56 protein-coding genes and 2 pseudogenes (2 of these 58 only partly in view) are annotated in these 55,651 nt (G+C 72.4%); 30 read left to right on the top strand and 28 right to left on the bottom strand.

Annotated features, from left to right (window positions below):
• The 4 genes from kynU to ABZ659_RS20470 all read left to right on the top strand — a co-directional run.
• Positions 1-796: the 3' portion of a kynureninase gene (gene kynU, locus ABZ659_RS20485; RefSeq protein WP_360221742.1), read on the top strand. The gene continues 395 nt to the left of window position 1, outside the view; only the last 796 of its 1,191 coding nucleotides appear in the window; its start codon lies beyond the left edge, outside the window; it ends in the stop codon at positions 794-796.
• Between the two features lie 52 nt (positions 797-848).
• On the top strand, positions 849-1,724 hold the full coding sequence (locus tag ABZ659_RS20480; protein ID WP_360221739.1) for an alpha/beta hydrolase: 876 nt from the start codon (positions 849-851) through the stop codon (positions 1,722-1,724).
• Between the two features lie 74 nt (positions 1,725-1,798).
• Positions 1,799-3,154, top strand: coding sequence for a histidine kinase (locus ABZ659_RS20475; protein ID WP_360221736.1), 1,356 nt, complete (start codon positions 1,799-1,801; stop codon positions 3,152-3,154).
• Entirely contained in the window at positions 3,151-3,819 is a 669-nt protein-coding gene (locus ABZ659_RS20470; RefSeq protein ID WP_360221733.1) for a response regulator transcription factor, read from the top strand. Before ABZ659_RS20475 ends, ABZ659_RS20470 begins: the two co-directional genes overlap by 4 nt.
• On the opposite strand, the gene ABZ659_RS20465 is transcribed toward ABZ659_RS20470, so the two are convergent.
• On the bottom strand, positions 3,806-4,207 hold the full coding sequence (locus ABZ659_RS20465) for an ATP-binding protein (RefSeq protein WP_360221730.1): 402 nt from the start codon (positions 4,205-4,207) through the stop codon (positions 3,806-3,808). The genes ABZ659_RS20470 and ABZ659_RS20465 overlap by 14 nt on opposite strands.
• A 135-nt stretch (positions 4,208-4,342) precedes the next feature.
• On the opposite strand from ABZ659_RS20465, the gene ABZ659_RS20460 reads away from it, so the two are divergent.
• The 3 genes from ABZ659_RS20460 (at position 4,343) to ABZ659_RS20450 (ending at position 6,837) form a co-directional block, all read left to right on the top strand.
• Entirely contained in the window at positions 4,343-5,194 is an 852-nt protein-coding gene (locus tag ABZ659_RS20460) for a helix-turn-helix transcriptional regulator (RefSeq protein ID WP_360221727.1), read from the top strand.
• Complete coding sequence (locus tag ABZ659_RS20455) at positions 5,194-5,376, top strand: DUF397 domain-containing protein (RefSeq protein ID WP_360221724.1); 183 nt, start codon at positions 5,194-5,196, stop codon at positions 5,374-5,376. Before ABZ659_RS20460 ends, ABZ659_RS20455 begins: the two co-directional genes overlap by 1 nt.
• Positions 5,377-5,634: 258 nt before the next feature.
• A complete protein-coding gene (locus tag ABZ659_RS20450) occupies positions 5,635-6,837 on the top strand; it encodes a cytochrome P450 (protein WP_360221721.1) in 1,203 nt (400 codons plus the stop codon).
• On the opposite strand, the gene ABZ659_RS20445 is transcribed toward ABZ659_RS20450, so the two are convergent.
• Genes ABZ659_RS20445 through ABZ659_RS20435 form a run of 3 tightly spaced genes read right to left on the bottom strand, consistent with a single transcriptional unit; the run spans position 6,821 to position 9,717 of the window.
• Positions 6,821-7,051 carry a hypothetical protein gene (locus tag ABZ659_RS20445; RefSeq protein WP_360221718.1) on the bottom strand — a complete coding sequence of 77 codons (231 nt, stop codon included), beginning with the start codon at positions 7,049-7,051 and terminating at the stop codon, positions 6,821-6,823. The two genes, ABZ659_RS20450 and ABZ659_RS20445, sit on opposite strands and share 17 nt — an antisense overlap.
• 54 nt (positions 7,052-7,105) lie before the next feature.
• The gene (locus ABZ659_RS20440; RefSeq protein ID WP_360221715.1) at positions 7,106-8,767 is read right to left on the bottom strand and encodes an ABC transporter permease; all 1,662 of its coding nucleotides are present in this window, start codon (positions 8,765-8,767) and stop codon (positions 7,106-7,108) included.
• A complete protein-coding gene (locus ABZ659_RS20435; protein WP_360221712.1) occupies positions 8,764-9,717 on the bottom strand; it encodes an ABC transporter ATP-binding protein in 954 nt (317 codons plus the stop codon). Before ABZ659_RS20435 ends, ABZ659_RS20440 begins: the two co-directional genes overlap by 4 nt.
• A 104-nt stretch (positions 9,718-9,821) precedes the next feature.
• On the opposite strand from ABZ659_RS20435, the gene ABZ659_RS20430 reads away from it, so the two are divergent.
• Positions 9,822-10,319 (top strand): MarR family transcriptional regulator, encoded by a 498-nt coding sequence (locus tag ABZ659_RS20430; protein WP_360221709.1) that lies wholly within the window; start codon positions 9,822-9,824, stop codon positions 10,317-10,319.
• Positions 10,320-10,458: 139 nt separating this feature from the next.
• On the opposite strand, the gene ABZ659_RS20425 is transcribed toward ABZ659_RS20430, so the two are convergent.
• Complete coding sequence (locus tag ABZ659_RS20425; RefSeq protein WP_360221706.1) at positions 10,459-11,364, bottom strand: diacylglycerol kinase; 906 nt, start codon at positions 11,362-11,364, stop codon at positions 10,459-10,461.
• A gap of 211 nt (positions 11,365-11,575) precedes the next feature.
• On the opposite strand from ABZ659_RS20425, the gene ABZ659_RS20420 reads away from it, so the two are divergent.
• Entirely contained in the window at positions 11,576-12,859 is a 1,284-nt protein-coding gene (locus ABZ659_RS20420; RefSeq protein ID WP_360221703.1) for an adenylosuccinate synthase, read from the top strand.
• A 173-nt stretch (positions 12,860-13,032) separates the two neighbouring features.
• On the opposite strand, the gene ABZ659_RS20415 is transcribed toward ABZ659_RS20420, so the two are convergent.
• The 3 genes from ABZ659_RS20415 to ABZ659_RS20405 all read right to left on the bottom strand — a co-directional run bounded on the left by ABZ659_RS20415 (position 13,033) and on the right by ABZ659_RS20405 (position 16,031).
• Positions 13,033-13,683, bottom strand: a complete 651-nt coding sequence (locus tag ABZ659_RS20415; RefSeq protein WP_360221700.1) for a hypothetical protein — start codon at positions 13,681-13,683, stop codon at positions 13,033-13,035.
• Positions 13,684-13,834: 151 nt separating this feature from the next.
• Positions 13,835-14,539, bottom strand: a complete 705-nt coding sequence (locus ABZ659_RS20410; protein WP_360221921.1) for a GntR family transcriptional regulator — start codon at positions 14,537-14,539, stop codon at positions 13,835-13,837.
• A gap of 136 nt (positions 14,540-14,675) precedes the next feature.
• Positions 14,676-16,031 (bottom strand): aspartate aminotransferase family protein, encoded by a 1,356-nt coding sequence (locus ABZ659_RS20405; protein WP_360221697.1) that lies wholly within the window; start codon positions 16,029-16,031, stop codon positions 14,676-14,678.
• A gap of 233 nt (positions 16,032-16,264) precedes the next feature.
• Here ABZ659_RS20405 and ABZ659_RS20400 point away from each other — a divergent pair, with 233 nt between their 5' ends.
• On the top strand, positions 16,265-18,184 hold the full coding sequence (locus ABZ659_RS20400; protein WP_360221694.1) for a serine/threonine-protein kinase: 1,920 nt from the start codon (positions 16,265-16,267) through the stop codon (positions 18,182-18,184).
• Between the two features lie 30 nt (positions 18,185-18,214).
• On the opposite strand, the gene ABZ659_RS20395 is transcribed toward ABZ659_RS20400, so the two are convergent.
• Positions 18,215-18,973, bottom strand: a complete 759-nt coding sequence (locus tag ABZ659_RS20395) for an SLATT domain-containing protein (RefSeq protein WP_360221691.1) — start codon at positions 18,971-18,973, stop codon at positions 18,215-18,217.
• Positions 18,974-19,195: 222 nt separating this feature from the next.
• Here ABZ659_RS20395 and ABZ659_RS20390 point away from each other — a divergent pair, with 222 nt between their 5' ends.
• The 4 genes from ABZ659_RS20390 to ABZ659_RS20375 all read left to right on the top strand — a co-directional run bounded on the left by ABZ659_RS20390 (position 19,196) and on the right by ABZ659_RS20375 (position 21,922).
• Positions 19,196-19,537, top strand: coding sequence for a YbaB/EbfC family nucleoid-associated protein (locus ABZ659_RS20390; protein ID WP_360221688.1), 342 nt, complete (start codon positions 19,196-19,198; stop codon positions 19,535-19,537).
• Positions 19,538-19,595: 58 nt separating this feature from the next.
• Complete coding sequence (recR, locus tag ABZ659_RS20385; RefSeq protein ID WP_360221685.1) at positions 19,596-20,195, top strand: recombination mediator RecR; 600 nt, start codon at positions 19,596-19,598, stop codon at positions 20,193-20,195.
• Positions 20,188-20,853, top strand: a complete 666-nt coding sequence (locus ABZ659_RS20380; RefSeq protein WP_360221682.1) for a DUF5063 domain-containing protein — start codon at positions 20,188-20,190, stop codon at positions 20,851-20,853. The genes recR and ABZ659_RS20380 overlap by 8 nt, the downstream gene beginning before the upstream one ends.
• A gap of 634 nt (positions 20,854-21,487) precedes the next feature.
• A complete protein-coding gene (locus ABZ659_RS20375) occupies positions 21,488-21,922 on the top strand; it encodes a hypothetical protein (protein WP_360221679.1) in 435 nt (144 codons plus the stop codon).
• Here ABZ659_RS20375 and ABZ659_RS20370 read toward each other — a convergent pair.
• Entirely contained in the window at positions 21,874-22,305 is a 432-nt protein-coding gene (locus tag ABZ659_RS20370; RefSeq protein WP_360221676.1) for a hypothetical protein, read from the bottom strand. The genes ABZ659_RS20375 and ABZ659_RS20370 overlap by 49 nt on opposite strands.
• 137 nt (positions 22,306-22,442) lie before the next feature.
• Between ABZ659_RS20370 and ABZ659_RS20365 the strand changes: the two genes are divergently transcribed.
• The 9 genes from ABZ659_RS20365 (at position 22,443) to ABZ659_RS20325 (ending at position 30,492) form a co-directional block, all read left to right on the top strand.
• Complete coding sequence (locus ABZ659_RS20365) at positions 22,443-23,192, top strand: helix-turn-helix transcriptional regulator (protein WP_360221918.1); 750 nt, start codon at positions 22,443-22,445, stop codon at positions 23,190-23,192.
• Positions 23,192-23,380, top strand: a complete 189-nt coding sequence (locus ABZ659_RS20360; protein ID WP_360221673.1) for a DUF397 domain-containing protein — start codon at positions 23,192-23,194, stop codon at positions 23,378-23,380. Before ABZ659_RS20365 ends, ABZ659_RS20360 begins: the two co-directional genes overlap by 1 nt.
• 287 nt (positions 23,381-23,667) lie before the next feature.
• A complete protein-coding gene (locus tag ABZ659_RS20355) occupies positions 23,668-24,534 on the top strand; it encodes a hypothetical protein (RefSeq protein WP_360221670.1) in 867 nt (288 codons plus the stop codon).
• Positions 24,535-24,587: 53 nt separating this feature from the next.
• Positions 24,588-24,863 carry a hypothetical protein gene (locus ABZ659_RS20350; RefSeq protein ID WP_360221667.1) on the top strand — a complete coding sequence of 92 codons (276 nt, stop codon included), beginning with the start codon at positions 24,588-24,590 and terminating at the stop codon, positions 24,861-24,863.
• Positions 24,860-25,249, top strand: a complete 390-nt coding sequence (locus ABZ659_RS20345; RefSeq protein ID WP_360221664.1) for a hypothetical protein — start codon at positions 24,860-24,862, stop codon at positions 25,247-25,249. The genes ABZ659_RS20350 and ABZ659_RS20345 overlap by 4 nt, the downstream gene beginning before the upstream one ends.
• Positions 25,250-25,604: 355 nt before the next feature.
• The gene (locus tag ABZ659_RS20340) at positions 25,605-26,882 is read left to right on the top strand and encodes an aspartate kinase (RefSeq protein ID WP_360221661.1); all 1,278 of its coding nucleotides are present in this window, start codon (positions 25,605-25,607) and stop codon (positions 26,880-26,882) included.
• On the top strand, positions 26,879-27,931 hold the full coding sequence (locus tag ABZ659_RS20335; protein ID WP_360221658.1) for an aspartate-semialdehyde dehydrogenase: 1,053 nt from the start codon (positions 26,879-26,881) through the stop codon (positions 27,929-27,931). Before ABZ659_RS20340 ends, ABZ659_RS20335 begins: the two co-directional genes overlap by 4 nt.
• A gap of 573 nt (positions 27,932-28,504) precedes the next feature.
• Complete coding sequence (locus ABZ659_RS20330; RefSeq protein WP_360221915.1) at positions 28,505-29,107, top strand: SigE family RNA polymerase sigma factor; 603 nt, start codon at positions 28,505-28,507, stop codon at positions 29,105-29,107.
• A gap of 140 nt (positions 29,108-29,247) precedes the next feature.
• Positions 29,248-30,492 carry a hypothetical protein gene (locus tag ABZ659_RS20325; protein WP_360221655.1) on the top strand — a complete coding sequence of 415 codons (1,245 nt, stop codon included), beginning with the start codon at positions 29,248-29,250 and terminating at the stop codon, positions 30,490-30,492.
• Positions 30,493-30,536: 44 nt separating this feature from the next.
• On the opposite strand, the gene ABZ659_RS20320 is transcribed toward ABZ659_RS20325, so the two are convergent.
• Positions 30,537-31,325, bottom strand: coding sequence for an SURF1 family protein (locus ABZ659_RS20320; protein ID WP_360221652.1), 789 nt, complete (start codon positions 31,323-31,325; stop codon positions 30,537-30,539).
• Positions 31,326-31,499: 174 nt separating this feature from the next.
• Between ABZ659_RS20320 and ABZ659_RS20315 the strand changes: the two genes are divergently transcribed.
• The gene (locus tag ABZ659_RS20315) at positions 31,500-33,380 is read left to right on the top strand and encodes a prolyl oligopeptidase family serine peptidase (RefSeq protein ID WP_360221649.1); all 1,881 of its coding nucleotides are present in this window, start codon (positions 31,500-31,502) and stop codon (positions 33,378-33,380) included.
• 57 nt (positions 33,381-33,437) lie between these two features.
• Here the strand turns inward: ABZ659_RS20315 and ABZ659_RS20310 are convergent.
• The 4 genes and pseudogenes from ABZ659_RS20310 to ABZ659_RS20295 all read right to left on the bottom strand — a co-directional run.
• A pseudogene (locus ABZ659_RS20310) lies at positions 33,438-33,641 on the bottom strand (DUF6191 domain-containing protein); the annotation flags it as partial.
• A 25-nt stretch (positions 33,642-33,666) separates the two neighbouring features.
• Complete coding sequence (locus tag ABZ659_RS20305) at positions 33,667-35,598, bottom strand: NAD-binding protein (protein WP_360221646.1); 1,932 nt, start codon at positions 35,596-35,598, stop codon at positions 33,667-33,669.
• Positions 35,599-35,965: 367 nt separating this feature from the next.
• Entirely contained in the window at positions 35,966-37,126 is a 1,161-nt protein-coding gene (locus ABZ659_RS20300) for an NAD-dependent epimerase/dehydratase family protein (RefSeq protein WP_360221643.1), read from the bottom strand.
• On the bottom strand, positions 37,123-38,079 hold the full coding sequence (locus tag ABZ659_RS20295; protein WP_360221640.1) for a ScbA/BarX family gamma-butyrolactone biosynthesis protein: 957 nt from the start codon (positions 38,077-38,079) through the stop codon (positions 37,123-37,125). Before ABZ659_RS20295 ends, ABZ659_RS20300 begins: the two co-directional genes overlap by 4 nt.
• Before the next feature lie 246 nt (positions 38,080-38,325).
• On the opposite strand from ABZ659_RS20295, the gene ABZ659_RS20290 reads away from it, so the two are divergent.
• Positions 38,326-39,027: a ScbR family autoregulator-binding transcription factor gene (locus ABZ659_RS20290; protein ID WP_360221637.1), complete on the top strand. Its 702-nt coding sequence runs from the start codon at positions 38,326-38,328 to the stop codon at positions 39,025-39,027.
• On the opposite strand, the gene ABZ659_RS20285 is transcribed toward ABZ659_RS20290, so the two are convergent.
• Positions 39,002-39,622 (bottom strand): UTRA domain-containing protein, encoded by a 621-nt coding sequence (locus tag ABZ659_RS20285; RefSeq protein ID WP_360221634.1) that lies wholly within the window; start codon positions 39,620-39,622, stop codon positions 39,002-39,004. The genes ABZ659_RS20290 and ABZ659_RS20285 overlap by 26 nt on opposite strands.
• Positions 39,623-39,849: 227 nt before the next feature.
• Positions 39,850-43,881 (bottom strand): AAA family ATPase, encoded by a 4,032-nt coding sequence (locus tag ABZ659_RS20280; RefSeq protein ID WP_360221631.1) that lies wholly within the window; start codon positions 43,879-43,881, stop codon positions 39,850-39,852.
• A 386-nt stretch (positions 43,882-44,267) separates the two neighbouring features.
• On the opposite strand from ABZ659_RS20280, the gene ABZ659_RS20275 reads away from it, so the two are divergent.
• The gene (locus ABZ659_RS20275) at positions 44,268-44,759 is read left to right on the top strand and encodes a MarR family transcriptional regulator (protein ID WP_360221628.1); all 492 of its coding nucleotides are present in this window, start codon (positions 44,268-44,270) and stop codon (positions 44,757-44,759) included.
• A gap of 83 nt (positions 44,760-44,842) precedes the next feature.
• Here ABZ659_RS20275 and ABZ659_RS20270 read toward each other — a convergent pair whose 3' ends face one another.
• From ABZ659_RS20270 to ABZ659_RS20255, 4 genes are all read right to left on the bottom strand, one after another.
• Positions 44,843-45,082, bottom strand: a complete 240-nt coding sequence (locus tag ABZ659_RS20270) for an SCO5918 family protein (RefSeq protein ID WP_360221912.1) — start codon at positions 45,080-45,082, stop codon at positions 44,843-44,845.
• Positions 45,083-45,235: 153 nt separating this feature from the next.
• Complete coding sequence (locus tag ABZ659_RS20265; protein WP_360221625.1) at positions 45,236-46,729, bottom strand: DEAD/DEAH box helicase; 1,494 nt, start codon at positions 46,727-46,729, stop codon at positions 45,236-45,238.
• A gap of 208 nt (positions 46,730-46,937) precedes the next feature.
• Positions 46,938-47,141, bottom strand: a complete 204-nt coding sequence (locus tag ABZ659_RS20260; RefSeq protein WP_010985872.1) for a cold-shock protein — start codon at positions 47,139-47,141, stop codon at positions 46,938-46,940.
• A gap of 189 nt (positions 47,142-47,330) precedes the next feature.
• Complete coding sequence (locus ABZ659_RS20255) at positions 47,331-47,660, bottom strand: MerR family transcriptional regulator (protein WP_360221621.1); 330 nt, start codon at positions 47,658-47,660, stop codon at positions 47,331-47,333.
• Between the two features lie 159 nt (positions 47,661-47,819).
• Here ABZ659_RS20255 and ABZ659_RS20250 point away from each other — a divergent pair, with 159 nt between their 5' ends.
• The 4 genes and pseudogenes from ABZ659_RS20250 (at position 47,820) to ABZ659_RS20235 (ending at position 50,853) form a co-directional block, all read left to right on the top strand.
• Positions 47,820-48,599: a maleylpyruvate isomerase family mycothiol-dependent enzyme gene (locus ABZ659_RS20250; protein WP_360221618.1), complete on the top strand. Its 780-nt coding sequence runs from the start codon at positions 47,820-47,822 to the stop codon at positions 48,597-48,599.
• 258 nt (positions 48,600-48,857) lie between these two features.
• Positions 48,858-49,006 (top strand): annotated as a pseudogene (locus tag ABZ659_RS20245) (LacI family transcriptional regulator); the annotation flags it as partial.
• A gap of 315 nt (positions 49,007-49,321) precedes the next feature.
• The gene (locus ABZ659_RS20240) at positions 49,322-49,762 is read left to right on the top strand and encodes a hypothetical protein (RefSeq protein WP_360221924.1); all 441 of its coding nucleotides are present in this window, start codon (positions 49,322-49,324) and stop codon (positions 49,760-49,762) included.
• Between the two features lie 239 nt (positions 49,763-50,001).
• Positions 50,002-50,853 (top strand): hypothetical protein, encoded by an 852-nt coding sequence (locus tag ABZ659_RS20235; RefSeq protein WP_360221615.1) that lies wholly within the window; start codon positions 50,002-50,004, stop codon positions 50,851-50,853.
• Positions 50,854-50,865: 12 nt separating this feature from the next.
• Here ABZ659_RS20235 and ABZ659_RS20230 read toward each other — a convergent pair whose 3' ends face one another.
• From ABZ659_RS20230 to ABZ659_RS20200, 7 genes are all read right to left on the bottom strand, one after another.
• Positions 50,866-51,609, bottom strand: coding sequence for a F510_1955 family glycosylhydrolase (locus ABZ659_RS20230; RefSeq protein ID WP_360221612.1), 744 nt, complete (start codon positions 51,607-51,609; stop codon positions 50,866-50,868).
• 259 nt (positions 51,610-51,868) lie between these two features.
• Complete coding sequence (locus ABZ659_RS20225) at positions 51,869-52,504, bottom strand: DUF305 domain-containing protein (RefSeq protein ID WP_360221609.1); 636 nt, start codon at positions 52,502-52,504, stop codon at positions 51,869-51,871.
• Between the two features lie 116 nt (positions 52,505-52,620).
• Entirely contained in the window at positions 52,621-53,037 is a 417-nt protein-coding gene (locus tag ABZ659_RS20220) for a DUF6153 family protein (protein ID WP_360221606.1), read from the bottom strand.
• A gap of 309 nt (positions 53,038-53,346) precedes the next feature.
• On the bottom strand, positions 53,347-53,772 hold the full coding sequence (locus ABZ659_RS20215; RefSeq protein WP_360221603.1) for a PIN domain-containing protein: 426 nt from the start codon (positions 53,770-53,772) through the stop codon (positions 53,347-53,349).
• Entirely contained in the window at positions 53,769-54,047 is a 279-nt protein-coding gene (locus ABZ659_RS20210) for a CopG family transcriptional regulator (protein ID WP_360221600.1), read from the bottom strand. Before ABZ659_RS20210 ends, ABZ659_RS20215 begins: the two co-directional genes overlap by 4 nt.
• Positions 54,048-54,111: 64 nt before the next feature.
• Positions 54,112-55,041 carry a phosphorothioated DNA-binding restriction endonuclease gene (locus ABZ659_RS20205; RefSeq protein ID WP_360221597.1) on the bottom strand — a complete coding sequence of 310 codons (930 nt, stop codon included), beginning with the start codon at positions 55,039-55,041 and terminating at the stop codon, positions 54,112-54,114.
• Positions 55,042-55,426: 385 nt separating this feature from the next.
• A protein-coding gene (locus ABZ659_RS20200) for a hypothetical protein (protein ID WP_360221594.1) crosses the window boundary here: on the bottom strand, positions 55,427-55,651 show its 3' portion. Its footprint extends 186 nt past the window's final position; the window shows 225 of its 411 coding nt (coding positions 187-411); its start codon lies off the right edge, out of view; the stop codon is at positions 55,427-55,429.

Raw genomic sequence — 55,651 nt, 5'->3', positions numbered from 1 at the left:
CGCCGAGTCCGCGGCCCGGCTGACCGGCCGTACGCTGCGCCCGGTGACGCCCGACGAGGTGCCGGACGCGCTGAGCGGCCGTACCGCCGCGGTGCTGCTGAACCACGTCGACTACCGCACCGGACGCCTGCACGACCTGCCGTCGCTGACGGCGGCGGTGCGCGCGGCGGGCGCGGTCTCGGTGTGGGACCTGTGCCACAGCGCGGGGGCGCTGCCGGTCGGGCTCGACGAGCACGGCGTGGACCTCGCGGTCGGCTGCACGTACAAGTACCTGAACGGCGGCCCGGGTTCACCGGCGTACCTGTATGTGCGCCGGGAGTTGCAGGACCGCTTCGACTCCCCCCTCCCCGGCTGGAACTCGCACGCCGAGCCGTTCGGGATGCGCGGTGCGTACGAGCCCACGTCAGGTGTGGCGCGGGGCCGCGTGGGTACGCCGGACATCCTCTCCATGCTGGCCCTGGAGGCCGCCCTGCAGGTGTGGGACGGGGTCTCCGTCGCCGCCGTGCGCGCCAAGTCCCTCGCCCTCACCGACTTCTTCCTGGAGTGCGTGGCGGAGTACGTCCCGGCCGGGCGGGTGGAGTGCGTGACGCCGGTGGCGCACGCGGAGCGCGGCAGTCAGATCGCGCTGCGCTGCGCGGACGCCGGCGCGGTGATGGGGCGGCTCGTCGAGCGGGGGGTCGTCGGGGACTTCCGCCACCCGGACGTGCTGCGGTTCGGGTTCACGCCGCTGTACGTGGGCTTCGCGGAGGTGGAGCGGGCGGCCCGGGTGCTGGCGGAGGTGGTGGCGGCGGGCTGATACCGTCCCGGCCAACACCGCCGGATTCCGCCGTACCGCTAAGAGGTTGACCATGTCTGACGCCGACGCCGCCAGAGACGCCGCTGCCGCGGAGGAGGCGTCGGCGTTCGCCCACGCGCCCGTCGACCCGGACGGTACGGCGGCGTACGGCGACCATCCGGACCAGGTGATCGACTTCTACCTCCCGCGCGGCGGCGACCAGCTGGCGGCCGACGCCCCGGTGCCGCTGGTGGTCGTCCTGCACGGCGGTGCCTGGCGGGCGGCGTACGACCGGCGGCACGTCACGCCGTTCGCGGACTTCCTGGCGCGGCGGGGGTTCGCGGTGGCCAACGTGGAGTACCGGCGGGGCGGTACGGGGAGTGGCGCCGCCGGTCGGTGGCCGGAGACGTTCGACGACGTCGCCGCCGCGGTGGACGCCCTGCCCGCGCTGGCCCGGGAGGCCGTACCGCGGGCGGACCCGCGCCGTACGGTCCTCACCGGGCACTCCGCGGGCGGGCACCTCGCCCTGTGGGCGGCGGCCCGGCACCTGCTGCCCGCCGACTCCGCATGGCGCACCGACCGCCCCGCTCCCCTGCGCGGGGTCGTCGCCCTGGCCCCGATCGCGGACCTGGGGGTGGCGGAGAAGCTGGCGGTCTGCGGCGGCGCGGCGGGCCAACTACTGGGCACGGAGCAGGACTTCGAAGCCCGCCGCCCGTACGCCGACCCGGCGCTGCTGCTGCCCACCGGCATCGCCACCACCCTCGTCCAGGGCCGCACGGACGTGGTGGTGCCGTGTGCCGTCGCCGAGGCGTACGCGGACGCGGCGGCGAAGGCGGGCGAGGTCGTCGGTCTGACGCTGCTGGAGGACGTCGGCCACTTCCCGCTGATCGACCCGGCGGCGGACGCGTGCGCGGTGGTGGCGGAGGAGATCGCGCAGCTGGCCTGGTAGTACCTGAGACGGACCCGGAAGGACCCGACTCACTGGTGACGCCCTGACCTCGGGTCCGGGCCTACCGTCGTACCGTGACCGAGACGACGACCACCCAGACGGGGACGACGCCACCGGGCGGCGGGGTTGCGCGCAGCCCCGAGTTCCGGCTGGCCATGGATGCCTTGCGAGGCCTGCGGCAGGACCTGTTCGAGGACGCGTTCGCGTACCGTCCGCTGCCGCGCAGGGGGACCGACGGGCCGCTGGTCAGGCGGCTGCCCGACCGGCTGCGGAAGCAGGCCGGACTGCTCCCGCACGCGCTGGTGACGGTGGCCGGGGTGCTGGCGATGCTCATCGCGTGGGCCGACGGCTCCGATCCCGTCGTGGCGGTGCTGTGCGGGTTCCTCGCGCTGGTGCCGGTCCTGGTGACGCTGGTCCGGCCGGTGGGCGCCCTGTGGCTGTCCTTCGCGTCGACGGCGGCGGTCGCCGTGGTCGGCACCACCTGGAACGACTGGCCCTGGCTGCCCGGCAGCTTCGCCTCCCACCTGACCGTGCTGACGGTGGTGGCGATACGCACCCGGCCGCGTACGGCGGGGTGGACGTGGGTGCTGACGGCGGCGTACGGCTTCGTCGCGGAGACGGTGTTCGGCTGGGGGCACTACGGCACCAACACGGCGCCGATGCTGGTGGTGTCGGCGCTGCTGTTGCTCGCGGTGACGGTGTGGCACATCCGGCGCACGGCGGAGCGCGAGGTGACCGCGCAGCAGACGGTGACCGCGCACGAGCGGTCCCGGCGCACGCTGCTTGAGGAGCGGACGACGATCGCCCGGGAGCTGCACGACGTGGTCGCGCATCACATGTCGGTCGTGGCGATCCAGGCGGAGGCGGCGCCGTACCGGGTGGAGAACCCGCCGCCGGAGCTGGAGCGGGCGTTCGCCACGATCCGGGAGAACGCGGTGGCGGCGCTGACCGAGCTGCGCCGGGTGCTGGGTGTCGTCCGCGCCGAGGACTACGAGGCCCCCGACGCCCCGCAGCCCACCCTCGCCGACCTGGACGCCCTCCTCGCCAACGTGCGGGACGCGGGCCCGGCGGTGGAGAAGGTGGTGACCGGCGCGGTGCGGGAGCTGCCGCAGGGGGTGGAGCTGTCGGCGTACCGGATCGTGCAGGAGGCGCTGAGCAACACCCTGCGCCACGCGCCCGGCGCCAGCGCCCGCGTGGAGATCGGCTATGTCCTGGGCGGCCTGGGCCTGCGTGTGCTCAACACCCCGCCACCGGCAACGTCCTTGGTGAAGCCGTCGCCGGGCGCGGGCCACGGGATCACGGGGATGCGGGAGCGGGTGTCGATGCTGAACGGCGAGATGACGGCGGTGCCGACGCCCGAGGGTGGCTACGAGGTGACGGTGTTCCTGCCGGTCGCCACGCCGACGGCCGCGGTCGGGGACGAGGCATGACCCCCATCCGTGTCCTGGTCGCGGACGACCAGATGATGGTGCGGGAGGGCTTCTCCGTCCTCCTGAACGCGATGCCGGACATCGAGGTCGTCGGCGAGGCGGTGAACGGCCGCGAGGCGGTGGAGCGGGTACGGGAGCTGAGCCCGGACGTGGTCCTGATGGACATCCGGATGCCGGAACTCAACGGCATCGAGGCGACCCGGGAGATCGCGGCGTCGGGCGGTACGGCGAAGGTGCTGGTGCTGACCACCTTCGACCTGGACGAGTACGTGTACCAGGCGCTGCGGGCGGGCGCGTCGGGCTTCCTCCTGAAGGACGCGTCGGCCCGTCAACTGGCGGAGGGGGTGAGGGTGGTGGCCTCGGGGGAGGCGCTCCTGGCCCCCACGGTCACCAGACGCCTGATCACCGAGTTCGCGAAGCTGTCGGACACCCCGCGCCTCCCGGTGACGGCCCAGGCGGCCTACGGCGACCTCACCGAGCGCGAGACGGAGGTGCTGGTGCTGATCGCGCAGGGCCTGTCGAACGCGGAGATCGCCGGGCGGCTGGTGGTGGCGGAGTCGACGATCAAGACCCACGTCAGCCGTGTGCTGGTGAAGCTGGGGCTCCGTGACCGCACCCAGGCGGCGGTGTTCGCGTACGAGGCCCGGCTGGTCAGGCCGCGGTGAGCTGGCACCAGACGTACTTCCCACGGTTCCCGAACCGGGACAGCGGCTGCCAGCCCCATACTTCGGCACATTCCCTGACGAGCGCCAGCCCCCGCCCACCCTCGGCAAGCTCCGCCAACCGCCCGGGAGGCTCCGGCGGCTCCGGATCGGCGTCCCACGCCCCGATCCGCAACACCCCGGCGGCCCACCGCACCCGCAACGCGGCGGGCCCTTTGGTATGCAGCACGGCGTTGCCGACCAGTTCGGCGGCGAGCAGCTCGGCGGTGTCCACGACACCGACGAGCCCGTGCATGGTGAGGATCATCCGCAGGGTGCGGCGACAGATGGGGACGGCACGGGGGTCGTTGGGGACGTAGAGGGAGTATTCCCAGGGTTCGGTTTCGGACATGCGGGGCACTCCGTCTGGTTGCGGGGGGTGGGCGGTACGTCACTGACGGTACGGCAATAATTATTGCCGTAGTAACCCGTTGGCGTAGTCTGACGCCCGAACGAGGTACGGCGAGAAGGAGATTGAGGGAAGCGGATGCCGCAGAGAAGCCACGCGACCGCGCGGCAGGTCCGTCTGGGTACCGAGCTACGACGCCTGCGCGAGGCGGCTGGTCTGAAGGCGCGCGAGGTGGCGGCGTTGCTGAATTCGACCTCGGCGCAGATGAGCCAGATAGAGCTGGGCTTCGCCGGTGTCAGCGAGGAGCGGGTACGACGGCTCGCGGCTCACTACGCGTGCACGGACGAGGCGTTGATCGACGCCCTCGCCGCGATGGCGAAGGACCGCACGCGGGGGTGGTGGGAGGAGTACCGGGGAGTGCTTCCGCCGGTGTTCCTGGACATGGCCGAGGTCGAGCACCATGCGACGTTCCTGCGCGAGGTCGTGATCACGCATGTGCCGGGGCTTCTCCAGACCGTCGACTATGCCCGGGCGGTGTACGCCTACATGGTGCCTGGTCTGCCCGCGAGCGAGCTGGACCCGAGAGTCGAGCACCGGATGAGGCGGCGCTGCGTGATCGAGGGTGACGATCCAACTCCTTACGAGACGATCGTTCACGAATGCGCCCTGCGCGTCCGTGTGACTGACCGCCGCGGCGCACTCGCCCAACTGCGCCAGATCCTGGAGCAGATCGAGCAAGGGCATGTGACCGTACGAGTCATTCCCTTCGACCGGGACGGTTTCGGCGGTATGGGGGCTTCCATGATGTTCGCAGGCGGCCCTGTGCCACGGCTGGACACCGGCCTGCGGGATTCACCCACCGGCACCGCGTTCATCGATGCGGAACCGCAACTGCATCAGCTCCGGATGCTCCTCCGTAGGGTGGAGGGAGCGTCCCTCGGACCCACGGCGTCCCGGGACATGATCCTCCGGTTGGCGAAGGAGCTGTGATGAACTGGCGGAAGTCCACCTACTCAGACGGGGGCGACGGCAACACCTGCGTCGAAATCGCGGAACTCCCTGATGGAATAGCCATCCGCGACTCGAAGACCCCCACCCGCGCCATCCTCACCTTCCCCGCGCCCTCCTTCTCCGCGTTCGTCAGCCACCTCAAGAAGCCCACAGACCAGTGACTGGTCCCTTTGGCTCACGTCCTGCCCAGCCCCCCCTTGGGGCCTCGTGAGCCAAAGAGGCCAATCACCGGCCCCCGGCGTGAATCCTTTTTCGGACCGCCCGCCTCTTGTACCCGTACCGGCCGCGTGTCACCAACGGCCGCCTGAAACGCACCTGCGCGGACGGCGCCTGCACCCTCACCAAGGCGGACCCGGGGGAGAGGACCTGAGGGGAGACGCCCCTGGCCAGCAACGGGAACCACCGGCTAACGTCCGTGCATGGCACCCTTCGACCCCTGGGACCCCGCGTTCGTCGCCGACCCCTACCCCGCCTACGCCGAGCTGCGGGGCCGGGGGCGGGTGGTGTACTTCGAGGCGACCGACCAGTGGCTGGTGCCGCGGCACGCCGACGTCTCGGCGCTGTTGCGGGAGCGGCGGCTCGGTCGGACGTACCGGCACCGGTTCACGCACGAGGAGTTCGGGCGGACCGCGCCGCCCCCCGAGCAGGAGCCGTTCCACACGCTCAACGACCACGGGATGCTGGACCTGGAGCCGCCGGACCACACCCGTATCCGGCGCCTGGTCTCGAAGGCGTTCACGCCGCGCACGGTGGAGCGGCTGAAGCCGTACGTCAGCCAGCTCGCCGGAGAGCTGGTGGACCGGCTCGTGGAGGCGGGCGGCGGCGATCTGCTCGCCGACGTCGCCGAGCCGCTGCCCGTCGCCGTCATCGCGGAGATGCTGGGGATCCCGGAGGCTGATCGGGCGCCGTTGCGGCCCTGGTCGGCCGACATCTGCGGGATGTACGAGCTGAACCCGTCCGAGGAGACGGCGGCGAGGGCCGTGCGCGCCTCCGTCGAGTTCACCGAGTACCTGCGGGAGATCATCGCCGTACGGCGGAAGGAACCCGGTGACGATCTCATCTCCGGGCTCATCGCCGCGCACGACGAAGGTGACCGGCTCACCGAGCAGGAGATGATCTCGACCTGTGTGCTGCTGCTGAACGCCGGGCACGAGGCGACCGTCAACGCCACCGTGAACGGGTGGTACGCCCTCTTCAGGCATCCCGGTCAGCTCGCCGCCCTGCGTGCCGACCACTCCCTCGTGCCGGGGGCCGTCGAGGAGCTGATGCGGTACGACACCCCGCTCCAGCTCTTCGAGCGGTGGGTGCTGGACGAGATCGAGATCGACGGGGTCACCATCCCGCGGGGGGCCGAGATCGCCATGCTCTTCGGGGCCGCCAACCACGATCCCGACGTGTTCCGGGAGCCGGAGACGCTCGACCTCGGCCGGGTGGACAACCCGCACATCTCCTTCAGCGCCGGGATTCACTACTGCATCGGCGCGCCCCTCGCCCGGATCGAGCTGGCCGCCTCCATGGCCGCCCTGCTCACCAGGGCGCCCGCTCTCACGCTCGCCGAGGAGCCGACCCGCAAGCCGAACTTCGTGATCCGGGGGCTGGAAGGGCTCAGCGTCTCCGTCTGAGGGCGAGGCGGCGGGTCAGGGCCCAGGCGGCGAGGGCCAGGGCGGTGCCGCCCAGGACGGCGAGCGGCAGTTCGGCGTAGAGGACGCTGTAGTCGGGGGACCGCTCGAAGCGGAAGAAGCGGGACCGGAAGTCCAGCGACCACAGCGCCAGGCCGGTGGCCGCGCCGACGACTCCGAGTAGACAGCCTCCCGCGGCCCGCGCACGTTCTCCCATACCCGGTAGGGACGTGCGGGGGCCGCGGAAGGTTCCCTAAAGCAACGGACCGTCCTACTTCGTCTCCAGGTCACGGCGTCGGAAGCCCGCCAGGCCCAGCCAGACCAGGCCCGCCGCGACCAGTGTCAGGAGGAGCATCGGCGTCCACGACATCTCCGCCGCGGGGAGCTGCGGGACGTGGCCGAAGGGGGAGATGTTGTTCATCCAGTCCGGGAACTGGAGGATCTGCCCGAGGTAGCCGACGACGAAGGCGTACACCGGGACCACCCACGCCACCGCGCTGGCCTGCGGGAACCAGCCGAAGAGGACCACTGCCACCCCGACGGTCACCCACAGCGCGGGCGCGTAGGCGACGGACGCGCCCACCAGCTCCCACAGCATCCCGGCGTCACCGAGGGACGCCGCGCCGGAGATGCCGAAGCCGAGCCCGGCGAGCAGCAGCACGAGCGTGCCGCCGCCCATCGCCACCGCCAGGTGGGCGCCGACCCAGCGGGTGCGGGACAGTCCCGTGGCCAGGAGCGGCTCGGCGCGGCCGGCGGTCTCCTCGGAGCGGGGCCGCAGCGCCGCCATGACGACGTACACCGCCGCCACCACCGTGATGACGACCATCACCATCGACGCGAACGACTCGGCGATGGTGGCGCCGCCGATGCGGTCCAGGGCCTCCTGGATCTGGTCGACGTCCTTCAGCATGTCGTCGGCGTCGCCGAGGATCGAGCCGTACATCGCGCCCATCAGGAACAGGCCGGCGCCGAAGCCGACCAGCATCCCGCGGTGCAGGCGCAGCGCGAAGCCGAGGGGGGTGGCGAGCGCGTCGGAGGCGACCGGGCTGCCCAGCTTCTCCGGGCGCAGTCCGGCGCCGACGTCCCGCCGGGTGGAGAGGGTGAACCCGGCCGCCGCGCAGCCCACGGCGAGCACCAGGCAGAGCAGCAGCGGCGCCCAGTCGTTGTCGACGTAGGGGTAGGTGCGCTGCACCCAGCCGATGGGGGAGAGCCAGGACAGCGCGCCGCTGGAGCCGCTGTCGCCCGCCGCGCGCAGCACGTACGCCACCCCGATGACCGCCAGCGCCATGCCGCTCGCGCCCCGGGCGTGCGCCGTGAACTGCACGGTGACCGCGGCGACGGCGGCGAAGACGATCCCCACGGCGGCGTGGCCGGCGCCGAACAGCAGCGACCCGGCGGCGTCGACGCTGTCGATGCCGAATCCGGGCAGGGCGACGGCGAACAGCAGCCCGAGGGCGAGGTTGGCGACGACGGCGACCGACAGGGCGGCGGCGAGGTGCGCGTGCCGTCCGACGACGGTGGAGCGCACCAGCTCGGCGCGGTTGGTCTCCTCCTCGGCGCGGGTGTGCCGGGTGATGACCAGGACGCTCATCAGGCCGACGAGGACGGCCGTGAAGCCGATCATCTGGTGGCCCAGCATGGAGCCGAAGGTGTAGTCGTCGAGGTAGTGGCGCGGGCCGGACAGGGCGAGCCCGGCGGGGCTGCCCATGGAGTCGGCGATGTTGGCGCGGTCCTCGGGCTCCGGGTAGAGGGACTTGAAGTTCTGGGCCGTCATCGCGGTGCCGAGGAACAGCGCGAGGATCCACACGGGCAGCCGGACGCGGTCCCGGCGCAGCGCGAAGCGGATCAGGATGCCGGTCCCGGCGAGGGCGTTGCCGCCGGTGACGGGGCGGGTGGGCGCCTCGGTGGTGGGAGTCGTGGTCGGGGCACTCATCGCGTGGCTCCGTCTGCGGACAGGTCGTCCGCGGGCGTCCCGCCGGGGCCGTGGCCGTTGGCGGCGAGTTCGTCGCCGTAGTGGCGCAGCATCAGCTCCTCCAGGGTCGGCGGGTGGCTGATCAGGCTGCGGATGCCGAACTCGGTGAGCTTGCGGACCGCGCCGTCGACCTCGGCGCCGTCGACGTCGAAGCGGACCCGGCCGTCGGTCGTCCGGAAGTTGTGCACGCCGGGCAGGGCGTCGAGCCCCTCGGCGGGCCGTACGGTCTCGGCCTCGATGGTGGTGCGGGTGAGGTGCCGCATCTCGCTGAGTGTGCCGGACTGCACGGCCTTGCCGAGCCGGATGATGCTCACCCGGTCGGCGAGCTTCTCGACCTGGGCCAGGATGTGGCTGGACAGCAGGACGGTCTTCCCGGCGGCCTTCGCCTCGACGATGACGTCCTGGAAGACGACTTCCATCAGCGGGTCGAGCCCCGCCGTGGGCTCGTCGAGCAGCAGCAGCTCGGCGTCGGAGGCGAGCGCGGCGACGATGGCGACCTTCTGCCGGTTGCCCTTGGAGTAGGCGCGGCCCTTCTTGGTCGGGTCCAGGTCGAAGCGCTCGATGAGGTCGGCCCGGCGCTGCTTGTTCAGGCCGCCGCGCAGCCGGGCGAGCAGGTCGATGGCCTCGCCGCCGGTGAGGTTGGGCCACAGTTCGACGTCGCCGGGGACGTAGGCGAGGCGGCGGTGCAGTTCGACCGCGTCCGCCCACGGGTCGTGGCCGAGTACCTGGGCGGCGCCGGAGTCGGCGCGCAGCAGACCCAGCAGGACCCGGATGGTGGTGGACTTCCCGGCGCCGTTGGGGCCGAGGAACCCGTGGACCTCGCCGGTCTCGACGTCCAGGTCGAGTCCGTCCAGCGCGTGTGTCCGTCCGAAGGACTTGTGGAGTCCGGAGACGGTGATGGCCTTGGTCATGGTCCGAACGTACCGCTCTCTTCACAAACTTGTGAAGTTAAGGAACCGTATAAATCGCCCGTACACTGAGGGACGGGCGTACGACCTGGGGAGATGATGCGGGCATGGCTGATGCGGAGGCCGTGGGCCGGGACGCTGAGTCGGTTTCCAGGTTCGTGGAGCACTTCGCGGCCCAGCTGGTGGAGGCCGGGGTGCCACGGATGCCCGCCCGGGTCTTCACGGCGCTGCTCGCCTCCGACACCGGCGTCCTGACCTCCGCCGAACTGGGCGAACAGCTCAAGGTCAGCCCCGCCGCGGTCTCCGGCGCGGTGCGCTACCTCGCCCAGGTCCACCTGGTCTCCCGGGAGCGCGAGCCGGGGTCACGGCGGGAGCGGTACCGGGTGCACAGCGACCAGTGGTACGAGTCCCTGACCAACCGCAGCGCGGTCATCAAGCGCTGGGAGGACACCATCCGCGACGGCGTCACCAGCCTCGGCCCCGGCAGCCCGGCCGGGCGCCGCCTCAGCGAGACGCTCGCGTTCTTCGAGTTCGTCGAGACGGAGGTCGAGGAGATGATGGCCCGCTGGCGCGCGCACCGGGAGACGCTCTTCGGCGACCGGTGAGGGCCCGCCGGCCGCCGAGCGGCGGGGTGACTCCGTCGGCCGCTGAGCGGCGGGGTGACTCCGTCGGCCGCTGAGCGGCGGGGTGACTCCGTCGGCCGCTGAGCGACGAGGTCACCCCGTCGGCCGCTGAGCGACCGGGTCACCCCGCCGTCACCGGCAGCATCAACCCCCACGCCCCCTCCCGCGCCGTCCACGTCCGGGTCCGTACCGGCCCCGACACCACCGCGTCCGCGCGGTAGCGGAAGTGCGCGCCCGACACGGTCACCGTCCGGCCCTCCGCGCGCAGCGGTGACGCCTCCGCGCCCACCGACGCCGGGCGGACCTCGACGGCCGCGACCCCCAGCGCGCCCGGCGTGAGGGAGACGCCCCGCACGGGCTCGTCCAGGTCGACCAGCGTCACCCCGTCGACCTCCACCCGCAGCCGCGCCGGACCCGGCTCGGGCGCGGCGCCGCGCGTCGGGCGGGCGGGGACGAGGGTGCGGACGAGGGACTGGCAGTGGCGCAGCCAGGGACGGGCCGCCATGCCGCCGGCGCCCGCGACCCCGGCCGTCGCGCTCCCCGCCAGCTCCTCTCCCCCCACCTCACCCGCGTGCTCCGGCCGCCGCGGACCCAGCGGCGGGATGCCCACCGTCCCGAGCACCACCCCGTCGCTGTCGTCCACCAGCAGGTCGAGACGCCGCTCGGCGCCGTCGAGCACCGCCCGCGCCGCCGCGACCGCCCCCGTCGGCACGCCCAGCGACCGGGCCAGCCCCAGCGCCCGGCCGACGGGCACCACGGACAGCGCGCACCCGGCCAGCTCCCGGTGCCGGTGCAGCAGGGTCACCGCCCGCAGCAGCGCCCGGTCGTCCCCGACGAGGACGGGCCGCCGGGACCCGCGCCGCCGTAGCGCGCGGGCGAATTCCTCCGGCCCCTCGGGCAGGCTCACCTTGGCGGTGGCACCCGCGCTGAGCACGTCCTTCGCGATCCGTACGGACTCGCCGTCGGCCCGTCGGGCGACCGGATCGATGAGCACCAGCAGCTGGTCGGGGGTCGCCACCTCGGTCATGCCTCGCTTCCTCGGGTAGCATCTTTGTGCAAGAGCCCCTATCGCGATTGCGCCAGGGGCTTCGTCTATTTCCGGGGCATCCGGGTCTGACGGGTGTACGGCCGACGACGGCCGTCGGTGGCCGACGAGGGTTGCCGGGGTACAGGGCGCGTTCCAGTGCCGTGTACGCCCCCGACCTTGGACATGCCCCGCCCGGAAGGGGTGTACGCGCGTGCCCGCACTTGTGCTGCTCGGTGCTCAGTGGGGTGACGAAGGCAAGGGAAAGGCCACCGACCTGCTCGGTGGCTCGGTGGACTACGTGGTGCGTTACCAGGGCGGTAACAACGCCGGCCACACGGTGGTCGTGGGTGATCAGAAGTACGCCCTCCACCTCCTCCCTTCCGGAATTCTCTCCCCCGGCTGCACGCCGGTCATCGGCAACGGTGTCGTCGTCGATCCGTCGGTCCTGCTCTCCGAGCTGAGCGGACTGAACGACCGCGGCGTCGACACCTCCAAACTCCTCCTCAGCGGCAACGCGCACATCATCACGCCGTACAACGTCACCGTCGACAAGGTGACGGAGCGCTTCCTCGGCAAGCGGAAGATCGGCACGACCGGGCGCGGCATCGGACCGACGTACTCGGACAAGATCAACCGCGTCGGCATCCGTGTGCAGGACCTGTACGACGAGTCGATCCTCACCCAGAAGGTCGAGGCGGCCCTCGACGTCAAGAACCAACTGCTCACCAAGCTCTACAACCGCCGCGCGATCGCCGTGGAGCAGGTCGTGGAGGAGCTGCTGGGCTACGCGGAGCAGCTGCGCCCGTACGTCGCCGACACGGTGCTGGTCCTCAACCAGGCCCTGGAGGACGACAAGGTCGTGCTGTTCGAGGGCGGGCAGGGCACCCTGCTCGACATCGACCACGGCACGTACCCCTTCGTCACCTCCTCCAACCCGACCGCGGGCGGCGCCTGCACGGGCACCGGGGTCGGGCCGACGAAGATCAGCCGGGTCATCGGCATCCTGAAGGCGTACACGACCCGCGTCGGCGCGGGCCCGTTCCCGACGGAGCTGTTCGACGAGGACGGCGAGGCGCTGCGCCGGATCGGCGGCGAGCGGGGCGTGACGACCGGCCGGGACCGCCGCTGCGGCTGGTTCGACGCGGTCATCGCCCGCTACGCGACCCGCGTGAACGGCCTGACCGACTTCTTCCTCACCAAGCTCGACGTCCTCACCGGCTGGGAGCGGATCCCGGTCTGTGTCGCGTACGAGATCGACGGCAGGCGCGTCGAGGAGCTGCCGTACTCGCAGTCGGACTTCCACCACGCCAAGCCGGTCTACGAGACCCTGCCGGGCTGGTCGGAGGACATCACCGGCGCGAAGTCCTTCGCCGACCTGCCGAAGAACGCGCAGGCGTACGTGAAGGCCCTGGAGGAGATGTCCGGCGCCCCGGTCTCCGCGATCGGCGTGGGCCCGGGCCGGGACGAGACGATCGAGATCAACTCGTTCCTGTAGGCCTCGCGGTGCCAGGGGACGGTGGCCCCGGTCGGCTGTGTCAGCGGCCGGGGCCCGCCCGTGCGCGGGCGGCACTCCCCGCCCGCCCTGCGGCGTCCGCGGCACTCCCCGCCCGCCCTGCGGCGTCCGCGGCACTCCCCGCCCGCCCTGCGGCGTCCGCGGCATGGTCCTGGTCAGCTGAAGACGATCATCGAGCCCTGGGCCAGGCTGCGGGTCGCCGCCGCGTGCAGGCCCAGCCAGACGTGCCGTTCGCGGGCGAAGGGGCTGGGGTCGTGGGGCGCGGGTACGGCGGGTTCCTCCAGCGCGGTGGGCGCCTGCGGGGCCTCGGGGGCCGCCGGGGGGTTGGCCGGGTCGATGCCGATCGACGGGGCGACCAGCTCCAGCTCCCGCAGCAGGGCCTGCGAGGAGCCCAACGGGCCGCCGCCCGCGAGGAGTTCGTCGCTGGACAGCGGGTGCGGGAAGTCGACGGGAACGTAGGCGCCCGCGTGGTCGTAGTGCCAGACGAGGTGGGACTGCTGCGCCGTCGCCTCGAACATCTCCAGCAGCTGCTCGTAGTCACCGCCGAGCGCGTCCACCGGGGTCACCGGCAGTCCGCACACCTGCAACAGGTAGGCGCGGCGCAGGAAGTGCAGCGCGTCGTAGTCGAACCCGGCGACCGGGGCGACGTCGCCCGAGAGCCCCGGCATGTACGGGTAGACCGGCACCGGTGGCAGTCCGGCTTCCGCCAGGACCTTGTTGTATTGCGCGAGTTCCTCGGCGAACGGGTTGTCAGGCGTGTGGCACAACACGTCGACGAGCGGTACCAGCCACAGGTCACAGGCCAAAAGAGGCTCCTCGCGAAGGCAGAGCGCGCGGTACGCGCGTCCAGGCGCGCCGCACGGTGGTCAGGGAAGGGTAGTCGGTACGGCACGGGGTCGGGTCCCCTCGTGCAGGTCCCATACCCGCACCGCACCACCCCACGACTGGAAACGCCCCTCAGCCGTTCGCCAGTTCCTCGATGAGGGAGAGCGCGTGCGCGTTGCACTCGGCGATGACCACGCGGGCCCGTTCCATGTCGCGCCCCACCAGCGCGTCGACGAGTTCGGTGTGCTCGGCCCACAGCCGCCCGCGCAGATCGGTCAGCCGCCGCAGCCGCTGCACGGTGCACACCCAGGACTGCACCCGCAGCCGGTGCAGGAAGTCCACGAGGTACGTGTTGCCGAACAGGGCGCTCAACTCACGCCAGAAGCGCAGGTCGTAGCCGATCAGCACGGTCAGGTCCCCGGAGCGCGCCGCCCGCTGCGCCTCCTCGCCGCGCCGCCGCACACCCGCGAGCGCGGCGGCCGTACGCGGGTCCCCGGGCTCCTGCTCGACGGCGCCCTGCCCGCGGCCGAGCGCGTGGAACATCCCGTCGATGACCAGGCTGCGGGCCTCGACGAGACAGCGGAAGTCGGCGACGGAGTACTCGCGGACGTGGAAGCCGCGGTGCTGGTCCGCCTCCAGGAGTCCCTGCGCGGACAGGTCGACGAGCGCCTCCCGCACCGGCGTGGCCGAGACGCCGTACTGCTCGGCGATCTCCTTGACCGTGAACTCCTGCCCCGGCTGGAGCCGCCCGGCCAGCACCTCGTCCCGTAGCGCGTCCGCGATCTGCTGGCGCAGGGTGCTGCGGGTCACGGCGCCGTTGCCGGGGGTGCCGGGCATGGTGGGGTGTCTCCCCTCGTCGCGCGCGATGGCGCGCTCGATCGGTTCGTGCAGGTCTTCGAGCACGCCACCTTACGCGTTCACGACGACGACGGGTTTGCCCGTTACCGACGTATTGCTCCCTGTGGTCGCGGTCTCACTCCGTGTACTCGTCGGCCACCGAGAGCGCCGAGTCCAGCGCCGCGAGGCCCTCCTTCAGCTCGGCCTCGGTGACGTTGCACGGCGGGACGACATGGGTGCGGTTCATGTTCACGAACGGCCAGATCCCGCCCGCCCTGGCCGCCGCGGTGAACGCCGCCATCGGGGCGTTCGCCTCACCGGCCGCGTTGTACGGCACCAGCGGCTCCCGGGTCTCCCGGTTCCGCACCAGCTCCAGCGCCCAGAACATGCCGGTGCCGCGCACGTCCCCGACGCTCGGGTGCCGGGCGGCCAGCTCGCGCAGCGCCGGTCCGAGGACGTCGGCGCCGAGCCGGGCCGCGTTCTCCACGACGCCCTCCTCCGCCATCACGTTGATCGTCGCGACGGCGGCGGCGCAGGCCAGCGGGTGCCCGGAGTACGTCAGCCCGCCCGGGTACGGCCGCCGGGCGAACGTCTCCGCGACCGCGCCGGAGATCGCGACGCCGCCGAGCGGGACGTAGCCGGAGTTCACGCCCTTGGCGAAGGTCATCAGGTCGGGCGTGACGTCGTACAGGTCGGCCGCGAACCACTCACCGGTCCGCCCGAACCCGGCCATCACCTCGTCGAGCACGAGGACGATGCCGTACGTGTCGCAGATCTCCCGCACCCCGGCGAGGTAGCCCGGCGGCGGCACCATGATCCCCGCCGTTCCCGGGATCGTCTCCAGGATGACCGCGGCGACGGTCTGCGGCCCCTCGAAGGCGATCGTCGTCTCCAGGTGCTCCAGCGCCCGCGCGCACTCCTGCTCCTCCGTCTCGGCGTAGAAACGGGAGCGGTAGAGGAACGGCGCCCAGAAGTGCACGACGCCCGCGGTGCCGCTGTCGTTGGCCCAGCGGCGCGGGTCGCCGGTGACGTTGATCGCCTGCTGGGTGCCGCCGTGGTACGAGCGGTACGCGGAGAGCACCTTGGGGCGGCCGGTGTGCAGCCGGGCCATGCGCAGGGCGTGCTCGACGGCGTCCGCGCCGCCGTTGGTGAAGAAGACCTTGTCCAGGTCGCCGGGGGTGCGCTCGGCGATCAGCCGGGCCGCCTCCGACCGCGCCTCGATCGCGAAGGCGGGCGCGAAGGTCGTCATCCGCGCGGCCTGCTCCTGGATCGCGGCGACGACCTTCGGGTGCTGGTAGCCGATGTTGGTGTAGACGAGCCCGCTGGTGAAGTCGAGGTAGCGGTTGCCGTCGTAGTCCCAGAAGCGGGAGCCCTCCGCGCCCGCGACGGCGAGCGGGTCGATGAGTTCCTGCGCGGACCAGGAGTGGAACACGTGCGCGCGGTCCGCGGCCTTCACTGCGGCGCCGACCTCGGGCGCTGGCTGAGGGGTCATGCGGGCGAGGGTAGGTGTCCGCGCTACGGAAGCGGTATCGGCGTCCTGTTGGGCGGGGCGGGGGTTTTCGCGACAGGTTGTCGACGGGGGGTACGGGGGCGGGGCGGGTCGCGCGCGGAGGATCCGCTCACGCCGGCCGTTACGGAACCGTGCGGGCACCGGGGCCGATCCCCCGCACGGCCGCATTATTCTCACGTCAGGCGGGGGTGTACGCAGGGGGAGGGCGGTGCGGCATGGAGAAGCTGGGGCCCGGGGAGCCGGAGCGGATCGGGGCCTACCGGTTGCTGGCGCGGCTCGGCGCCGGGGGCATGGGGCAGGTCTACCTGGCCCGTTCCGACCGGGGGCGCACGGTCGCCGTGAAGCTGGTCCGGCGTGAACTGGCCGCGCAGGAGGAGTTCAGGGCCCGCTTCCGGCGGGAGGTGCGGGCCGCGCGGCGGGTCGGCGGCGCCTGGACCGCGCCCGTCCTGGACGCCGACACCGAGGCCGCCGTGCCCTGGGTCGCCACCGGCTACGTCGCCGGGCCCAGCCTGGAGCAGGTCGTCAGCCGGGACCACGGGCCGCTGCCCGAGCGGTCGGTACGGATCCTCGCGGCCGGGCTCGCCCAGGCGCTGACCGACATCCACGCCGCCGGGATCGTCCACCGCGACCTCAAGCCGTCCAACGTGCTCATCACCATCGACGGTCCCCGCGTCATCGACTTCGGGATCGCGCGGGCCCTGGAGACGGTCACCGACGGCGGCCTCACCCGAACCGGCGCGCTGGTCGGCTCGCCCGGCTTCATGGCGCCGGAACAGGTGCGCGGCGACCGCCTCACCCCGGCCTGCGACGTCTTCTGCCTCGGCTCGGTCCTGGCCTACGCCGTGACCGGCCTGCTTCCCTTCGGCGGCGCCGACAGCGGCGTGCACGCGCTGATGTTCCGCATCGCCCAGGGGGACCCCGACCTCGGCACGGTCCCCGGGGGCCTGCTCGAACTGGTCGAGGACTGCCTGCGCAAGGATCCCGCCGCCCGCCCCTCCCTCGCCGAGATCCTGGAACGCACCGGCGCCGAGGACACCCTCGCCGACGGCCGCTCCCGGGAACCCTGGCTGCCGGGCGCCCTCGTCGCCCAGCTGGGCCGCCACGCGGTACGGCTGCTGGAGACGGAGGCACCGGAGGGGCGGGGCGGCTCCGGCGGGCCGGGAGGGCCTGCGGGCGTCAGTGGTCCAGCCGGACCGGGCGGTCCGGAGGGGTGGGGCGCGTACCGTGGCGGCGGCCCGGTGCCGTCCCCCGAGCACGCCCCCACCGCCGACGAGGGCGCCGCGCCCGACCGGCCCGGCGACAGCACCCCCACCGACCGGCTCCCCACGATCGTCGTCGGCCCGGGCGCCACGGCCGCGCCGCCGCCCCCGCCCGCCCGGCAGCCCGCGGCGTACGGCCACCCGCACCCCGCGGCCTACGGCTACCCGCACGCCCCCCAGCACGCCTACGGCTCCACTCCGCCGTACGGCCAGCACCCGCCGTACGGCCAGACGACGCCGTACAGCCCGCCGCCCCCCGGCCCCACGGTCACCGCGCCCTACGGTCCCCCGGAAGAGCCGCCGCGCCGCAGCCGCCGTACCACCGCGCTGCTCGTCGCGGTCGCGCTGGTGGTGGCGCTGGCGGCCGGGGGATCGGTGTATGCGCTGATGAGCCGGGGTGACGACCAGGCCACCGCGACGGCGGACACCACGCAGTCGGCCACCACCGACCCGACCCCGACGCGGACCTCCCCGCCCCCCTCCGACTCCGCCTCCCCATCCGCCGCCGCCGACGACGAGGGCGCGGTCCCCACCGCCTACCTCGGCACCTGGACGGCGACGATCGACAACGAGGCCGGGGCACACCCCCGCCGACTCACGCTCGGCCAGGGCGAGGTCGGTGACACCGTGCTGAGCCTGGTCGCGGACGGCCCCATGGAGGGCGGCGGCAGCTACCACTGCGTGTTCGAGGCGGCCCTGACCGAGGCCCCGGACGACGACGGCCCGCTGAGCGTCGGCCCCTCCACGGTGACCGTCGGCGAACCGGCCACCGCGTGCAGCCCGGGTGAGGCCACCGAGGTCACGCTGCTCCCGGACGGCGGCCTGGAGCGGGTGAACACGAGCACGGGGGAGCGGCTGACGTACCGCAAGCGGTGACCGGTCGGAACGCCCGGCCCGGGCCTCACCTCACCGCGGCTCCGGCGGTCGCTGCCGGGGCATGTTGGGCCGGGCCCCGTTCCCGGAAGGCGGCAGAGGGAACCGCCCCGCGACCCCCACCCCGGCCTCCCCGCGCCCCCCGCAGGCACCCCCGGCCCGCACCCCCCACGGCACGGCCCCCCCGACCCGGAACTCGACCACCCAGTCCACCGTCTCCCCCCGCACCAACTCCCCCACGTCCTCCGAGAACCGCCGCAGTACCCCGAGGCACCGCTCCGCCGCCTCGCCCGCGGTCCCCTCCGCGGGCCCCAGCACCTCCCGCACGCTCTCCGCCGCCCAGTCGAACTGCAACGCCAGCAACCGCCGCTGCACCGCCTGCGCGGTCGCGACGTCCCGCATCCACCCGGACGTCACCCCGAAGAACCGGTCCACCCCCACACACGCCCCCGCCACCACCAGTGCCAGGTACCCCCACACCGCGGCCCCGCCCAGCACCCCCGCCAGCTCCAGCACCGGCAACACCACCCCCACGACGCCCCCGCCCGCGGCCCCGCCCCGCAGCAGACGCGCCCACCGCCGCTTCCACACCCGCCCGACGAGGTACCAGGCCACGGTCTGGAGCGCCCCCCGCTCCACCCACCGGTACAGCTCGTCCAGCCGCTCCGCCGGCTCCCCCCAGTCGCCGAGCGGGAACGCCCGCCCGGCCAGATCGCCCGGCCGCAGCCCGGCCGCCCCCTCGTCCCGCCCGTCCCGCGGCGGCCTCTCGGGCTGCATCTCCGGCTGACCCACCCGGCACTCCCTACTGGTCAACTGCGTCCGGCACCCGTGCGGGACCCTTCCTACCGCCCAATGGGTGGCGAAGGCGCCGTTATCGCCGCTTTTCCGCCCGGAAGAGGGCGTTGATCAGGTATAGGCCAGAGCCCTGACTCACTCGAAAGAGTGGCGGGGCGAGCCCCGCAGGGACCACGTAGGCTCGACCCAGGAAGACGACCTGAAGGCGAGGAGCTGATCGTGATCCCCGGTGGTGGCCAGCCCAACATGCAGCAGCTGCTTCAGCAGGCCCAGAAGATGCAGCAGGACCTGGCGCAGGCCCAGGAGGAACTGGCGCGGACCGAGGTGGACGGCCAGTCGGGCGGCGGCCTGGTCAGGGCCACCGTGACCGGCGCCGGAGAGCTGCGGGCCCTGGCGATCGACCCGAAGGCGGTGGACCCGGAGGACACCGAGACCCTCGCGGACCTGATCGTCGCCGCGGTGCACGCCGCCAACGAGAACGCGCAGGCGCTCCAGCAGGAGAAGCTCGGCCCGCTGGCCCAGGGTCTGGGCGGCGGCGGTATCCCCGGCCTGCCTTTCTAAGCGGGCGCGGGCCAACTACCGTACGTACCGAAAGACCATCTGAAGGGACGGCAGTCCGTTGTACGAAGGCGTGGTCCAGGACCTCATCGACGAACTGGGGCGGCTGCCCGGCGTCGGTCCCAAGAGCGCGCAGCGGATCGCCTTCCACGTCCTCCAGGCGGAACCGACGGACGTACGACGGCTCGCCCAGGCCCTGCTCGAAGTGAAGGCGAAGGTCCGCTTCTGCGCGACCTGCGGCAACGTGGCGCAGGAGGAACTGTGCGGCATCTGCCGTGACGCCCGCCGCGACCTCTCGGTGATCTGCGTCGTGGAGGAACCGAAGGACGTCGTCGCGATCGAGCGCACGCGTGAGTTCCGGGGCCGGTACCACGTCCTGGGCGGCGCGATCAGCCCGATCGAGGGCGTCGGCCCGGACGACCTGCGGATACGGGAACTCCTCGCGCGCCTCGCCGACGGCACGGTCACCGAGCTGATCCTGGCGACGGACCCGAACCTGGAGGGCGAGGCGACGGCGACGTACCTCGCCCGCATGATCAAGCCCATGGGCCTGAAGGTCACCCGCCTGGCCAGCGGCCTCCCGGTGGGCGGCGACCTGGAATACGCGGACGAGGTCACCCTCGGCCGCGCCTTCGAGGGGAGACGACTCCTAGATGTCTGACGCCACGCTGCACGCGACGAGCCAGAACCCGGACGACTTCGCGGTCCAGATCGCGGACCAGATCGGCAGCTTCCTGGTCGCCGTGACGGAGGTCGCGAAGGGCGACGAGCCGGACTCGGCGGTCCCCTTCCTCCTCCTGGAGGTCTCCCAGCTCCTCCTGGCGGGCGGCCGTCTGGGCGCCCACGAGGACATCGTCCCCGACGACCGCTACGAGCCCGACCCGGGCCCGGAGCAGGACGTCGACAGCCTCCGCGAGAACCTGGCCCGCCTGCTGGACCCGATCGACGTCTACTCCGAGGTCTTCGACCCGTACGAGCCCCGCAAGGCCCCGGTCCCGGCCCGCATCTCCGACGACCTGGCCGACGTGATCGCCGACCTCCGCCACGGCATGGTCCACTACCGCGCGGGCCGCACCACGGAGGCCCTGTGGTGGTGGCAGTTCTCCTACTTCTCCAACTGGGGCTCCACGGCCTCCGCCACCCTCCGCGCCCTCCACTCGGTCCTGGCCCACGTCCGCCTCAACCAGCCCCTCGCCGAACTGGACGGCCTGGACACCGACCAGGGCATGGGCGACGACACCCTGGAATTCGAGGCGGGCGCGGTCATGGCCGAGGAGATCGCGGCACCCCTGGGCCTCCGCTCCTCGGCCCCCCAGTAAGCCAAGGACTCCTCCCACCGGACCGTTCATCCGTTGAGGTGAAGGCAGAGCTGCGACCGGGTAGCTCGCGCGGTACGGAAATCCGTGTGCTGTTCGCCTTCGACCCGAGGCGGGAGGCGATCTGATGAGCCAGTACAGCAACTGGGCTGACGTGAAGCGCCGCATCCGGGAAGCCCACCCGGAGGTCTCCGACGCCGAGTGGGAGTCCCGCAGGCAGGCGGCGCGCACGGCGACCGAGGCGTAAGCCGGACGGGTGTCCGTGTCCCAAGCGACACCTCAGCGTTGCGCCCCCGCAGCACGCCCCCGCCTAGGGTGACGGCGGCACGGTCGTACGGCGGGGGGAACGCGGAACATGCGGGACATACGGGCAGGGGTCATCGGACTCGCGGCACTGGTCGTACTGCTCACGGGCTGTGGCCCGCAGGACGAGGCCGCCGCGGAGTCACCGTCGGAGTCGGCCTCAGTCTCCCCCTCCCCGACCCCCACGCGGACGCGCCCGACTTCCACTCCGACCCCGACCCCGGAATCGGCGACCCCGACGCCGACCCCGACGAGGACGACGGCCACCCCGACACCCCCGCCCCCGCCCCCGCCCCCGCCCACAAGGACACCCCCAGCCCCCACCACCCTCAGCATGTACGCCTCCACCTCCGGCGGCCGTATCGTCCTGCCACGGGGCGGTGAGGCGCAGGAGTTCACCGTCTCCGTCCACAACGGCAACACCCGCGCCTATCCACAGATCCTGGTGGCCCTCCAGATGGAGATACTGATCGGCGAGGGCCCCGCCGCCGAGGCCAACGGCCTGGTCCTGGAACGCCGGGACCCCGCCACCGGCGCCTGGCGCCCCGCGGACCTGCGCGTCGCCAACGACGTCTACCCACCGTCCCTCTACCCGGACGGCACGCCCCTGGCGCTGGAAGCCGCCCGCGTCGTCCGCTACCGCCTGCGCGCGCTCCCGGAGGGCCCGACCGGTTCGACGCCGCTCCTCATCCGCCTGGTCGACACCACGGCCCCCGACAGTCAGGCCGTACCCCGCCGCACCTCCCTCCCGGTGACGGTCGTCGCCTGACGCAGGCGCTCCGGGTCGACGTACGGCGCCGTGGCCGTCGGCTCGCTGTACCAGCGCAGGGGCCAGGTGTTCCCGTCGAGCGCGGGGATGCCGATGTAGGTGACGGTCCGGACGCCCCGCCCCCCGAACTGCTGCACCCCGAGCGGCCACGAATGCCTCCGCACCTCCCCGGGCGCGAGCAGGAAGTACATCCACCGGAACCCGCTCACCTCACAGACGACGGGCCCGGCGTCCCCGTCCGTCTCCTCGATCAGCCGCTCGGCGACGACCTCGCCGCGCACACCTTCGATCCGTACGGCGTCGAAGTACACGCCGCTGACGTGCAGTTGGTGGCCGGAGGCGGGGACCCAGTCGGGTGCGTGAATCGCGTAGTTCATGGTCACACGGTGTCCGAGGCGAGCTACGCTCGGTAGTGACCCGGGTGGTACACGCCGGGGTGTATCGGTCGGAGGTGCGTGCCGTGTCAGTCCAGTACAACTCCCACTCGTCCCCCGTCGCCTGGCGCTACAGCGGCAACCAGATGAAGCGCTGGCGCACCAAGGCCAACGTGAGCCGCGAGGAACTCGGGGCCGCCGCCAACTACTCCCCGGACACCATCAAGTCCATGGAGCAGGGCGTACGGATGCCGACGCCGCGCGTACTCGACGTGGCGGACGAACTGTGCCGGGCGGAGGGGTTACTGAGCGCGGCGAAGGACTACCTCCAGAAGGAGAAGTTCCCCGTACGGGCCCAGGACTACATGGAGCGGGAGAGGGAGGCGATCAGCCTCTGGTGGTACGAGGTCACGTTGGTCCCGGGGTTGTTGCAGACGGAGGCGTACGCGCGGGACCTGATCGAGAACCGCATCCCGCCCCTGGATGACGAGACGATCGAGCAGCGGATCGCCGCGCGAATGGAGAGGCAGGCGATCCTGACGCAGCGGAAACCACCAGTGGCCTTCAGCTTCGTGCTGTACGAGGCGGCGTTGCGCAGCCCGCAGGTGGACGCTGAACAGCTCGGCCGACTGCTGGAAGTGGCTCGGCTGCGAAACGTGACGCTCCAGGTGCTCCCGTTCGAGCGGGCTGTCAGCGACGCGATCATCGGCCCGATGGTCCTGCTGGAGAACCGCGACCACGAACGCTTCGCCTTCACCGAGGGGCCGATCGCCAGTGAACTGTCGGGCGATCCGCAGGTTGTCAGCCGTGTCACCCAGCGGCTAAGCATGATCCGCGCGCAGGCCCTCAGCCCCGCTGAGTCGGCCCCTTTCATCGAGCGGATGGTGGATCAGTGATGAGCGACAGGCTGAGGTGGCTCAAGTCGAGCTACAGCGACAACGAAGGCGGCGCCTGCGTCGAAGTAGCCCTCGAAACCCGCACCACCACCCACATCCGCGACTCCAAGAACCCCACCGGCCCCGAGATAACCGTCGGGGCCCCCGCCTGGGCGGCGTTCATCGCCGCAGTTCAGCCCGGAGCTTGAGCCCCGGGATCCGAGCCCTTCCCATGGGTTTTCTGGGTTTCTTGGTTTGGTTGAAATCCAACCAACTAACCAAGCCTGTACGTGAGTTGAAGCGCCGTAGCTCGAACGGGTGACGTTCCGTGCTCGACTTGCTTCGGAACGTAAAGCCGCTCTAGGTTCGCGGCAATAGATCGGCCCCGGTCGGTGCGCCAACACCGGCTCCGGGGCCTGGACCTACTCATCGAATGGACCCTTCGATGGCGGCTTACGCCCACCTTAATCCTGCCCTCCCCTCCCCGTCCCACCCCATGGCCAAAACGGGGTACGGCAAACGCTCATCGGGTGACGAAGACCCGCACGCGGACCCGGACTTCGCACACCTGAGCCTCCGCGCCCGCGAGATCGCCGTCTTCGTCGACCACCTCGCCGACGGCCACTCGATGGCCCACAAGGTGCTCGCGGACGAACACCCCCGCTACGGCCAACAGGCCATCCGCACCGCGCTGAACCAGCTCATCGACGCCGGTCACCTGCGCTGGATCAAAGAGCACATCACGCTCGACGACAACACCATGCGCTGGGTGACGCGCACGTACTGGTCACGTACGCCCAGGTCAGAGGAGTGGTGGGCGGAGTTCACGCGGGAGCGCCACGGCAAGGACGTGACGAGGAGCCACGCCCCCGGCCTGGCCCGCACCGAGGAGCCGCAGCCGGAGCCCGCACCCGAACCCGAGCCCGCGCCGGAGCCGGAACCCGCCGCCGACGAGCCGAGCGACGCCTACCTGACCCTCGTAGAACTGCGCGCGGCGGACCGCCGTATGACGCTGTCCGAATCCGACTGCCGAGCACTCGAACCGCTCGTGGCCGAGTGGCTGACCCGGGGCGCGACACCGAACGGCGTCATCCGAGCCCTGACGGACGGCTTGCCACCCACCGTGACCAACCCGGGCGGACTCGCCCGCAACCGACTGGAGACCAAGATGCCCCCGAAGCGAACCGACAAGACCGCCGCGTCCCGCCCGAGGGGCGGCCGAGTCACCCGCGCCCTCATGGCCTGCGGCTTCTGCGGCCAGGACGAACGGACGGTGTGGCTGGTGAGGGGCATCTGCGTCGAGTGCCGCAAGGAGATCGAAGAGGAGGAGAAGAGGGCGATCCCGGCCACGTTCCGCCCGTGACGGGGGCCGCGGGCCCCGTTGCCGCAGCTTAAGCGGCGGATTACGTTCGTAATATGGCGGAGAAGGTGAAGTTCAGCGTGAGTGTGGATGCCGACCTCGGAGAGGCCCTGCGGCGGTGCGCCGAGGAGGAGGACGAGCAGATCTCGGCAGTGGTCAGCCGGGCACTGGAGGAGTACCTCGGCAAGCGTCGCCGCCTGCGTGAGGGGCGGCGGGCGATGGAGGAGCACTTCGAGGAGCACGGATGGCCCACGTCCGAGGAACTGGCGGAGGCCGACGCGTGGGTCGACGACCTCTTCGGTGATACGCGAGAGGAGCGCCGGAGCGCATGAGCCACGTCGTCTACGACACCGGTGCCTTGATCGCTGCCGTCAAGAACGACCAGCGCTTCCTCCGGCGGCACCTCCGTCTGCTCGACAGGGGGAGCACCCCGCTCGTCCCGGCGGGCGTCCTCGCCCAGGGGTGGGACTCCCGTCCGAAGGCGGCTGCTCTCCACCGTGTGCTGCGGGGCTGTGAGGTGCTGTCCTTCACCGAGAGCCTGGCGAGGGCGGCGGCGGTGCTGTGCCAGGAGAGCAAGACGTCGGACGTCATCGACGCCGGCGTCGTCCTCGCGTCCATCGCCTACGGCGGGGTGCCGATCATCACCGACGACCCCGGCGACATCCGCGCCCTCACCGAGGCAGCGAACCGTCGGCACATCCGCGTCGAACGCCCCTGACGGAAGAGGGTGAGGGCCATGACCCCCAGGGCCGAGCACCAGCCGCAGATGTCCGTCGAGGAGTTCGAGGAACTGGAACGTCATGCCCCGGAGACCGAACCGCTGAAGGACCTCGCTCCCTGAGCGATCCCGCCTCCGTCGGAAAGAGTGAGCTGGGCCACTTTCCGGATGCCCCCGCCCCGGATGGGCATGTGCCAAGGCGGGCGACCGGAAGAACACGCCGGGTGATCGCAGGGTGAGCGGGACATCTCACCATGCGATACCAGTGGGGTGGATTTCGGGCGCTCGATAGACTGAGCCGACCGCAGTACATCTACGTACGTGCGGAAAGAGACGGATTGAGCGAGGAGCGCACGTGGGCCTTGTCGTGCAGAAGTACGGAGGCTCCTCCGTAGCCGATGCCGAGGGCATCAAGCGCGTCGCCAAGCGGATCGTGGAAGCGAAGAAGAACGGCAACCAGGTGGTTGCGGTCGTTTCCGCGATGGGCGACACGACGGACGAGCTGATCGATCTCGCCGAGCAGGTTTCCCCGATGCCTGCCGGGCGGGAACTCGACATGCTGCTGACCGCCGGGGAGCGGATCTCCATGGCCCTGCTGGCCATGGCGATCAAGAACCTGGGCCACAACGCCCAGTCGTTCACCGGCAGCCAGGCCGGGGTCATCACCGACTCGGTCCACAACAAAGCCCGGATCATCGACGTCACGCCGGGCCGCATCCGGGCCTCGGTGGACGAGGGCAACATCGCCATCGTCGCCGGGTTCCAGGGCGTCTCGCAGGACAAGAAGGACATCACCACGCTGGGGCGCGGTGGGTCCGACACCACCGCCGTCGCGCTGGCCGCCGCCCTGGACGCGGAGGTCTGCGAGATCTACACCGACGTCGACGGCGTGTTCACCGCCGACCCGCGCGTGGTGAAGAAGGCCCGGAAGATCGACTGGATCTCCTTCGAGGACATGCTGGAGCTGGCCGCGTCCGGGTCCAAGGTGCTGCTCCACCGGTGCGTGGAGTACGCCCGCCGCTACAACATCCCGATCCACGTCCGGTCCAGCTTCAGTGGACTGCAGGGCACCTGGGTCAGCAGTGAGCCGATTACGCGAGGGGAACAGCAGGTGGAGCAGGCCATCATCTCCGGTGTCGCGCACGACACCTCCGAGGCCAAGATCACGGTCGTCGGTGTGCCGGACAAGCCGGGCGAGGCTGCCGCCATCTTCCGCACGATCGCCGACGCCGAGATCAACATCGACATGGTCGTGCAGAACGTCTCGGCCGCGTCCACCGGGCTGACCGACATCTCGTTCACCCTGCCGAAGACCGAGGGGCGCAAGGCCATCGACGCCCTGGAGAAGAACCGGGCCGGGATCGGCTTCGACTCGCTCCGGTACGACGACCAGATCGGCAAGATCTCCCTGGTCGGGGCGGGTATGAAGACCAACCCGGGCGTCACCGCCGCGTTCTTCGAGGCGCTCAGCGACGCGGGGGTGAACATCGAGCTGATCTCGACCTCCGAGATCCGCATCTCGGTCGTCACCCGCGCCGACGACGTCAACGAGGCCGTCCGCGCCGTGCACTCCGCCTTCGGGCTCGACTCCGACAGCGACGAGGCCGTCGTCTACGGAGGCACCGGGCGATGACCGGCCGACCGACGCTCGCGGTCGTGGGGGCGACCGGGGTCGTCGGCGCCGTCATGCTCCAGATCCTGTCCCAGCACGCGGACATCTGGGGCGAGATCCGTCTGATCGCCTCGCCGCGCTCGGCCGGCCGCAAGCTGGCCGTGCGCGGTGCCGAGGCCGAGGTGGTGGCGCTGAGCGAGGAGGCCCTCGACGGCGTCGACATCGCCATGTTCGACGTCCCCGACGAGGTCTCCGCGCACTGGGCGCCCGTCGCCGCCGCCAAGGGCGCGGTGGTGGTCGACAACTCCGGCGCCTTCCGGATGGACCCCGAGGTGCCGCTGGTCGTGCCCGAGGTCAATCCGCACGCCCTCCGCAACCGGCCGCGCGGGATCGTCGCCAGCCCGAACTGCACCACCCTGTCGATGATCGTCGCCCTGGGCGCGCTGCACGCCGAGTTCGGGCTGCGGGAGCTGGTCGTCTCCTCGTACCAGGCGGTCAGCGGGGCCGGGCGGGCCGGGGTGCAGACCCTGCGGCAGCAGATCGACCTCGTCGCCGGGACCGAACTGGGGACCAGCCCCGGTGACGTACGGCGGGCCGTCGGCGACAACACGGGGCCGTTCCCGGAGCCCGTCGCGCTGAACGTCGTCCCGTGGGCCGGGTCGCTGCGCGAGGACGGCTGGTCGTCGGAGGAGATGAAGGTCCGCGACGAGTCCCGGAAGATCCTCTCGCTGCCCGGGCTGCCCGTCGCGGTGACCTGTGTACGGGTTCCCGTCGTCACCGGGCACTCGCTGACCGTCCACGCCCGCTTCGAGGGCGAGGTCACCGTGGACCGGGCCCGCGAGATCCTCGCCACCGCGCCCGGCGTGGTGCTGTGCGACGACCCCGCGGCCGGGGAGTTCCCCACCCCCGCCGACGTTGTGGGCACCGATCCGACCTGGGTGGGGCGGGTGCGGCGGGCCCTCGACGATCCGACGGCGCTCGAACTCTTCGTGTGCGGGGACAACGTACGCAAAGGCGCGGCCCTCAACACCGCGCAGATCGCGGAGCTGGTGGCGGCGGAACGGGTGTGAGGCCGTTCCGGTCGCGGTACGCCGCCGCGGTGGCCGATTAACGCCTGGCCCTGGCCGGTTCGGTGCGTAAGATCATCTGGGCATGACAAGTGCAGGCCACATGTGAGCTGGTTGGTGGTCCGGACCACTTGAACTCGACCCCCTCGGCGTCTGAGGATTTGCTTCCCCGCCCTCCGCAACCGCGCGGCCGGCGGGGAGCGTCTATGCGGACGCCCTTCCGGGGCCTGAGGACGTGCTCTACACGGCGTGGGGACGCCGTGCTCGCGGGCGTGGGGACGCCCGTTTCACTGGACATAGGGGAAGAGCGGGACGCATGAGGGCAAGTGACACACCGTCGGTCGTGCTGCCTGACGCGAGAACGACGACAGCGGGAACGGCAGCGGAAGCGGCGTCGGCGGCGGTGACGACAACGATGGCGGCGCCGGTCGAGCCGTCCGGCGTGAAAGTAACGCCTGGCACGTACAACCCCCGCGGGGGGAAGCGTGTCCAACAGACGTGGCAGAGGTACTCGACTTCACAGCGACGACGCGCGGCACGGCACTCCGGCCCGCCCCCCGGCCCTTCCGGCCCGGTCTGGCTGGTGCGTCCGGCGGCCTGCCGGTGATCGCGCCGATGCCCGCAGCGCGGCCCGCCCGCATCCCAAGCCAGCGTGACGGTGCCGACCAGGCCGAGGTGGCGGCCGCCGGTACGACGGTCGACCACCTCACCGAGACCTACCGCGCCCACTACCGCTCCCTGCTCGGTCTCGCGGCCCTCCTCCTCGACGACACCGCGTCCTGCGAGGACGTCGTCCAGGAGGCGTTCATCCGCGTCCACTCCGCGCGCAAACGCGTCCGCGACCCGGAGAAGACCCTGGCCTATCTGCGGCAGACGGTGGTCAACCTCTCCCGCTCCGCGCTGCGCCGCCGCATCCTCGGGCTGAAACTGCTGTCCAAGCCGATGCCGGACATGGCGAGCGCCGAGGAGGGCGCGTACGACCAGCTGGAACGCGACTCCCTCATCCGGGCGATGAAGGGGCTCCAGCGCCGCCAGCGCGAGGTGCTCGTGCTGCGCTACTTCGCGGACATGACCGAGGCTCAGGTCGCCGAGACGCTCGGCATATCGCTGGGCTCGGTGAAGGCCTACGGCTCCCGCGGGATCGCGGCCCTACGTGTCTCCATGGGGGCCTCGGCATGAGCGGGCGGCACGATGACGATCGTCCGGAGCGGCCCGCGTGGCCGGGCCGGGGAGATGAAGAGCCGCAGCAGCAGGACACGCACACCGGGAACCGAACTGTGAACCACGGCCCCCGTGACCAGGGATCCGAGAAGCACCCCGTGCACGGTCATGACGAGCAGACTGGAGCCGGAGCCGGAGCCGGAGCCGGAGCCGGAGCCGGAGCCGGAGCCGGAGCCGGAGCCGGAGCCGGAGCCGGAGCCGGAGCCGGAGCCGGAGCTGAGCCGAGCCCGGTCGATCCGGCCTCGGACGCCCTCGCCTCCGACGACGCGTTCGCCTCCGACGACGCGTTCGCCAGGCACGCGTTCGCCTCCGACGCGCTCGCCTCGGACGAGCTGGCGCTGCGGCGGATGCTCCAGCAGGCCGTGCGGGAGATCGAGCCGAGCGACGGCACACTGGAGCACCTGCGCCGTGCCGTGCCCGCGCGCCGCGCCCGCAAGCGGCAGGCCGCCGTCGGCCTCGCCGCCGCCGCGCTGTTCGTCGGCACCGCGATCCCCGCCGTCCTGCACGTCTCGAACTCCTCCGGCGGCAGCGCCAACCCCTCCATCGCGGGGCACGGCTCCCAGGCGCAGGGCGGGGCGAGCGAGGGCAAGGCCAAGGGCGGCTCCGAGGGCACCGGCGCGACCTCCGGGCAGACCGAGAACCAGGGCGGCGGAGGCTCCGACCAGGGCGACACGAACAGCGGCGGCAACGGCGAGGGTGGGCCCAGCGACAGCGCGGGTCCCTCGGCGAGCACCGAGGTCGACACGCCCGTGTGCGCCGCGGCGCAGCTCAACAGCACCTCCTCGGTCGACGTGCCCGACTCCATGGGCGCGGTCTACGGCACGTTCCGGATCACCAACATCTCCGGCAACGGCTGCACCGTCGACGCCCCGGGCTCCGTCGACACCCTCGCCCAGGGCGCCGCCGACGGCACCCGGATCAGCGTGGTCAGCCACACCGCGGGCGACGCGGCGGGCAGCCTGCCCGACCCGTCCCTCGAGGTCTCCTCGCTGCTGCTGAAGTCGGGGGACGCCTACGAGGTGAGGTTCGCCTGGGTGCCCTCCGAGACCTGCCCCACCAACGGCGGCAGCCCCGGCGGCGGCACCGGTGACACGAGCGGCGGCGAGACCGGCGGCACCGACCCGTCGGCCGACCCGAGCTCGACGCCGACAGGCGGCACGCAGGGCACCTCCACCGGCGGTGACACCGGGACGGCCACGCAGTCGCTGGCCGCGGAGGGGACGGCGGACGGCAGCGTCACCGTGTCCTACACGGCGGCGGCCGGGGCGCCCACGGTCTCCGCGGTGGTCTCCAACGCCTGCGCCGGGACGGTGTTCCGCACCGGGGTGCTGCCCGCTGTCTGAGGTCCGTACGGAGTCCGGGGCGCCGGGGCCAGCCCGGCTCCGGCTCAGACGACGGACGGTGTGGCGGCTTCCTCCTCCGGTATCAGCCCCAGCTCCGCGTCCCTGACGAACTCCACCTCGCGGCGGAACAGCCGGAACCACATGAAGACGACGAAGCCCGCGAAGACGAACCACTCCCCGGTGTAGCCGAGGTTCTGGAACGCCTTGAGGTCGAGGCCGGTGTCCCGCGGCGCCGTCGCCGGTACGGCCGTCATGCCGGAGTCGGCCTCGTCGAGGGTGACCCAGGCGTCGTAGAGGTCGTACGGCACCAGGTTGACCAGCGAGGCCGTGCTGATCGCGGCGGTCTGGCCGGCGGGCAGGCCGCTCCGCCCGCTGACGCCGTTCTCCCCGGGGTTCTCGGATGCCTGGAGCGCGCCGGTGACGGTGGTCTCGCCGGTCGGCGGGGCGGGCGCCTCCGCCGGGTCGGCGGTGCCGGGCAGCCAGCCGCGGACGACGGGGAGGGCCTTGCCGGAGTCGGTGCGCAGCATCGTCAGGACGTAGTAGCCGCGCTTGCCGTCGAGGTCCCGGTCGGGGACGAGGAGCTGGTCGGCGTACCGGCCGGTGGCGGTGGCGCGGTCGCCGGAGGTCTCCTTGTCCACGGGGAGCAGCTCGGCCAGCGGGCGGGCCGCCCGGTGCTGGTCGGCGGCGGTCTCCTGGCCGGCGCCGCGGTGGTTGTCGACGCGCTCCTCGAACCGGCCCAGCTGCCAGGACCCCATGAACACGCAGAAGGGGATGGCGAGCAGGACGAAGACGTTGATCCCCCACCAGCGGGGCGTCAGCAGGAACCGGTACACGCCTCAACGGTACGGGGCGGGGGCCGGGGATCCGGCCGCGGGGTACGGGGACGCCCGGAGAGGGTGAAGAAGTTGTCCACAGGCTGGGTGTGACGGGGTGGCCCGGTGTGGGAGTTTTCCACAGGCTGGGGGTCTCGCCAGCGGGCTGCCGGTCGGTGCGGGCAGTATGGGGTCATGACTGAGAGCAACGGGGCAGTGGCGCCGGACCAGCGGGACGCGTACGGATCGAGCGGTCAGGAAGGACCGAGGGGGCAGGGCGAGGTGGTGCCCGACTGGGAGAAGCGCTTCCGGGCGCCACGGGTGTCGCTGCCCGACTGGGCGGAGGACGCGCCGGACCGCTCCCTGTTCGTGTCGAACGCCACGGGGACGTACGAGCTGTACACGTGGGACCGCGCCACCGGCGAGCAGCGCCAGGTGACCGACCGGCCGAACGGCACGACGGACGGCGTGCTCTCCCCGGACGGCCAGTGGATCTGGTGGTTCGACGACAAGGACGGCGACGAGTTCGGGATCTGGCGCCGCCAGCCCTTCGCGGGCGGCCCGGACGAGCTGGCGGTGCCCGGCCTCGACCCGTCCTACCCGGCGGGCCTCGCCCTCGCCCGCGACGGCCGCACCGCGGTGGTGGGCCGCTCCACGGACGAGGACGGTACGACGATCCACCTGGCCCGCGTGGGCGGGCCCCCGGTGGAGATCTACCGGCACCGCGAGTCGGCGGGCGTCGGCGGGCTGTCGCACGACGGTTCGCTGATCGCGATCGAGCACACCGAGCACGGCGACGCGATGCACTCCGCCCTGCGCGTCCTCCGCCAGGACGGTACGGCGGTGGCGGAGCTGGACGACACCAAGGGCGGCGCGGTCGAGCTGGGCCTTGAGGTGCTGGGCTTCGCGCCGGTCGAGGGGGACACCCGGCTGCTCATCGGGCACCAGCGGCGGGGCCGCTGGGAGCCGCTGGTGTGGGACGTGGCGACGGGCACGGAGACGGACCTCGCCCTCGACCTGCCCGGCGACGTGAGCGCCGAGTGGTACCCGGACGGCTCGGGGCTGCTGGTCGTGCACGGCTTCGAGGCCCGCAGCGAGCTGTTCCGCTACGACCTGGCGGCGGGCGCGCTGGAGCGGATCGACACCCCGCCCGGCTCGGTGTCGGGGGCGACGGCCCGCCCGGACGGCAGCGTGGAGTACCTGTGGTCGTCGGCCGCCGAGCCGTCGGCGGTGCGCTCCACGACGGGCGGTGTGGTGCTCGACCCGCCGGGGATGCGGTCCCCGGGCTCGGTGCCGGTGGAGGACGTGTGGGTGGAGGGTCCGGGCGGCCGGATCCACGCGCTGGTGCAGCGGCCCGCGGGCGCGAGCGGACCGCTGCCGACGGTGTTCGACATCCACGGCGGTCCGACCTGGCACGACAGCGACTCCTTCGCCGCGGGCCCGGCCGCCTGGGTGGACCACGGGTACGCGGTGGTGCGCGTCAACTACCGCGGCTCCACCGGGTACGGGCGCGCGTGGACGGACGCGCTCAAGCACCGGGTCGGCCTGATCGAGCTGGAGGACATCGCCGCGGTCCGGGAGTGGGCGGTCACCTCGGGGCTCGCGGACCCCGAGCGCCTCGTCCTGACGGGCGGCTCCTGGGGCGGCTACCTCACCCTCCTCGGCCTCGGCACCCAGCCCGAGGCGTGGGCGCTGGGCATCGCCGTCGTCCCCGTCGCGGACTACGTCACCGCGTACCACGACGAGATGGAGGCGCTGAAGGCCATGGACCGCACCCTCCTCGGCGGGACCCCCGAGGAGGTCCCCGAGCGGTTCGAGGCGTCGTCGCCGCTGACCTACGTCGACCAGGTCAAGGCGCCCGTCTACATCACCGCCGGGGTCAACGACCCGCGCTGTCCCATCCGCCAGATCGAGAACTACGTCAAGCGCCTCCAGGCCCGCGACGCCGTCCACGAGGTGTACCGCTACGACGCCGGGCACGGCTCGCTCGTCGTCGACGAACGGATCAAGCAGGTCCGTCTGGAACTGGAGTTCGCCGAGCGACACCTGGGCAGGGCGGCCACCGCCCGGGGCTGAGCCCCGACGCCGGGCGGGCGCCCGTCAGGGCGTCGGGGACACCGGGGACACCGGGGACTACTGGGACCCGGGGGACGCGGGCGGCAGCCGCACCACCGCCACCCCGCCCTCCAGGTCCACCCGGGTGCGGTGCGGCGGTGCCCCGTCCTCGTCGTCGTCGCGCAGCAGCAGCGCGGACTGCCGTTCGCTGAGTTCGTGCTGCTTGCCCGGGGAGAGCGCGCCGTGGAGCTGCTCGAAGCCGGTGGCGAAGCCCATGCGGCCAGTGTCCCCGAACGCCCCGCGTCCGTCAGCGCGTCGTCCGGTGCCGTCCCGTCAGCTGGGCGAGGCCCTGGCGGGTCGCGGCCAGGACGACGCGGTCCTCGGCGCGCAGGACGTAGGTGGGCGGGAGGTCCCAGATGAGGCCGGAGGCGGGCGGGTGGGTGCCGGGCGCGCCGGGCGGCGGCGCGGTCGCCAGGTCGGGGCGGCGGTCCTCGGGGGCCAGCGCGTCCAGCGCCAGCACCCGCCAGTGCCCGGCGCGGAAGGCGTCGGCGACCGTCCGGCCCTCCAGCTGCGGGATGCCCCGGACCTCGACGGCGGCGAAGACCAGCACCCGCCGCTCGACCGGGATGGCGCCCAGCACCTGGCGGCCCATCATCGCCCCGGCGAACGCGGGCGCCGAGAGGTGGGTGACGCTTCGGCTGCGGGTGAGCGCCGCGGGGTGCGCGGCCCGCAGGGTGCGGTACACGGCGGTGGCGAAGTCGTCGTCGTACAGGCGGAGCACGACGCGCAGGTCGGGGCGGACCGACCGGGCGTACAGCACCGCCTCCAGGTTGGTGGTGTCGACGCTCGTCAGGGCGAGGAGGGAGTGGGCGCGATGGATCTTGGCGGCCTCCAGGACGCCTTCCTCGGTGGCGTCGCCGAGCACGACCGGCACCCGCAGCCGCCGGGCGGTGGCCAGGCCGCGCGCGTCGTCGTCGGCCTCGACGCAGACCACGGGTATGTCGAGTTCCCTCAGCCGGGTCAGCACCCGGGTGCCGATCTTGCCGAGCCCGAGCAGGACGACGTGCCCGGCGAGCCCGCGCGGCGGCTTGCGCAGCGCGGAGGCGCTGCGGAAGGTGCCGAGCGCCTCCAGGACGGCGGCCAGCAGCACCGGCAGCAGCAGCAGTCCGAGCAGACCCGCGAGGAGTTGCAGGACCTGGCGGCCCGGCGAGTCGTCGAGAGCGGGGTCGTTGATGGCGAACAGGTCGAGCAGGGTCTCGTAGGCGGAGTGCAGGAAGTGGTCGCCGGTGACCAGGGACAGCGCCACGGTGAGCGCGCCGACCGCGCCCGCGAGCCCGGCCAGCGACCAGCGCAGCCGCCGCGAGAACAGCGAGGCGAAGGGCGGTACGACACTGACGCCCCGGCCGCGCCCCGTGGACCGCGGTGGGCCGGTGTAGGAGACCTGTTCCAGGGCGACCGTGCCGCGTCCGGTGGCCGCCGCGACCTCGTGCTCGTCGGGCAGCAGCCGGGGCCCGCTCTCCCCGCTGTCCTCCGAGCCGTCCGCACCGGCCGGGTCGCTGCTGGTCGCCGACAGCAGGGCCAGCGTGCACAGCCCGGGGTCGGCGACCTGGCCGGGCGCGGGCGGGGTGCGCTCCACCGCGCGCAGCAGCAGCCCGTCGGTCTGGACGACCTTGCTGGTGCCGACGACGGCGGTCGCGGCCAGCGCGGGCGCGGCGGTGTCGGCGTCGGAGAGCACGGTGGTGGAGGCGTCGAGTTCCGCGGCCGACATGTCACCGGTGGCGAGCGCGGCGGACTGGTCGAGGAGGGCCTCGATGTGCTGGCCGAGGCGGCGGTTGTAGAGCCGCAGGACCAGGCGCAGCCGGGGGTTGAGGCGGCGGGCGGTGAGGGCGGCGCGGATGTTGGTCTCGTCGTCGTCGTACACCAGGGCCAGCGCGGCGGCGCGTTCCACGCCCGCGTCGGCGAGCACGGCCTCGGTGGGCTCGGTGGCCTCCAGCATCCGTTCGTTGCCGGTGCCCTCGCCCGGGGGGCCGACGGCGCCGTTGGCGCCCCCGGCACGGCTGACGGCGGCGCTGACCATCCGGTCCAGGAGCGCCGCGGAGGCGGCCCGTGCCCTGCCCACCACCGGCTGCCGCACCCGGCGCCCGGAGGGCGGCACGACCAGCGTCACCTGCTCGCCGTAGACCCCGCGCAGTTCGGTCGCGAGCCGGTGCGCCAGCCCGTCGTCGCCGCACACGACCATGTGCGCGGCCGTGTCACCCGGCCCTGCCTGATACGGAACGCTCCCCACATCGGCAAAGACTGCCTCAACCGCGGCCTCGGTTCCAGAAGCTGACGGGGCGTCGGCCGGTGGACGTCGTGGGCGAGCCGCACGGTCGCCGGTTCCGTGGCGCTGGACGGCGGGGGCACCCCGTTCCCGGGCCGGATGACGGATGTCCCTCGACTGCCGCGCCGCGGACGGGCCGTCCGGTCAAGGCCGGGCTGACCGGCCGGGTCCCGCCGGGTCCCGCCGGGTCCCGCCGGGTCCCGCCGGGTCCCGCCGGTTCCCGCAGCCGGACACCTGGCTGCGGATCACCGGCACCTCCACCCCCGAGCGGACCGAGGCCCGGTCAACGGCGGCCCGATCCCGTTCCACCCGTTCCAAGGGGTGGTACGGGCGGAGCCGGTACCGGCTTCGGACCAGCGGTACGACGAGAGCGGGGGCAACGGGGAGAGCCGGGGTCCCCGCTTACGGCGAGATGCTCCCGGTACCACGGCGCGGCCTCCCGCAACCGGGCCGCGAGGCCGGGGCCGACCGGGCAGCCGGTCAGCGCCCAGACGTCCGACCGGTACCACCGGTCCTCGGCGAGGAGCCGCGCCTGATGGTCGCTGGCCCGCCCCGGCACGGCGCTCAGCCGCTCCAGGTAGGGCTCCACGTCGAGCCCTTCCGCCGGCACCGGCAGCCCCACCGCCCGCCCCAGTTCCCGCACCAGGTCGCGCAGGGTGACGGGGTCGGGATGCCCGGCGTGGTGCACGCTCCCGTCCGGCACGGCGGCGGGGTCGAGGGCGAGGGCGCCGAGCAACCGGCCGAGGTCGGCCACCGCGACGACGGACAGCCGCGCCCGCCCGTGCCCCACCAACGCGGGCACCCGGCGCAGCAGTTCGGCGAGGAGTGGTACGACCCACACGTCACCGGGCCCGTACACCAGCGGTGGCCGTACGACGACCCCGCCGGCGGCGCGCACGGCGCCCTCGGCGAGCAGCCGGGTGCGGCTGGTGGGCGAGGCGGGCGCGGTCGGCACCGCGTCCTCGGCCAGGTCGCGGTGGGGTCCGGCGCCGTAGACGGCGGTGGTGCTGAGCTGGACGGTGTGCCGTACCCCGGCCCGGTCGGCCTCCGCCAGCAGCGCCCGGGTGCCGTCGACGTTGACGGCGGTGCAGGCGGTCTCGTCGCCGCTGATGAGGGAGGCGCAGTGCACCAGGGCCCGTACGCCGTCGCACCGACCGCGCAGGGTGCGCGGGTCGGTGAGGTCGCCGGTCAGGTAGGTCACCCCGGCGATCCGCCGCTCCGGCGCGGGTACCCGGCGCACCAGCGCGCGGACGGCACCGGGCGCGGCGAGCCGCGGGTCGGCGGCCAGCGCACGCAACACGGCCGCCCCGACGAAACCGGTACCCCCACTGACGAGAACCACCGGACCGCCAGCACCGGTTGCGCCCGCGCTGGCCAGGCCCGCCATGCCGATGGAGCCGGTGCCTTCGCTGCCGTGGTCCGCCGGGCCGCCGTCGCCCGTCACGGCGCGGGCACCCGGTCCGCCGCGCCGAGGGTGACCAGCCCCGTCGCGGCGACCTGGCCGGACTGGCGCAGGGTCACCAGGACGGCGGCGCGGCCGTGGGAGAGGGCGGTGGGGCCGGGTTCGGCGAGGAGTTCGCAGGGGGCGTCGAGTTCGACGTAGTGGTGGAAGTCGGCGTGCAGCGCGGGGGCGACGGCCCGCCCGCGGCCGGTGAACGCGGTGGCCGTCTGGCGCATCGCCTCGACGAGGGCGCGGCCGGGCACGTGGTCGTGCTGGCTGTCGAAGATGACCGGGTGCTCCTGGTCGACCCGCAGCAACCAGGCGCCGGGGCGGCCGGTGGGCGCGAGCAGGACGTCCTCGGCGCGGTCGCGTCCGACGCTGGCGGGCGGCACGGGCGCGGGCAGCGGGTCCGTCGCGGTGGGCCGGGGGCGGGTCGGGCGGAGCCTGCGGTAGGCGGCCTCGGAGACACAGGTCGCCCGCAGACCGCCGCGGCCGATCAGCAGGGGACCCCGGTACAGCTTCACCTCAAGCCCGAACTCCGCCAGCTTGCGGCCCCGCAGCCGCACGTCCACGCAGCGCACGACGGCCTCGGTCGGGGTCGGCGGCAGGGCGGCGGCGTAGACGTCGTCGGGTACCTCGTAGCGCAGGTTCCACAGCAGGAAGTGCTGGTCGAGCGGGGCGTCGTAGACGGCGTGGGAGACGACGGCGCCGCACTGGCGGACGGTCTCCGCCATCAGCATCGGGTTCCCGCGACCGCCGCCGGTCGGCGCGAACAGGGCGTGGGCGCGCGGCCAGCGCACGGCTATCCGGTAGGTGTCGTCGCTCTCCGCGGTGAAGTGGGAGAGCAGCACGTCCGCCTCGTCGCTGCGGTGGACGTACTGCTGAGGGATGGTCATCTGCGGCGGCGGGACGATCCGGTCGGTGACGATCGGGACGGCGCTACTGAGCACGGTCATTACGGTATCCCTCAGTAAAGAGCGGTCGTTTGCGGAGGCTCTTGGAGACGGAGTCTGCCAAAAAACCAGCCGAACGGTTTCTTATGGCGCCAGGCGGCAGTGTGATTTGAGTCACGGATATCCGCGTGAACCCGCCACCCGTCGAGGGGTCCGGCGTGAGGGGCGCATATCGTTTCCTGATAAAACAAACCGGGTAGTCGCGTAAGCTCCCGGGTGCACCAGCTTTGAGACGGTGGAGGACGAGAAATGGCGAAGCAGGCCCGAGCTGTCCAGACGCGTCGCGCGATCGTGGAGGCCGCGGCTAGCGTCTTCGACGACTACGGCTACGAGCGTGCCGCCCTCTCGGAGATCCTCCGCCGCGCCGAGGTCACCAAGGGCGCGCTGTACTTCCACTTCCCGTCCAAGGAGTCGCTGGCCCAGGCGATCATGGACGAGCAGACCACGCGGGTGCGGGTGCCGGAGGTCGGTTCACGGCTCCAGGCCCTGGTGGACATCACCCACCAGTTCGCGTACTCCCTGGCCCACGACCCGCTCGCCCGCGCCGGTACCCGGCTGTCGATCGAGGGCGTCTTCCTCAACGGCGTGCACCCCTGGGGCGAGTGGTTCGACATGGTGGCGCGGCTGCTGACGGAGGCCAAGGAGGCGGGCGAGGTGCTGCCGCAGGTGAACCCGGAGGAGACCGCCGAGTTCATCGTCTCCGCCTTCACCGGCGTCCAGCTCGTCTCCGAGGCCATCACCAAGCGCACCGACCTGCGCGGCCGGGTCGCCATCCTGTGGCACAACATCCTCCCGGCCATCACCTACCCCGGCGTCATCATCCGCATCAAGCCGGACGGCGCGATGGACCCGTCCCTGGTGCTGCGGGAGGACGAGACGGCGGAAACGCCGGAGACGGCTGAGGCGGGGGAGACCGCCGAGCCGCTCACCACCTCTCCAGCGGCGTCGTGAAGCGCAGCTCCACCCGGTCCCCGGGCAGCGTCACGTCGGTGACGTCGACGACGCGGTCCTGGACGTCGTAGGAGATCTTGCGGAGCGTGATGACCGGTGTGCCGGGCGGGAGTCTGAGCCGTTGGGTCTCGCCGGGGGTCGGTGACCGGGCGGTGAGGCGTTCCTCGATGCGGTCGAGTTCGATGCCGACGGTGTGCAGCTGGCTCTGGGTGCCGCCCGGCCAGGGCTCGTTGGCCGCGTCCAGGAGGGCGGGGTCGGCCGCGATCAGGTCGTGGCGGAGGTAGGACGTGATGAGGCTGAGGGGGGAGCACTCCACGGCGCACCGGGTGCGGTGGGTGCGCTCCAGCAGGGGGGTTCCCGGGGCGACCCCGAAGGCGTCGGCGAGATCGTCGTCCGCCTCGACCTTCCGGTAGGCGGCGTGGAAGACGAGGTCCTGGGAGGTGAGCCCGGTCTCCCGCTCGGTCGCCCCGGTCCGTCTGCGCTGGTCCTCCGGCTGCCGGGCCCGGTCCTTCTCCCACTGGTGGCGGCGGTTGTCGCGGATGCTGCGGGTACGCCGCTCGCCGTTGTCGTACGCCGGGCCGTGCGCCTCTGCCACGGGTGCTCCGATCCCTCGGACGGTCACCTTCCTGATCACCCTAGGACGCCGGAGCCGCCGCGCGGCGCCGGACGCGGCCGGGCACACGAGCGCCCGATCGCTGACGACGGGGGATACGCCAGCGATCGGGCTGACCCAAGACTAACAAGGCGGCGTTCCCCGCGGGAGCCCCGGACGCGTCACCGGACGTGTCACGGGTGGCGTCCCGGGGCGCGTCCCGGGGCGCGTCACCGGTCGCACGGCGGGTCGTAGGAGAGGCGGGGCAGGTACTCGTCCCACTTTTTCTCGGTGAGTACTCCGCGCGTCGTGGCGCAGATGCGGCCGATGGCGTCGTCGACGTCGAGGTTCCACAGCCGGACGGTGTCCGTGCCGCTGGACACCCCCAGCATGTTCGTCTTGGGGCTGAAGGAGAGGAAGGTGCCGGTGCGGGCGTTGGGGCTCATCGACCGCCCGATGGGCGCGGCGTGGGCGGGGTTGGCGACGTTCCACAGGCGCACCGTGTTGTCGTTGCCGCCGCTGGCGAGGGTGCGCCCGTCCCGGCTGAAGGTCAGTGAGACGAGGGCCTCGGTATGCCCGGTGAGGGTGGTGAGCGGCTCGGGCGTGTCGATGTCCCACAGCCGTACGGTGCTGTCGTCGCTGCCGCTGGCGAGCGTACGGCCGTCCGGGCTGAACGCGAGCGCGTTGACGGGACGCCGGTGCCCGGTGAGCGGCGCGCTGAGCGGCTCGGCGCGGCGGGGGTCGGCGACGCTCCACAGCCGGACGGTGTGGTCCGCGCTGCCGCTGGCGAGGGTGCGGCCGTCGGAGCTGAACACCAGCGCGTTCACATAGCCCTTGTGCCCGGTCAGGGGCGTGCCGAGGGGGCGCGGCCGGGTCGGGTCGGTGACGTTCCACAGCCGTATGCTGCGGTCGGTCCAGGCGGTCGCCAGGGTGTGGCCGTCCGGGCTGAAGGCGAGGGCGTCCGGGCCGGAGAACCGGGTCCGCAGGGCGATCGGCGGCCCGTGGGGGGCGGGGCGGCGGGGGTCGGTGACGTTCCACAGCTGGATGGCGCGGTTGTCGATCAGTACGGCCAGGGTCCGGCCGTCGGGGGAGTACGCCAGCGCCCGCCAGCCGCCGTCGCCGGACATGAACGGCCCGCTCAGCGACCGGGGCCGGTGCGGGAGCCGTACGTCCCAGAGCCGGATCCGCCCGTCGCGCGCCGCCGTGGCGAGCACCCGCCCGTCCGGCCGGAAGACCCCGTTGCGGCCGATCATGTCGGCGGTCGGTATCGACCAGAGCCGGACCTTGCCGTCCCCGCTGCCGGTGGCGAGGGTGCGCCCGTCCGGGCTGAAGCCGAGGGCGAACATCTCCCCGCTGCTGCCCGCGAGGGGCTCACCGACCTGTGAGGGGTAGGCCGGGTCGCTCACGTTCCACAGCGACGCCGTGCTGTCCGCGCTGGCCGCGGCGAGCATGGCGCCGTCCGGGCTGAACGCCACCGACCAGACCGGCCCGGTGTGCCCGGTGAGCGGCGCCCCCAGGGACCGCGGCTCCCGCGGGTCGGTCACGTCCCACAGCCGTACGGTGTCGTCGGAGCTGCCCGTGGCGAGGGTGCGGCCGTCCGGGCTGAACGCCACCGAGTGCACGGTGTCGGTGTGCCCCTCGGGCGGCTCGGGCAGCGCCCGGGGGTGGCGCGGCTCGCGGACGTCCCACAGCCGCAGGGTGCCGTCGTCGCCCCCGGCCACCAGCGTCCCGCCCCGCGGGCTGAAGGCGACCGAGCGGACGGCGACGCTGTGCCCGGTGAGCGGCTCCCCGACCGGGGTGACGTCGCCGGGGTCGGTGGTGTCCCACAGCCGTACGGTGCGGTCCTCGCTGGCGGAGGCGAGGGTGTGCCCGTCCGGCGCGAACGCCAGCAGGTACACCGTGCCCTCGTGCCCGGTCAGCGGCTGGCCGAGGGTGCGCGGGTGCGCGGGGTCGGTGACGTCCCACAGGCGGATCGTCCCGTCGTCGGAGGCGCTGGCGAGGGTGTGGCCGTCCGGGCTGAACACGGCGGTGCTGACCCAGCTGCCGTGCCCGGTGAGCGGTGCGCCCAGGGCGCGTGGACGGCCGGGGTCGGCGACGTCCCACAGCCGTACGGTCCGGTCGTAGCTGGCGGAGGCGAGCAGCTTGCCGTCGGGGCTGAAGGAGGTGAGGTAGACGGCGCCGGTGTGGCCGAGCAGCGGGGTGGCCAGGGGCGCGTTGACGATCGAGACCAGGCGGTTGCGGGTGCCCGCGTCGTCGGGCCGCAGCCGGTGCGCCACCAGGTCGATCTGCGCGGACAGCGACGGGTCGGAGTCCTGCACCCGGTCCGCCTCGGCCACCACCTGCTCGAACACGGCGTCGTCCCGTTCCCGCCACGCCACCACCGCCGCGGTGACCGCGAGCACCGACAGCACCAGCAGGGCCGCCACCGCCGCCCGGGTGACCAGCAGCGTCCGGCGCCGCAGCCGTACCGAGGCGGCCAGGAACCGCACCGCGCTGCGGGTCAGGGAGGTGTCCCCGGCGGACCTGGCCCAGGCGTGCGCCTGCTCCAGCCGGGAGCCGCGGTACAGCAGGCCGCTGTCCCGGCCGCCGTCCTCCCAGGACCGGCCGTCCTCTTCGAGCCGCTGGCGCAGCAGATGGCCGCCGCGGTCCTCCTCGATCCAGTTCCGCAGCCGGGGCCAGGCGTGCAGCAGCGCCTCGTGGGTGATCTCCACCGTGTCCGCGTCCAGCGTCACCAGCCGGGCCCGGACCAGCGCCTCCAGCGACTCCTCCGTCTTGCCCGGGTCCGTCGACTCCGCCGCCAACTGCCGCCGGGTGCCGCGCCTGCGGGTGGCCTGGGTGTCCTCACCGAGCCTGACGAGGCGGAGCAGCAGCAGCCGGGCGGCGGAGCGGGCGGCGGGGTCGAGGCTGGACCAGGCCCGCTCGGCGGTCGCCGCGACGGCGCCCTGGATGCCGCCCGCCGCCCGGTAACCGGCGAGCGTCAGACGTCCCGCCTTGCGGCGCTGCCAGGTGGCGAGCAGCGCGTGGGACAGCAGCGGCAGCACCCCGGCGTCGTGGGCGCCGCGCGGGCCGTCGGCGCTGACCTCGCGCACGATCAGCTCGGCGAGCCCCGGCTCCAGCTCAAGGCCGACCGCCTTGGCGGGCCGGGTGACGGCGTCCCGCAGTTCGGCGGTGGTCAGGGGGCCGAGGACCATGTGCCGGTGCTGCAACGCGTCGGCCAGCTCGGGGTGGCGCAGGCACTGGTCGTAGAAGTCGGCGCGGACGCCGAGGACGACCAGGGCGGGGGCGGTGCGGTCGCCGGTGCCGGGGGTGCTGAGGGTGTGCAGCAGGCGGATGAAGGCGCGGCGCTCGTCCTCGTCGGAGCAGAGGGTGAAGGTCTCCTCGAACTGGTCGACGATGAGGACGGGCGGATGGGCCGAGCCGGGGGCGAGGGCGGCGACGGCGGCGCGGACGCGGCGGTCGATGTCCGGCGCGGGGGGCGGGGGAGGGGGGTGGTCGCAGGGCGCGGCGTCCGCGGGCCCGGGGGTGTCCGGGCAGGTCGCTGCGTCGGAGAGTTCGGCTATGTCGGCAAGCTCGGGTATGTCCCCGAGGCCGGGTATTCGGCGGGTCAGTTCCTTGAGGGGGTCCGCGCCGGGGACGAGGTGGACGGCCTCCCGCTCGGCGTCCCGGAGGGCGGGCCCGAGCCCGGCGTTCAGCAGGGAGGACTTCCCGGCGCCGGACGCCCCGACGAGCATCACGAGCCCGCCGTCGCCCTCGGCCGCGCACAGCTGACGGATCAGCGCCTCGGTGGCGCGGGCCCGCCCGAAGAACCACCGGGCGTCCTCCCGCCGGTAGCAGGCGAGCCCGCGGTAGGGGCAGACCCCCGCGGGTACGGCGGGGGCGTCCCGTTCCTCGTCGCCCTCCTCGGCGGGGACGTCGACGACCGTCGGGTTCCCGACGGCGGCCTCCCACAGCCGCTGCCACTGCCCGACGTCGTACAGCCCCGGCGCCACGGGCGTGGGCCGCAGCCGCCGGGCGTCGGGGATCAGGACGTGCAGCACCGCGGTGAGCGCGGCGAACTGGGCCGGTACGTTCCGCGCCCGCCGCCAGTCGCTGATCCGCTGCGCCGAGACCCGTACGGGGCGCCCCCGCTCGTCGACGCGCTGTAACCGTACGACGGCCTCGGAAACCCGCTTCAGGGGAGGGTTTCCGGCCTCCTTGTAGAGCAGCGCGAGACGCTCCGCGAAGACGGAACGTGCCCCCGAGTCGGAACCCAAGGCCCCCACCCCCCACTTTCTCGGCATCGCGCCCGCACCCGAACATCCGGACCGGAAAACTCACCCTATACGGCTGACCTGCGCCGGAGCGGGGATCCGGACACCGGAACCTCCTCATCCAAGCCACCGGGTGGCAGGATCCGGACGTAGTAGCACCGAGTGACGGCACGGTGACGGCAAATCGATCATCACCGTGTCCCCCCGTCCGGGGCGTCCCCGCCCCTCCGACGGTCCGTGCCGTGACGCCGACCCGGTACGGACCCTGAACCCGCGCCCTCCGGTACCGGTCCCCACGAGGGGAGGGACCGGTGCCGGAAGGTGCGGTTCCGTCTTCGCCGGGGCAGTCGCTCGCGGCAGTCACAAGATCGTGGTGTGTGAGGTGCGGTGAGCGCGCGATGATGAAGAGCAGGACCCGTCCGGCGGCGACGCCCGCGGAAACGCTGTACGCGATGGACCGGATGATCGCGCTGGCCCAGTCCGGGCAGCAGGACATCGCGGCCCGCTTCGGTCTGAACGTCACGGACCTCACCTGCCTCGGCCTCCTCTTCGAGGCACGCAACGCGGGCGACCGCCTCGGCGCGGGCGAGCTGGCCGTCCGCGCCCGGCTGACGACGGGCGCGGTGACCGGCGTACTCAACCGCCTGGAGAAGGCGGGCTACATCCGCCGCGAGCCCGACCCCGGCGACCGCCGCCGCGTCTGGGCGACCCTGGAGGACGCCGCCCAGTTACGCGTCTGCGAGGTCTACGGCCCGCTCTACGAGCGCCTGGGCGCCCTCTTCGCCGACTACACGGACGACGAGATCGCCGTACTGGCGGACTGGCTCACGCGGGCGAGGGCGGCGATGCGGGAGTCACTGGACGAGCTCAGACTCCCGCGCCAGCCCTGAACGCCCGGGGGCGCCGTGGTGGGTTGGCGCTCCCTGGTGAGTTGGTCCTGCCTGGCGGGCTGGTCCTACCTGGTGGGCCGGTCCTACCTGGTGGGCTGGTGACAGACGAAGCCCAGCCGGGTCAGCGCCCGGTGCATCTCCAGGGTGGTGAAGTCGCGGCGGTCCTGCTTGGTGATCACCTCACCGACCTGCATGACGGGGTAGACACGGCTCCCGATGGTCACCGAGACCCCGGTGACCGGTTCGGGGCTGACGCCCTCCATGGAGCGTTCGACCTCGCTCTTGAGCAGGTCGAAGGAGAAACGTGCGATGACACAGCGCATGATGCTCACCAGGACTTTCTAGCTCTACGGCTGCTACTGGTTCTGCTGGTTCTGCTGGCTCTACGGGGGTGTACGGGCCCTACGGGCTGTGCTGGCTGTACCGGCTGTACCGGCACTGCCCCGGCACTATCGGCACCACTGGTTTCACTGGCTTCACTGGCTCTTGGGACTGCTGGAGGACGACGACGGACGACGACGGCGTCCGCTCCTGCCACTCCGTCCGCTCCCGCCGCCCTGGCCACTCTGGCCGCCCTGGCCGGAAGCGGGAACCCTGCCGTGCTTGGGCTGCCGCCTGGACTGCGCCTTGGCCCCCGGCTTGGACTGCCGCTTGGGCTGTTCCACCACCGGCGCGGCGATGGTCACGGGAACCCCGGAGGGGGTGCGGGCGCCGGTGATGCGGTGCAGCTCGGGTTCGCCGGAACGTACCCGGGTGCTGCGGGCGGTGATCCCGGCGTCGGCCATCAGCTGGTCCACGGCGCGTCGCTGGTGCGGCAGGACGAGGGTGACGACGGTGCCGGACTCGCCCGCGCGGGCGGTACGGCCGCCACGGTGCAGGTAGTCCTTGTGGTCGCCGGGCGGGTCGACGTTCACGACGAGGTCGAGGTCGTCGACGTGGATGCCGCGGGCGGCGACGTTGGTGGCCACCAGGACGGTGATGTGGCCGTCCCTGAACTGGGTGAGGGTCCGGGTCCGCTGCGGCTGGGACTTGCCCCCGTGCAGGGCGGAGGCGCGCACCCCGACCGACAGCAGGTGCCGGGCCAGCCGGTCGGCGGCGTGCTTGGTGTCCAGGAACATGATCACGCGCCCGTCGCGGGCGGCGATCTGGGTGGCGGCGCTGCGCTTGTCCTCGTCCTGCACGTGCAGCAGGTGGTGCTCCATGGTGGTGACGGCGCCCACGGCCGGGTCGACGGAGTGGACCACGGGGTCGTGGAGGTAGCGCCGTACGAGGAGGTCCACGTTGCGGTCGAGGGTGGCGGAGAACAGCAGCCGCTGACCGCCGGGTACGACCTGGTCGAGCAGCGCGGTCACCTGGGGCAGGAAGCCCATGTCGGCCATCTGGTCGGCCTCGTCCAGGACGCTGACGGTGACCTGGTCCAGACGGCAGTCGCCGCGGTCGATGAGGTCCTTGAGCCGACCGGGTGTGGCGACGACGACCTCGGCACCGTCGCGCAGGGCGCGGACCTGCCTGCTGATCGCCACCCCGCCGACGACGGTGGTCAGACGCAGCCGCAGGGCGCGGGCGTACGGGGTGAGCGCGTTGGTGACCTGCTGGGCGAGTTCGCGGGTGGGGACGAGGACGAGGCCGAGGGGCTGCCTGGCCTCGGCCCGCTGCCCGTCCAGCCGGGTCAGCAGCGCCAGTCCGAACGCGAGGGTCTTGCCCGACCCGGTACGGCCACGTCCCAGGACGTCCCGCCCGGCGAGGGCGTTCGGCAGGGTCGCCGCCTGGATCGGGAAGGGCACGGTCACGCCTTCGGCGCGCAGGGTGGTGAGCAGCCGCTCGGGCATGTCCAGCTCCGCGAACTCGGCCACGGGGGGCAACGCCTCGGTGAGGGTGACCGGCGGGGCGAATTCAGTGGGACGGGCGGCGCGGGTCGTGCGGGTGGTGCGGGGGCCGGTGGTCCGGGAGGTCCTGCGGCCACGATTCACACGGTCAAGACGAGTCACGGGAGGGGAAACCCTTCGTCGATGCGGCACGTATCGAGGAAGGCTCCCGGCGGCAGGGTGAGAGGGGGCGAAGGGCCGCACCGGAAATTCACGAGACTGAGCCGAGAGGAAAAGAAGAAAAACTAAAAGATAAAAGAAATGAGCTGGGGCCCGCGCCCCAAGAGCGCGGGCCCCAGCTGCACAGTCAGCGTCAGGCAGGAACGATGTTCTCGGCCTGCGGGCCCTTCTGGCCCTGCGTGACGTCGAAGTTCACCTTCTGGCCCTCCTGAAGCTCGCGGAAGCCGGAGGTGGCGATGTTCGAGTAGTGGGCGAACACGTCAGCGCCGCCGCCGTCCTGCTCGATAAAGCCGAAGCCCTTTTCCGCGTTGAACCACTTCACGGTGCCAGATGCCATATTGAATCTCCCTTTGGGGCCTGCCGGAATCCGCACTTTGCGAACACCGAGTCGCCGCGTTGATCACCCCTCCGAAAGAAAGATGTAACCAAAACTGCAACTGCTATCACGCTAACACAGGTCGGACGAAACCCCCACGTCAATCAAAAACCTCAACCGCGAGCGGTACGGAACCCTGCAACGGCGAAACTAGTTTTCGTCATCCAGCTTCCTCCGTATCTCGGCGTTCTCGCGGAGGGCCTCCCCGAGCTGGTCCTCCAGGGAGAGGATGCGGCAGGCGGCCTCGATGGGGGTTCCCTGGTCGACCAGCTCCCGGGCGCGCGCGGCGATCCGCAGCTGCCGACGGGAGTACCGCCGGTGCCCGCCCTCCGACCGCAGCGGAGTGATCAGCCCCGCCTCGCCCACGGCCCGCAGGAACGCGGGGGTGGCACCGAGGACGTCGGCGGCGCGCCCCATGGTGTAGGCGGGGTAGTCGTCGTCGTCGAGACTCCCGGCACCAGGAGATTTCTGCTCAGGCATGACACCTTCGAATGGAAGACATGGCGAGGAATCCACCAGCAACCCTAACGCCCCACCCACCCGAAACCTGCGCCGGCGAAGACAGCTTCACGGCTGAGGGGACACCGCCAGCCACGAAACCGCTGTCCGCCCACCGAAGCACGGTGATAGACACTCGGTGTGGCCATCACACTTGAGTTCCCCACCCTGCTGCGCCTGCTGGACGAGCGGTCGACCGCCTTCCGCGCCGCGGTCGCCTCCGCGCCCAGCCTCGACGTCGAGGTGCCGACCTGCCCCGGGTGGACCCTGTTCGACCTGGTGCAGCACCTGGGCGGGGGAGACCGCTTCTGGGCGGCCGTCGTCAGCGCGGGCCCGGCGGACACCCCACCGGTCACCGCGGTCACCGCCCGCGCCACCGTATCCGCGCCGCGCGACCGCGAGGCCCTCCTGACCTGGCTGACCGAGTCGACGAACCTGCTGCTGACCGCCCTGCGCCAGGCAGGCCCGGACAACGGATGCTGGACCTGGTGGCCCGCCTCGCACTCCCCCCGGACCTCCGGCGCCGTCGCCCGACACCGCGTCCAGGAGACCGCGGTCCACACCTACGACGCCCAGCTCACCCTCGACGCCCCCCAGCCCCTGCCGGACACCCTGGCCCTCGACGGCGTCGACGAGTTCCTCTCCACCTGCTGCGCAACCCCGTCCCCCTGGCCCCACACCCCCACCACGTTCGACTTCCACACCCTCGACGGCCACTCCTGGCGCATGACCGTCGACGAGACGGGCGCCCACCCCGTCCCCCTCACCGCCATTCCCCCCACCACCCCCGGCGTCTCCCTCCAAGCCACCCCCAGCGACCTGGTCCTCTTCCTGTACGACCGCCCCCCGACCTCCCCCGTACAGATCACCGGCGACCCGTCCCTGATCGACCTCCTCCGCGCCTGGGAACCAGAGGAGTAGCCCCCACGGGAAGCCGACGAGCCCAGCCCCCGAACTGGTTTCTCACTGGCGGGGTGGCGGGAATCGAACCCACGACCAGCGTGGGTGCGGGCGTGTTCGGCGTCGAGTGTGTCCAGCTCGTCGAGCGCTGCCGCATGTTCGTCCTCGGCGACGGGGCCGTGTTCCTCCCGCAGCCAGTCGACCGGTTCTCGGAGCCGGTCCCGGTCGCGCTTGAAGCGCGGCGCCTCGGCGACGTACGCCGAAAGACGCCGCTCTGCCCCGATCGCCAAGGGCCTCACGCCCCATGGCCTGCGCCACACTCACCGGACCGTGGCGGAGGACCTGGCACGGAGAAGGAGTGGACGGACGAGCGCATGGGCCACATCGACGGCTCGGTCTCGGCGCGCTACGCCCACGTGACCCCCGGGCGGGGCGCACGCACACGAAGCGGTACCCCGGGGAGTCCAAGCGGGACGCGATCGCGCTCGTCGATTCCTCGGGCAAGACGGTCACCGCCGTGGCCCGGCAGCTCGGCACCAGTTGCCACAGCCGCTGCGCACGGCTGTCTCCCGACACTCCCACCCGGGGGCCCGACTTGTGACTGTGTGCGCGAGGCCGCGTGCATGAGGACTGAGGAGCACTCGGCCAGGTCCCGGGGGCCGACCCGACGGACCATGGGTACGCTGATGCCGCCAGCACGGGGACGAGCACTCCGCCCAGGGGCGCGGACGAGGGGCGGCAACGTGACGAGGACAGCCGGAGCGACCAGGGGTCTCCTGGCGCGCCTGCTGCTGCTCGGCCTGCTCCTCATCGGCCTCGGCGTCGTCCATACGCTCGCCCATGCCGACGCCCATGACGGCATCAGCGGACACACGACGGCCCGCCACTTCGACCTGGCTGCTGCGGACCAGGAACCGCCCACTGGGTGTCGCGAACATCACCGGCACGAGACGGGCACGTCCGGCGAAGCCCTGCACCCCACGGCCGCCGTTGCCACCGCGGACCCGGACTCCCTGCCCGAGGCCGACTGCTGGGCCTCCGCACCCACCGGGACGTGGCCAGTCCCCTCGGCTCAGCTCGCGTCCGGGACCACGACCGACCCGCACGGGGCGCTGCCCGCCGACGGGCTCCTCAACTGCCGCGCACCCATCTCACCCCACGCGCTGGGAGTCTTGCGGATCTAGAGAGGAGACCCGCGCCGACGGCACCGCCATGCCTCTGCGCGGCTGATGGTTCCGGTCCGTCGCTCCGGTGAGGGGCTGACCGACCGCTCTCCCCGTCCGCGTTCTCCGGGCCGCCGTCCAGCGCCCTGATGTGCCGTACGCCCGTACAGCGCATCAGGCCACACGGCCGACCCGTGCCGAAAGGTCTCACTGTCCCCGTGTCCCAGTACCACGTTGCCGCAGCTCGCTCAGTCCGCTCCATGCCGGTACCGCCGCACGCTCCCCGACCGACGCACCCTCCCCACCCGACAGCGCCGGACAGTCCGCACCTGTTCGATGGAGGCGGCACCGGGCCCACGCCGCGCCGCGCGGAACCGGCGCCGTACGAGAGCCGGACCGGCGGGCGGCGCGGGCGTCGCCGGGCGCCCAAACGCACCCCGCTGCTCGGTGACTACCTGGGCTATGCCGCGACCTTCGTCGGAGCCGGGCTGATCAGCGGCGCCATCGTGCACCACCCGCTCGATCCCACCCGCTACACCGTCATCGCCGTCATAGGCGCCGCCGTCTTCCTCTGCGCCACGATCCTCAACGAGTTCGTCCTCACCCGCAGCCGCCCCGGTGCCGCGAAGGTCTGCGGTGTGGTCGCGGCCTCCCTCGCGCTGTCCTTCGGCATCGGCATGCTCAGCGGCGGGCTGCAGCACTTCGAGGACTTCCCCGAACGCGCGGCGATGCTCATCCCCTTCGGTCTCGCGCTCTCCTTCGTCTCGTACGTGCTGCGCCACCGTCCCGACCGGTGGCGCGGCATCCTCGGCCCGGCCGGGATCCTGGTGGCGGTCACGGCGGCTGTCGCCTTCGTCGGGTTGAAGGGCATCGCCCAGGAGATGGCCGCACAACCGGCCGGCGACGGCCACGGCCACAGCCACGGGGAAGAGCCCGCCACCGGCACCGAGCCGGAGACCACCGGGACAGACGGCCACCAGCACGAACCCCGCTCCTCCGAGAGCCCGGCCCAGGGGACGGCTCCGAGTGGCCGTCCGAGTGAGGAGCCGACGGCCACGGCTCCCTCCTCGTCGGCTGCCGACGGCCATGGCGAATCAGGGCACAGCCACTGACGGGCCGCGCGCTCAGTGCCCTTCGGCGGAGGACATGGGCAGCCGCCGGGTGAAGGTTCTGCCGCCGTCGCGCGACTCGTACACCCCGTCCTGTGTGGCGACGAGGACGCGCTTGGCGTCGACGGCGGTCAGGGCCTGGGGCTGCCCGCCCGGAACGGTCCCGGTCTTCTGCCAGTTGGTGCCGCCGTCAGTGCTGCGGTGCAGGCCGCCGACGAGGTCGACGCCGTACAGGGCGTCGGCGGCGGGCCAGGACAGGAAGGCGAGAACCTGCCCAGACCCCGTGCGGAACTTCCGGCCGCCGTCGGTGCTCGCGGCGACGCCGTCCTGCGTGGTGGCCAGCACGACACCCCGGTGCTTCGGGCTGACGGCGATGTCCAGGGCGGCGAGCTGGGCGCGGTCGTCCCAGGACGTCCGGTCCGCGCTGACACGCAGCAGGCCACGGGTGCTGTCGTAGCCGTAGACGCTGTCGTGCGCGTACTCCAGGGAGTGGAAGTCGGTGGTGCCGCCCAGGGACAGGGTCTTCCAGGTCTTGCCGGAGTCCGTTGACTGGATCAGGCCGCGGTCGCCGTGGTCGCCGCTGCCCTCGGCCGGGTGGCCGCTGCCCAGGAAGGTCTTCGGCCCGATGACGGTGAAAGCCATGTAGTCAGCCGTGTCGCCGACCCGCTGGGCGGTGCCATCGTCGGCCACGGCGATCACGCCTTCGTGGGTGGCGACGTACAGACGATCGTCGGCCGGGTCGATGCCCAGACCGTGCACGTGACTGACGGTGAGGTCGCCAGAGCCTTCGCCCGACGCCGTGTCGGACGAGCTGTCTGTGTGGGAGGAGCATCCGGCCAACACGGCCGTGAGGATGGCTGCGGTGATGGCGGTGGCAGCGTGGGAACGAGTCTTCATGCTGAGGATCTCCCGGTATGGCGCGAGGAGGGACGGCGAGCAGGGCTCAGGGACTGGCGCAGGACGTGCCCGCACGGGGGCCGGGCTGCGCGGACGCAGGCCCGGCCCCGTGCGGAGGTCGTCAGCTCTTGCCGAGGAGCTTGTTCATCTCCTCGATCTCGGCGTTCTGCGCGGTGATGATGTCGTCGGCCAGCTTCTTGGCCGGCCCGTACCGGCCCTTGTCCTTCTCCGTGGTCGCCATCTCCACGGCGCCCTCGTGATGCTCGACCATCATGGTCAGGAACATGGTGTCGAAGCCCTTGCCGGGCGCCTCCATCAGCTCGTCCATGTCCTCGGCGTCCATCATCCCGGGCATGTCAGGGCTGCCGGAGTGACCGCCGTGGTCCATGCCCGGCATCGAGGAAGGCGCGTCTTCGCCCCAGGACTCCAGCCAGCCGGACATCGTCTCGATCTCCGGGTCCTGGGCCTTCTCGATGCGCGCGGCCAGGTCCTTGACCTCGGCGCTGGACGCCTGACTGGCGGCCATCTCCGACATCTGGATGGCCTGCTGGTGGTGGGGGATCATGTCCTGCGCGAAGGAGACGTCCTGGGCGTTGTGGGCGCCGGCGGTGTCCTCGGCACTGGCTGAGGCCGACGTCTGCTTACCGGAGCCGGTGCCGGAGCCGTCGTCGCCGCCGCAGGCGGCGAGGACGAGGGCGGCGGTCACGGCCGTGGTGCCGAAAGCGGCCCGACGGACGAGGGAACGGGTGCTGGTCATGGTGGTACTCCTGCGGTCTGCGAAGGATGCTGCGCCGAGCGGCGCGGGACATGGCTGAGTGCCGCGGCCGCTCGCAGGGGCACAGTCGGCGAGGCGGGATACGGCTTGGTCTCGTCCTAGATCCGCAGGAGTTGCAGTTCGGCCAGCGTGGGCGGCGCTCGACCGCCGTCGGGCGTGGTGGCGAGGAACCCGTGGCTGCTGTCGGCGGGCGCCGCCGTGCCGACAGGGTCGGGCAACGGCGCTGGAAGGACCGGTCCCGTGCCGACTGCTCCGGACGCGCACGTCGCATCGGCGTGCTCGACATGGCCGCCGCAGCTGTCACCGTGGCAGACGTGCTCGTTGCCTGCCCTCGCCATCCCGGCGTGCGCGGAGGCGAAGGAGGAGTGCGGGGTGTCGGCGGCCACGGCCACGCCCGGACTGAGGGTGTGCATGCCGAGAAGACCGACCAGGAGTCCGAGCACCAGCAGCACCCGCCACCGCCCACGGGGCGATCGCGCGGGGTGGAGCTGCACACGGGCTGTCACGACCCTCATGCTACGGAAACGCTCGGCTCCGCGTGGGCGGGCGGGCATTCGACCTCTGGTCGTTGCTTGCGGAGGCGCCGAACGCCGAACAAGGCCCGCCGCAGCTGATCGATACCGGGTAGTCCGCCCAGGCCGTCCGGCGTGCGCTACACCCGGCACGGTTAATGAGCTTTCCTGCCCGGATTGTGTTTGCGCAGGTCAGGTGGGTGGTCCCGGTTGGTCTCGGGTGGTGTGGAGGGGGCTTCGGGAGCAGGGTGGCTCCCAGATGGCTCCCAAGGGTGCTGCTGCCTGGATGGTGCTGGAGAGGTGCGGGTCGGGTCACACCTTCTTGACGACGATCGTGTCCGGGACCAGCTTCTCCAGGTCGTCGACGTCCGAGGTGAAGACGGTGACCTGTCCCCTCTGCTGTCGCGCGATGACGGCGAGCACGGCGTCGATCGCGTACTTGTGGCCGTGCAACTTGGCGTCGGCCAGAAGTCGACGCGCCTGGCGGGCCTCGTCCTTCCCGATGTCGACGACCTGGAGCCGGGACAGTACCCAGTCCCAGCGTTGCTCGGTCGTTCTGCCGTCGTACGCCTCGACCAGTGTCATCGGGGACGTCACCACTTCGGCCTCCCCGCGTGCCGCGAGGTCGAGCCAGGCGATCACCTTCCGGTCGCCGCGTACCGCAAGGGACAGGGCTTCACAGTCCAGTACGAAGACGCGGAGGGGTCGCTGTCCCTGCTCACCGGCTCGCTTCTTCACGCAGCCTCTCCGGCGTTGTGCTTTCCGGCGTTTCGACGCCGCTCGTGTTCGGCGTCGAGTTCGTCCAACTCGACGAGCGCTGCCGCATGCTCGTCTTCGGTGACGGGGCCGTGCTCTTCCTGCAACCAGTCGACCAGTTCCAGGAGCCGGTCCCGGTCACGCTTGAAGCGCAGCGCCTCGGCGACATACGCCGACAGGCCCCGCTCTGCCGCGTCCGCGCGGATCTCGTCCAGGAGGTCCTCGGGAATCGTCACGGTTACCTTCTTCGTTGCCATACAAGAGACCATACTCCCGGTATTGCACTCCTTACCAGCGGGTCACGTGATAGGCGCTCGGCGATCAGGCGGCCGGGGCGGGGCGTGGGCTGCCGTGGAAGACCTGGCTGGTGTGCCAGGAGCGGTGGACCGCCGCGACGGGACGGGCACCCGGTTGAGGTCCGATGAGCTGGCGGCCGGCGAGCGCTATGACGTGCTCGCGGGCGGCGGGGCTGTGGCCGACGAAGCGCTGCGAGACCAGGATGCGGTGACTTCCCCCACTCTCGGCTTCGCTCGAGCGGGGGGACCCCCATCCGATGCCGAGGACGCCCTTGTCGAAGAGTTTGTGGTGCAGCGAGCACAGGCACAGGCCGTTGTCGACGTCGTCAGGGCCGTCGAACGCCCACCAGCGCACGTGCGCGGCCTCCAGCCCGACCGACACCGCGCCGATCCTGCCGTCGTAGCCGCAGAAGGCGCACTGGTACTCGTATGCCGTCAGGACCTGCTCCCGCATCCGGGGATCCCGCCGCCCGCGCACGGCCGAGAACTGTTCGCTCTCCGTCGGCTCCACCTCCAGGCCGACGGCTTCGCACAGGTCGCCGTGGAGCGAGGGCGGGAAGTTCAGGTCGAGCAGGACCCGTGCCATCCGGCCGAGCAGCGACGGCTCGCGCCGCAGCGCCGCCCGTAGTTCCGGCGTCAGCCGCCCTGCGGCTCCGATCTCCCGCAGCTCCCGTACGCCACTGCCGGGGCTGCCCGGTCCGCGATCGGTACGCACCTCCCACACGCCGTCGCTCACCAGATGGTGGAACGGGTAGGCGGGCGTCGTCTTGTTGGGCGGTCCGTACTCGGCCAGCAGCCGTCTGAGGTCGTCCTCCACCGCGCTGTACCGCAGTTCACCGTCGGCGTCCCGCTGGAAACGCCCGAGCGCGTACAGGAACAGCAGCGGCTTGTGCGGAGCGCGGGTCCCGCTTCTGCTCCACTGCCTCAGCTTCGCGGTGCGCTCCAGCCAGTCCATGACCGACGATCGTAGTGGCGTTGGGGTGCGGTGGTATTGAAGGGGCTTGGGGAGTGGGGCGACTCCCAGATGGCGCCCGGACGCCGTGGGGCCACTGGCTTCGTGCCGACGTTGCCTGTTGCGGCCTAACGAGTCGTGCCGAGGCGACTACGACGGGTCTCAATCAGGTGCCGCCATCGTTCGCGCGTCTGTCGTTCTCCGTCGATCCACCGAGCTCGCGCGGTGTGCCCGGGGAACGGAAGGCCGGCCATGAAGTGAGCTGCCCCGAGTTTCGTAGAGTCCGATCTTGATGGTTCAGGCGGACTGCGGGACTTGCTCCTGGCTCCGCCAGAAGGCTTCCTCGTACTCGGCGGGCGGGCCGCGCACGCGGACTGCGGTGCCGGTGTCATGGCAATGGACTGCTGTGTGGTAGTCGGCGTCTGGAAGATCCATCCAGATGGTGCGGCTGCGGCGTTGGAGGAGGGCCTGGACGCCCACCTTCCCCCGTTTCGTCGTCTGGGTGCCGCCTGAGGTCCGTCACCAGACCGTAGATCACATGCTCGCGGCTGTAGACGCTTGTCTTGAGCTGGTCGGACACCCTTTCCACGATGGCGATGGCCTCGCGGTTGAA

The organism is Streptomyces sp. NPDC006997 (assembly GCF_040635175.1).
GTDB lineage: Bacteria > Actinomycetota > Actinomycetes > Streptomycetales > Streptomycetaceae > Streptomyces.
Note: the sequence above shows the minus strand (reverse complement) of the source record. Positions and strands in the feature narration are given on the sequence as shown.

Bases quoted from the DNA above. Each gene is read 5' to 3' on its own strand.
- ABZ659_RS20455 (WP_360221724.1), top strand. From the start codon at position 5,194: ATGAACTGGCGGAAGTCCACCTACTCAGACGGGGGCGACGGCAACACC.
- ABZ659_RS20345 (WP_360221664.1), top strand. From the start codon at position 24,860: ATGAGCCACGTCGTCTACGACACCGGTGCCTTGATCGCTGCCGTCAAG.
- ABZ659_RS20440 (WP_360221715.1), bottom strand. From the start codon at position 8,767: ATGAGTGCCCCGACCACGACTCCCACCACCGAGGCGCCCACCCGCCCC.
- ABZ659_RS20425 (WP_360221706.1), bottom strand. From the start codon at position 11,364: ATGACCGAGGTGGCGACCCCCGACCAGCTGCTGGTGCTCATCGATCCG.
- ABZ659_RS20480 (WP_360221739.1), top strand. From the start codon at position 849: ATGTCTGACGCCGACGCCGCCAGAGACGCCGCTGCCGCGGAGGAGGCG.
- ABZ659_RS20470 (WP_360221733.1), top strand. From the start codon at position 3,151: ATGACCCCCATCCGTGTCCTGGTCGCGGACGACCAGATGATGGTGCGG.
- ABZ659_RS20255 (WP_360221621.1), bottom strand. From the start codon at position 47,660: ATGCCTGAGCAGAAATCTCCTGGTGCCGGGAGTCTCGACGACGACGAC.
- ABZ659_RS20380 (WP_360221682.1), top strand. From the start codon at position 20,188: ATGTCTGACGCCACGCTGCACGCGACGAGCCAGAACCCGGACGACTTC.
- ABZ659_RS20260 (WP_010985872.1), bottom strand. From the start codon at position 47,141: ATGGCATCTGGCACCGTGAAGTGGTTCAACGCGGAAAAGGGCTTCGGC.
- ABZ659_RS20405 (WP_360221697.1), bottom strand. From the start codon at position 16,031: ATGACCCCTCAGCCAGCGCCCGAGGTCGGCGCCGCAGTGAAGGCCGCG.
- ABZ659_RS20450 (WP_360221721.1), top strand. From the start codon at position 5,635: ATGGCACCCTTCGACCCCTGGGACCCCGCGTTCGTCGCCGACCCCTAC.
- ABZ659_RS20225 (WP_360221609.1), bottom strand. From the start codon at position 52,504: ATGACCAGCACCCGTTCCCTCGTCCGTCGGGCCGCTTTCGGCACCACG.
- ABZ659_RS20290 (WP_360221637.1), top strand. From the start codon at position 38,326: ATGGCGAAGCAGGCCCGAGCTGTCCAGACGCGTCGCGCGATCGTGGAG.
- ABZ659_RS20435 (WP_360221712.1), bottom strand. From the start codon at position 9,717: ATGACCAAGGCCATCACCGTCTCCGGACTCCACAAGTCCTTCGGACGG.
- ABZ659_RS20235 (WP_360221615.1), top strand. From the start codon at position 50,002: ATGCCGGTACCGCCGCACGCTCCCCGACCGACGCACCCTCCCCACCCG.
- ABZ659_RS20295 (WP_360221640.1), bottom strand. From the start codon at position 38,079: ATGACCGTGCTCAGTAGCGCCGTCCCGATCGTCACCGACCGGATCGTC.
- ABZ659_RS20335 (WP_360221658.1), top strand. From the start codon at position 26,879: ATGACCGGCCGACCGACGCTCGCGGTCGTGGGGGCGACCGGGGTCGTC.
- ABZ659_RS20365 (WP_360221918.1), top strand. From the start codon at position 22,443: ATGAAGCGCTGGCGCACCAAGGCCAACGTGAGCCGCGAGGAACTCGGG.
- ABZ659_RS20355 (WP_360221670.1), top strand. From the start codon at position 23,668: ATGGCCAAAACGGGGTACGGCAAACGCTCATCGGGTGACGAAGACCCG.
- ABZ659_RS20205 (WP_360221597.1), bottom strand. From the start codon at position 55,041: ATGGACTGGCTGGAGCGCACCGCGAAGCTGAGGCAGTGGAGCAGAAGC.
- ABZ659_RS20315 (WP_360221649.1), top strand. From the start codon at position 31,500: ATGACTGAGAGCAACGGGGCAGTGGCGCCGGACCAGCGGGACGCGTAC.
- ABZ659_RS20375 (WP_360221679.1), top strand. From the start codon at position 21,488: ATGTACGCCTCCACCTCCGGCGGCCGTATCGTCCTGCCACGGGGCGGT.
- ABZ659_RS20270 (WP_360221912.1), bottom strand. From the start codon at position 45,082: ATGCGCTGTGTCATCGCACGTTTCTCCTTCGACCTGCTCAAGAGCGAG.
- ABZ659_RS20445 (WP_360221718.1), bottom strand. From the start codon at position 7,051: ATGGGAGAACGTGCGCGGGCCGCGGGAGGCTGTCTACTCGGAGTCGTC.
- ABZ659_RS20400 (WP_360221694.1), top strand. From the start codon at position 16,265: ATGGAGAAGCTGGGGCCCGGGGAGCCGGAGCGGATCGGGGCCTACCGG.
- ABZ659_RS20220 (WP_360221606.1), bottom strand. From the start codon at position 53,037: ATGAGGGTCGTGACAGCCCGTGTGCAGCTCCACCCCGCGCGATCGCCC.
- ABZ659_RS20465 (WP_360221730.1), bottom strand. From the start codon at position 4,207: ATGTCCGAAACCGAACCCTGGGAATACTCCCTCTACGTCCCCAACGAC.
- ABZ659_RS20305 (WP_360221646.1), bottom strand. From the start codon at position 35,598: ATGGTCGTGTGCGGCGACGACGGGCTGGCGCACCGGCTCGCGACCGAA.
- ABZ659_RS20360 (WP_360221673.1), top strand. From the start codon at position 23,192: ATGAGCGACAGGCTGAGGTGGCTCAAGTCGAGCTACAGCGACAACGAA.
- ABZ659_RS20210 (WP_360221600.1), bottom strand. From the start codon at position 54,047: ATGGCAACGAAGAAGGTAACCGTGACGATTCCCGAGGACCTCCTGGAC.
- ABZ659_RS20430 (WP_360221709.1), top strand. From the start codon at position 9,822: ATGGCTGATGCGGAGGCCGTGGGCCGGGACGCTGAGTCGGTTTCCAGG.
- ABZ659_RS20350 (WP_360221667.1), top strand. From the start codon at position 24,588: ATGGCGGAGAAGGTGAAGTTCAGCGTGAGTGTGGATGCCGACCTCGGA.
- ABZ659_RS20410 (WP_360221921.1), bottom strand. From the start codon at position 14,539: ATGCCCGGCACCCCCGGCAACGGCGCCGTGACCCGCAGCACCCTGCGC.
- ABZ659_RS20460 (WP_360221727.1), top strand. From the start codon at position 4,343: ATGCCGCAGAGAAGCCACGCGACCGCGCGGCAGGTCCGTCTGGGTACC.
- ABZ659_RS20275 (WP_360221628.1), top strand. From the start codon at position 44,268: ATGATGAAGAGCAGGACCCGTCCGGCGGCGACGCCCGCGGAAACGCTG.